The organism is Micromonospora sp. DT46 (assembly GCF_049841735.1).
Lineage (GTDB): Bacteria > Actinomycetota > Actinomycetes > Mycobacteriales > Micromonosporaceae > Micromonospora > Micromonospora reichwaldensis.
The window spans coordinates 119641-177311 of the sequence record NZ_JBNCKW010000009.1; the positions used below are offsets into that span (position 1 = coordinate 119641).

At 72.0% G+C, this 57671-nt stretch carries 45 protein-coding genes (2 of these 45 only partly in view); 19 read left to right on the forward strand and 26 right to left on the reverse strand.

The window, feature by feature from the left end; genetic code table 11:
* Positions 1-775: the 5' end (the start) of a LuxR C-terminal-related transcriptional regulator gene (locus ACLQ20_RS24970; RefSeq protein ID WP_425857834.1), read on the reverse strand. It extends 1931 nt beyond the left edge of the window; 775 of the gene's 2706 nt are visible here — the first part of the coding sequence; the start codon lies at positions 773-775; its stop codon lies beyond the left edge, outside the window.
* Between the two features lie 566 nt (positions 776-1341).
* Here ACLQ20_RS24970 and ACLQ20_RS24975 point away from each other — a divergent pair.
* The gene (locus tag ACLQ20_RS24975; protein ID WP_425857835.1) at positions 1342-3972 is read left to right on the forward strand and encodes a lantibiotic dehydratase; all 2631 of its coding nucleotides are present in this window, start codon (positions 1342-1344) and stop codon (positions 3970-3972) included.
* Between the two features lie 69 nt (positions 3973-4041).
* Positions 4042-5742, forward strand: coding sequence for a thiopeptide-type bacteriocin biosynthesis protein (locus ACLQ20_RS24980; RefSeq protein WP_425857836.1), 1701 nt, complete (start codon positions 4042-4044; stop codon positions 5740-5742).
* Positions 5743-5803: 61 nt separating this feature from the next.
* Here ACLQ20_RS24980 and ACLQ20_RS24985 read toward each other — a convergent pair whose 3' ends face one another.
* The 4 genes from ACLQ20_RS24985 to ACLQ20_RS25000 all read right to left on the reverse strand — a co-directional run bounded on the left by ACLQ20_RS24985 (position 5804) and on the right by ACLQ20_RS25000 (position 10345).
* On the reverse strand, positions 5804-7750 hold the full coding sequence (locus ACLQ20_RS24985; RefSeq protein ID WP_425857837.1) for a TOMM precursor leader peptide-binding protein: 1947 nt from the start codon (positions 7748-7750) through the stop codon (positions 5804-5806).
* Positions 7740-9428, reverse strand: coding sequence for a hypothetical protein (locus ACLQ20_RS24990; RefSeq protein ID WP_425857838.1), 1689 nt, complete (start codon positions 9426-9428; stop codon positions 7740-7742). Before ACLQ20_RS24990 ends, ACLQ20_RS24985 begins: the two co-directional genes overlap by 11 nt.
* Positions 9429-9557: 129 nt before the next feature.
* Positions 9558-9731 (reverse strand): thiazolylpeptide-type bacteriocin, encoded by a 174-nt coding sequence (locus tag ACLQ20_RS24995; RefSeq protein WP_132234202.1) that lies wholly within the window; start codon positions 9729-9731, stop codon positions 9558-9560.
* Positions 9732-10030: 299 nt separating this feature from the next.
* Positions 10031-10345, reverse strand: coding sequence for a hypothetical protein (locus tag ACLQ20_RS25000; protein ID WP_151453019.1), 315 nt, complete (start codon positions 10343-10345; stop codon positions 10031-10033).
* A gap of 436 nt (positions 10346-10781) precedes the next feature.
* Between ACLQ20_RS25000 and ACLQ20_RS25005 the strand changes: the two genes are divergently transcribed.
* Positions 10782-11867: a serine hydrolase domain-containing protein gene (locus ACLQ20_RS25005; RefSeq protein ID WP_425857910.1), complete on the forward strand. Its 1086-nt coding sequence runs from the start codon at positions 10782-10784 to the stop codon at positions 11865-11867.
* Positions 11868-11970: 103 nt separating this feature from the next.
* Here ACLQ20_RS25005 and ACLQ20_RS25010 read toward each other — a convergent pair whose 3' ends face one another.
* Entirely contained in the window at positions 11971-13095 is a 1125-nt protein-coding gene (locus ACLQ20_RS25010; protein ID WP_425857839.1) for a hypothetical protein, read from the reverse strand.
* Between the two features lie 147 nt (positions 13096-13242).
* On the opposite strand from ACLQ20_RS25010, the gene ACLQ20_RS25015 reads away from it, so the two are divergent.
* Positions 13243-13812, forward strand: coding sequence for a hypothetical protein (locus ACLQ20_RS25015; protein WP_425857840.1), 570 nt, complete (start codon positions 13243-13245; stop codon positions 13810-13812).
* A gap of 201 nt (positions 13813-14013) precedes the next feature.
* On the opposite strand, the gene ACLQ20_RS25020 is transcribed toward ACLQ20_RS25015, so the two are convergent.
* Positions 14014-14943: a LysR family transcriptional regulator gene (locus ACLQ20_RS25020; RefSeq protein ID WP_425857841.1), complete on the reverse strand. Its 930-nt coding sequence runs from the start codon at positions 14941-14943 to the stop codon at positions 14014-14016.
* A gap of 89 nt (positions 14944-15032) precedes the next feature.
* Here ACLQ20_RS25020 and ACLQ20_RS25025 point away from each other — a divergent pair, with 89 nt between their 5' ends.
* The 3 genes from ACLQ20_RS25025 (at position 15033) to ACLQ20_RS25035 (ending at position 17568) form a co-directional block, all read left to right on the forward strand.
* Entirely contained in the window at positions 15033-15584 is a 552-nt protein-coding gene (locus ACLQ20_RS25025; RefSeq protein WP_425857842.1) for a DapH/DapD/GlmU-related protein, read from the forward strand.
* Positions 15585-15785: 201 nt separating this feature from the next.
* A complete protein-coding gene (locus tag ACLQ20_RS25030; protein ID WP_425857843.1) occupies positions 15786-16820 on the forward strand; it encodes a hypothetical protein in 1035 nt (344 codons plus the stop codon).
* A 100-nt stretch (positions 16821-16920) separates the two neighbouring features.
* Entirely contained in the window at positions 16921-17568 is a 648-nt protein-coding gene (locus ACLQ20_RS25035; RefSeq protein WP_425857844.1) for a hypothetical protein, read from the forward strand.
* Between the two features lie 868 nt (positions 17569-18436).
* Here the strand turns inward: ACLQ20_RS25035 and ACLQ20_RS25040 are convergent.
* The 4 genes from ACLQ20_RS25040 to ACLQ20_RS25055 form a co-directional block, all read right to left on the reverse strand.
* Positions 18437-18919 (reverse strand): hypothetical protein, encoded by a 483-nt coding sequence (locus ACLQ20_RS25040; RefSeq protein ID WP_425857845.1) that lies wholly within the window; start codon positions 18917-18919, stop codon positions 18437-18439.
* A gap of 227 nt (positions 18920-19146) precedes the next feature.
* Positions 19147-19593 carry a hypothetical protein gene (locus tag ACLQ20_RS25045; protein ID WP_425857846.1) on the reverse strand — a complete coding sequence of 149 codons (447 nt, stop codon included), beginning with the start codon at positions 19591-19593 and terminating at the stop codon, positions 19147-19149.
* Positions 19594-19788: 195 nt separating this feature from the next.
* Positions 19789-21051, reverse strand: coding sequence for a DUF6357 family protein (locus tag ACLQ20_RS25050; protein ID WP_425857847.1), 1263 nt, complete (start codon positions 21049-21051; stop codon positions 19789-19791).
* 97 nt (positions 21052-21148) lie between these two features.
* Entirely contained in the window at positions 21149-21802 is a 654-nt protein-coding gene (locus ACLQ20_RS25055; RefSeq protein ID WP_425857848.1) for a hypothetical protein, read from the reverse strand.
* 408 nt (positions 21803-22210) lie between these two features.
* Between ACLQ20_RS25055 and ACLQ20_RS25060 the strand changes: the two genes are divergently transcribed.
* Together ACLQ20_RS25060 and ACLQ20_RS25065 are read left to right on the forward strand one after the other, a co-directional pair.
* A complete protein-coding gene (locus ACLQ20_RS25060) occupies positions 22211-25396 on the forward strand; it encodes a penicillin acylase family protein (protein ID WP_425857849.1) in 3186 nt (1061 codons plus the stop codon).
* A 201-nt stretch (positions 25397-25597) separates the two neighbouring features.
* The gene (locus ACLQ20_RS25065) at positions 25598-26254 is read left to right on the forward strand and encodes a DUF4304 domain-containing protein (protein ID WP_425857850.1); all 657 of its coding nucleotides are present in this window, start codon (positions 25598-25600) and stop codon (positions 26252-26254) included.
* Positions 26255-26340: 86 nt separating this feature from the next.
* Here ACLQ20_RS25065 and ACLQ20_RS25070 read toward each other — a convergent pair whose 3' ends face one another.
* The gene (locus ACLQ20_RS25070) at positions 26341-29460 is read right to left on the reverse strand and encodes a hypothetical protein (RefSeq protein ID WP_425857851.1); all 3120 of its coding nucleotides are present in this window, start codon (positions 29458-29460) and stop codon (positions 26341-26343) included.
* Between the two features lie 540 nt (positions 29461-30000).
* On the opposite strand from ACLQ20_RS25070, the gene ACLQ20_RS25075 reads away from it, so the two are divergent.
* Positions 30001-30399 carry an MmcQ/YjbR family DNA-binding protein gene (locus ACLQ20_RS25075; RefSeq protein ID WP_425857852.1) on the forward strand — a complete coding sequence of 133 codons (399 nt, stop codon included), beginning with the start codon at positions 30001-30003 and terminating at the stop codon, positions 30397-30399.
* Positions 30400-30414: 15 nt separating this feature from the next.
* Here ACLQ20_RS25075 and ACLQ20_RS25080 read toward each other — a convergent pair whose 3' ends face one another.
* From ACLQ20_RS25080 to ACLQ20_RS25100, 5 genes are all read right to left on the reverse strand, one after another.
* Positions 30415-30762: a transcriptional regulator gene (locus tag ACLQ20_RS25080; protein ID WP_151453008.1), complete on the reverse strand. Its 348-nt coding sequence runs from the start codon at positions 30760-30762 to the stop codon at positions 30415-30417.
* Entirely contained in the window at positions 30759-31562 is an 804-nt protein-coding gene (locus ACLQ20_RS25085; RefSeq protein ID WP_425857853.1) for a hypothetical protein, read from the reverse strand. The genes ACLQ20_RS25080 and ACLQ20_RS25085 overlap by 4 nt, the downstream gene beginning before the upstream one ends.
* 365 nt (positions 31563-31927) lie before the next feature.
* Positions 31928-33337 carry a cellulase family glycosylhydrolase gene (locus ACLQ20_RS25090; protein WP_425857911.1) on the reverse strand — a complete coding sequence of 470 codons (1410 nt, stop codon included), beginning with the start codon at positions 33335-33337 and terminating at the stop codon, positions 31928-31930.
* Between the two features lie 282 nt (positions 33338-33619).
* The gene (locus tag ACLQ20_RS25095; protein WP_358120506.1) at positions 33620-34852 is read right to left on the reverse strand and encodes an RCC1 domain-containing protein; all 1233 of its coding nucleotides are present in this window, start codon (positions 34850-34852) and stop codon (positions 33620-33622) included.
* 364 nt (positions 34853-35216) lie between these two features.
* Complete coding sequence (locus ACLQ20_RS25100; RefSeq protein ID WP_358120503.1) at positions 35217-35726, reverse strand: DinB family protein; 510 nt, start codon at positions 35724-35726, stop codon at positions 35217-35219.
* A 655-nt stretch (positions 35727-36381) separates the two neighbouring features.
* On the opposite strand from ACLQ20_RS25100, the gene ACLQ20_RS25105 reads away from it, so the two are divergent.
* A complete protein-coding gene (locus tag ACLQ20_RS25105; protein ID WP_358120500.1) occupies positions 36382-36888 on the forward strand; it encodes a hypothetical protein in 507 nt (168 codons plus the stop codon).
* Positions 36876-37436 carry a hypothetical protein gene (locus ACLQ20_RS25110; RefSeq protein WP_151455288.1) on the forward strand — a complete coding sequence of 187 codons (561 nt, stop codon included), beginning with the start codon at positions 36876-36878 and terminating at the stop codon, positions 37434-37436. Before ACLQ20_RS25105 ends, ACLQ20_RS25110 begins: the two co-directional genes overlap by 13 nt.
* Before the next feature lie 399 nt (positions 37437-37835).
* Here the strand turns inward: ACLQ20_RS25110 and ACLQ20_RS25115 are convergent, their stop codons facing one another.
* Positions 37836-38858, reverse strand: coding sequence for an AraC family transcriptional regulator (locus ACLQ20_RS25115; protein ID WP_151455289.1), 1023 nt, complete (start codon positions 38856-38858; stop codon positions 37836-37838).
* Between the two features lie 146 nt (positions 38859-39004).
* On the opposite strand from ACLQ20_RS25115, the gene ACLQ20_RS25120 reads away from it, so the two are divergent.
* The 5 genes from ACLQ20_RS25120 (at position 39005) to ACLQ20_RS25140 (ending at position 43451) form a co-directional block, all read left to right on the forward strand.
* Positions 39005-39877: an NAD(P)H-binding protein gene (locus ACLQ20_RS25120; protein WP_425857854.1), complete on the forward strand. Its 873-nt coding sequence runs from the start codon at positions 39005-39007 to the stop codon at positions 39875-39877.
* 159 nt (positions 39878-40036) lie between these two features.
* On the forward strand, positions 40037-40828 hold the full coding sequence (locus ACLQ20_RS25125; protein WP_425857855.1) for a methyltransferase domain-containing protein: 792 nt from the start codon (positions 40037-40039) through the stop codon (positions 40826-40828).
* Between the two features lie 54 nt (positions 40829-40882).
* Positions 40883-41884 (forward strand): hypothetical protein, encoded by a 1002-nt coding sequence (locus tag ACLQ20_RS25130; RefSeq protein ID WP_151455292.1) that lies wholly within the window; start codon positions 40883-40885, stop codon positions 41882-41884.
* Positions 41881-42534, forward strand: a complete 654-nt coding sequence (locus ACLQ20_RS25135; RefSeq protein ID WP_151455293.1) for a hypothetical protein — start codon at positions 41881-41883, stop codon at positions 42532-42534. Before ACLQ20_RS25130 ends, ACLQ20_RS25135 begins: the two co-directional genes overlap by 4 nt.
* Positions 42535-42548: 14 nt before the next feature.
* Positions 42549-43451 carry an inositol monophosphatase family protein gene (locus ACLQ20_RS25140; RefSeq protein ID WP_151455294.1) on the forward strand — a complete coding sequence of 301 codons (903 nt, stop codon included), beginning with the start codon at positions 42549-42551 and terminating at the stop codon, positions 43449-43451.
* 6 nt (positions 43452-43457) lie between these two features.
* On the opposite strand, the gene ACLQ20_RS25145 is transcribed toward ACLQ20_RS25140, so the two are convergent.
* Positions 43458-44690: an SLC13 family permease gene (locus ACLQ20_RS25145; RefSeq protein WP_425857856.1), complete on the reverse strand. Its 1233-nt coding sequence runs from the start codon at positions 44688-44690 to the stop codon at positions 43458-43460.
* 96 nt (positions 44691-44786) lie between these two features.
* On the opposite strand from ACLQ20_RS25145, the gene ACLQ20_RS25150 reads away from it, so the two are divergent.
* On the forward strand, positions 44787-50576 hold the full coding sequence (locus tag ACLQ20_RS25150) for a TIR domain-containing protein (protein WP_425857857.1): 5790 nt from the start codon (positions 44787-44789) through the stop codon (positions 50574-50576).
* Positions 50577-50712: 136 nt separating this feature from the next.
* On the opposite strand, the gene ACLQ20_RS25155 is transcribed toward ACLQ20_RS25150, so the two are convergent.
* Positions 50713-51414 (reverse strand): alpha/beta hydrolase, encoded by a 702-nt coding sequence (locus ACLQ20_RS25155; protein ID WP_327027925.1) that lies wholly within the window; start codon positions 51412-51414, stop codon positions 50713-50715.
* Between the two features lie 314 nt (positions 51415-51728).
* On the opposite strand from ACLQ20_RS25155, the gene ACLQ20_RS25160 reads away from it, so the two are divergent.
* Positions 51729-52196 carry an NUDIX hydrolase gene (locus ACLQ20_RS25160; RefSeq protein ID WP_311411259.1) on the forward strand — a complete coding sequence of 156 codons (468 nt, stop codon included), beginning with the start codon at positions 51729-51731 and terminating at the stop codon, positions 52194-52196.
* Positions 52197-52199: 3 nt separating this feature from the next.
* Here the strand turns inward: ACLQ20_RS25160 and ACLQ20_RS25165 are convergent, their stop codons facing one another.
* The 6 genes in view from ACLQ20_RS25165 to ACLQ20_RS25190 are tightly spaced (each overlapping or abutting the next) and all read right to left on the reverse strand, a layout consistent with a single transcriptional unit that may run on beyond the window.
* On the reverse strand, positions 52200-53027 hold the full coding sequence (locus ACLQ20_RS25165; protein ID WP_425857858.1) for an HAD hydrolase family protein: 828 nt from the start codon (positions 53025-53027) through the stop codon (positions 52200-52202).
* The gene (locus tag ACLQ20_RS25170) at positions 53020-54225 is read right to left on the reverse strand and encodes a hypothetical protein (protein WP_358120480.1); all 1206 of its coding nucleotides are present in this window, start codon (positions 54223-54225) and stop codon (positions 53020-53022) included. Before ACLQ20_RS25170 ends, ACLQ20_RS25165 begins: the two co-directional genes overlap by 8 nt.
* The gene (locus tag ACLQ20_RS25175; protein ID WP_425857859.1) at positions 54222-54854 is read right to left on the reverse strand and encodes a class I SAM-dependent methyltransferase; all 633 of its coding nucleotides are present in this window, start codon (positions 54852-54854) and stop codon (positions 54222-54224) included. The genes ACLQ20_RS25170 and ACLQ20_RS25175 overlap by 4 nt, the downstream gene beginning before the upstream one ends.
* Positions 54838-55953: a hypothetical protein gene (locus ACLQ20_RS25180; protein ID WP_425857860.1), complete on the reverse strand. Its 1116-nt coding sequence runs from the start codon at positions 55951-55953 to the stop codon at positions 54838-54840. Before ACLQ20_RS25180 ends, ACLQ20_RS25175 begins: the two co-directional genes overlap by 17 nt.
* On the reverse strand, positions 55937-57019 hold the full coding sequence (locus tag ACLQ20_RS25185) for a monodechloroaminopyrrolnitrin synthase PrnB family protein (RefSeq protein ID WP_327027934.1): 1083 nt from the start codon (positions 57017-57019) through the stop codon (positions 55937-55939). The genes ACLQ20_RS25180 and ACLQ20_RS25185 overlap by 17 nt, the downstream gene beginning before the upstream one ends.
* On the reverse strand, positions 57016-57671 hold the end of the coding sequence (locus tag ACLQ20_RS25190) for a pyridoxal phosphate-dependent decarboxylase family protein (protein ID WP_425857861.1). Its footprint extends 1726 nt past the window's final position; 656 of the gene's 2382 nt are visible here — the last part of the coding sequence; the start codon falls outside the window, past its right edge; its stop codon occupies positions 57016-57018. The genes ACLQ20_RS25185 and ACLQ20_RS25190 overlap by 4 nt, the downstream gene beginning before the upstream one ends.

Genomic DNA, 57671 nt, shown 5'->3' on the forward strand with positions numbered 1-57671 from the left:
GCTCGGTGAGGGTGTCCAGGGCGGACAGTGTCTCCGTGACGTCCAGTTCGGCGACCGCGGCGAGCAGTTCCGCCGAACCGGGGGTACGCAGCACGGCGGCTGCCTGGGCGACCCGCAGTTCGCGGTCGGCGAGTTCGGCCAGCTCGCCGAGCAGGATCAGGTGCGCGTCGGTCATGGCCTCCGTGTCTGCGGCGGCCAGCAGTTGCAGGTAGAGGGGGTTGCCGTCACCCTCGGCGTGCAGCCGGGTCAGGTCCGGCCGGTCACCGAGCAGCTCGCGGGTCTGGCCGAGGTCCAGTGGACCTAGTCGGTGCTGGGTGAGCTGGCCGCGTGCGGCCGCCCGGGACAGCACCGCCGCCGCCCCACGGGACAGTTGTCGGTCCCGGTAGGCGAGGACCAGCAGCACCGGCGCGGTGGTGGTCAGTTCGATCAGCAGCTGCATCTGGTCCCGGTGCGCCGTGTCGAGCAGGTGCACGTCGTCGAGCAGGACAAGGGTGGGTTCCGTTCCCACCACGACCGGCGGACCGGTGCCCGTCCGGCCGGTGGCGGCGACCACCGTGAGGGTGTGCGCCCTGCCCTGCGCCGCGAGGGCGGAGATCAAAGTGGTCTTGCCGATTCCCGGTTCTCCGGCGAGGGCGACGGCTGCGCCGGTTCCCGCGTGCAGGTCGTCGAGCTGACGACGGAGTGCGGCGAATTCCGTCCGGGGCAGCGGGTGACCGGTCGTCCGACCGGATTTCCGTCGAGTTCTTACGAGCCGGTCGGCCGGGCTGGGCGTCATCGGACGATGTCGCGGGACGGCCGCTGGCTGTGGCTGCGGGTGCGCGACCGCAACCCCAGTGTGATCAGATAAGGCCGTTTACCTGGCATTAGGGATCCTTAGGGGGAAGATCCTCTTTGGGGATGTCGAGTACACAAGGCGGACGCTTCATAGTCAACAGCCCACCGCACTCTTCGATCCGGCCAGATCCGGAGTTGATCGGTCCAGGTGTAGTTTCCCGGCGGAGGAAGGATTGCCGTCGATCTGGCACTGGGGTAGAAAGACGGCGGGCCGTCGATTTCAGCGGGGCGACGAGCGTGCCCGCCGCCGTCCGGAGCTGGTCGAGGCTGGTAGAGCCGCGGTCCCAGGCGGCAGTCCACAGGGCTCCGGCAGGGCTCCCGAATCGTGCACGTTGACGACGGTCAGCTCGGACACCATCCGGAGAAGTACGCAGCCGGCACCTGCCACCGAGTACGTAACCGGATCCGTAGTTGTGCGGACGCCTCCCACGGCCACGGCTGCGAGTGTCGGCGGACACGCCGTCACCGTCCTCCACCAGGAAGCGGTCACGGGGGAGAGGAGACAGGATGATCGGGACCACGGTCGGCGGGACGCCGGCGCCGGGCGTACGCCGGGTCGGGCCTGTCACCCAAGCGCCCGAGGTCACCGTGGCGCCGTACGCGGTGGTGCGGGTCGCCGGTGTCACCCTCCCGGAGCCGTCGGCCGTGACCGAGGAGTTCCGGGGTGTCGCCGCCCGCCTGCTGGAGCTGACCGCACGCGCCGAGCGAATGGCCGCGGCGCTCGCCGACGTGCTGCACGAGCAGGTCGTCCGGGCCTCTTCCGACCAGCGTCGGGTGCTGCTGGCCCTGCGCCGCGACGTGCACAACGGGCGCAGCCCGTCGGTGGCGTCGCGTACCCGGCTGGCCGGCTGGACCGACCACCTGCCCGGCCTGGCGTCCTGGCTCGGCCTCCGCGACGACATCGACCGGCACACCGCGGAACTCGACGCCCTTCTCGCGCCGGCGCTCGCCGCCGACCGGGTCGCCCTGGCCGAGCTGTGCCGCACCGAGGAGTTGTCCCGGGCCGTCGCGCTGACCAGCGTGGACCTGCTGCGGGCGCTGCGCCGGGCGGCCGAGCAGGGCCCGGCACCCGACGACCGGGCACGCAAGTCGGAGGCCACCGTGCTCCGGTACGCGCTGCGGGCAGCCACCAGGACCGTGCCGCTGTCCTGGTTCACCCGGGTGGGCTGGGGCCGCTGGGACGGGCCGGTGCCGGACCCGACCGGCTCCCCGGAGGTGGTGGCTGTCGCCAACGCCGACCGGGCCACTCTGTCCGCCCTCGTCCACGCCGTGCTCCGACACTCCGACCGTCGCGGCGAGCTGCCCCACACGCTGGCGCCCGGCCTGTGGGTGGACGGGGCGGTGATCCGGCTGCGTCGCCAGACTCAGGCCCCCGACGCGCCACCCGGGGTGCAACGGGAGGAGGCGCTGACGCTGCCGCTGACCCGGGCGCTGCGGCACCTGCTGGATCTGCTGGAGCCCGGCAGGGTGGCGACGCCGCACCAGCTCGCGACGGAACTGGCCACCCGGCTGCCCCGTCCGGCGTCGCAGGCTTCCGCGGCGGCTCGGGCGTACCTGCACGCGCTCGTCGAACAGGGCGTGCTCCGCCCCGCGTACCCGGTGGACCCGCAGGCCGTCGACGGCCTCGCCGCCGTCGCCGACTGGCTGGCCGGGATCGGCCTGGCCGACGTGGCCGTGTCGCTGCGGGAGATCGATGCCAGGACCACCGCGTTCGCCGGTCTCGACGCGACCGAACGGCCGGCGGCCCTGGCCGGGCTACGCTCCCGCTGGGACGCGGCCTTCGCCCTGCTCGGCGCGGACCGCACGGGTCGTCCGCAACCCCTCACCGAGGACGTGACCCTGGTCCGCCCGGTGGGCCTCGGCCGGGCCCACGGCCGGGACCACCGGGGCACCCTCGCCGCGCTGACCCCGCTCTTCGAACTTTTCGACCAGCACACGGTGGTCCGCCGCCTGGCCCGGGACCGCTTCGTCGCCCGCTACGGCGTGGGCGGCCGCTGCGCGTCGCCGACGGAGTTCGCCGAGGAGTACGCCGCGGTCTGGCAGGCGACGCACCTGGTCGGCGTCGACGGCACCCTGGACCCGACGCTCGACCTCGCCCCCGGTGACGAGCTGCGCGAACTGGCCCGGCTCCGGGCCGACCTGGTGGCCGCCCTCACGACCGACGACGACGGGAACCTGACCGTCCCCGACGAGCTGCCCGACGACGTCGCCCCCAGGCTGCCCCGGTGGCTCACCAGCCGACCCGGCTCGTACGCGGTCTTCGGACAGTCCTGCCACGACGGCGCGTCGTTCTGTGTCAATCACGTGTACGGCGGCTGGGGCCGGTTCACCAGCCGCTTCCTGCGGCAGCTCCCCCCGGAGGCCGAAACGGCCGTCGCCGCCCAGCTCCGGCGCCACCTCGGCGCACGGGTGGCGCAGCTCCGCCCGGTCAACGGGTTCAACGGCAACCTGCATCCGCTGCTCGTCGGCGATGAGATCGCCGACGACCGCCGCCACGGAACCCTGGTCCCGGACGACCTGCACCTGGTCCACGACGTCGCCACCGATCAGGTCCGCCTGGTGGTCACCGCCACCGGTGAACCGTTGGACGTGGTCTATCTCGGGTTCCTGGTGCCGGTGATGCTGCCGGAGCGCCTGACCAGCATGCTCACCGACGTGGGCACGGGATCGGTCGGACTGGGCGGGGCCATGGCGGGCCGACAGCTCCGCCGCACCCCGGTCGGCCCGGTCTGGTGCCGGCCCCGGCTGCGGTACCGGGAGGTGGTCCTCTCCCGGGCGGACTGGCGGCTCTCCGCGGACATCGTCGCCGCCTGGCGGGCCGAGCTGGACGCCCGGCCCGCTGAGGTGGGACGCACCGCCGTGCGCTGGCGACACCTGCTCGGCCTGCCCGAGCACGTCTTCGTCAGCGCCGCCGCCGTCGAGGGCGGGAAGGGGTTGACGGCGTTCATGTCCTACCTGGAACAGCCCCGTTCCCAGTACGTCGACCTCGCAAGCCCGCTGCACCTGCGTTGCCTGTCCCGGACCCTGGCCCGCTACCCGGACGGCGTCGTCCTGGAGGAGGCACTGCCCGCTCCCCGTCCCGGGCAGCCGACGACGGAGGTCGTGATCGAGCTGTACCGTACGGGCACCGATGGGTGAGCCCCGGTCGGCGGCCGCCGCCGACGTCGTCCTGCCGCGCAGGCTTCCGACCTGTCCGGAGGAGCTCCCATGCCCGTGACCGCCGCCCCCGTCCACCCTGGGCGGGGCTCCTTCCACAGCCTGCACTGCTATCTGCACTGGAGTGCGGAACACGTCGACGACTTCATCACCGGCACACTCACACCGCTCATGGAGGGACTGCGTCGGAACGGGACGATCGCCGACTGGTTCTTCATCCGCTACTTCGACGACGGTCCACACCTGAGGGTGCGGGCGCGGGGCGCCGAGGCGCACGAGCACCGCCGGTGGCAGGAACAGTTGGTGGCCGCTGCCCGGGCCGCCGACCATCCGCTGCTCGACCTCGGCACCGCCAGCCGTCCGGGCTGGCCGGGGCACGCACAGGCCCGGCAGGTCGACTACGAGCCGGAGACCGAGCGGTACGGCGGCCCGGCCGCGCTGCCGGTGGCGGAGACGGTGTTCGGCACCTCCAGCCGGATCGCCGCCGAGGTGGTCGCGCGTACGCCGGGACCCGGCCAGCGGATGGTGGCGGCCACCGACCTGGTCCTCGCCACCCTGATCGCCCTCGACCTGGACATGCTCGCCGCGGCCCGATGGCTGCGCCGCAGCGCGACCGCCTGGCGGTGGCACCCGGAGAGCACCACGCTGACCGCGGGCACTGTGCAGGGGCCGGCGCTCGCCGCAGCCACCACGCAGGCTCGCTCGGTGGTACGGCGCTGGCACGAGATCACCGCCTCCGCGGCGGACGGCTCCCGGATCCGGGACCGGTGGGCCGCCCAGGTGCGCGTCGCCCGCGCCCAGCTGGAGAGCTCTGCCGGCGGCGTCGACCAGTGGGCCGGGGTGTGGGCGTCCCAACTGCACATGCTGCTCAACCGGTTGGGCATCATGCCCGACGAGGAGCGCTCCCTCTACCACTTCCTCGCCGCCGCGTTGCTGGCGCCGGACGGCCCCACCGACTTCTTCGCCGACGGCACCGCCAGCCCCGACCGGCGGTACCTGGCGGTCAGCAGCTACGCCCCGGGCCGCATCGAGTGGCAGCGGCCGCGGACGTCGGGCCGGGTGCGGCACGGCGCGCGGCGACGGTCCGGTCCGCCCCTGGCCCTTCCTCCCGCCGCGCCGGTGACGGCCGCGCTCGGCGACGCGCTCACCGCGCGGGCCAGCGGACGCGGCACGCTCTGCGGCCCGATGGACGCCGCGCACCTGGCCACTCTGCTGTGGACCGCCAGCGGGGCGAGTGATCGGGCCGACAGGCCCGGGATGCGCCGGCCCTACCCGAGCGCCGGCGCCAAGTACGCGGTCCGGCTGCGCCTGCTGGCCCGGGACGTGGCCGGCGTCCCGGCCCACCAGTACGACGTGGACGCCGAGTCCCGGCTCCTGCTGCCCACCGGCCCGGTGCCCACCGACGTCGAGCTGGCCACCGCGTCGATGTGGTTCAGGGCCGGACCGGCGACGCAGTCGGCGGACACCCCGGCCAGCCAGGAACGGATCGATCTGTCGGCGCTGCCGGCGCTGCTCGGGGTCTACGTCGACCTGCCCGCGCTGCGGGCCACCTACGGCCTCCGGGCGCTGCGCTTCGGCATGCTCGAGGCCGGTCACCTTGCCCAGAACCTGGCCCTCACGGCAGCGGCGACGGGACTCGGGCTGGGCATGGTCGGTGGGTTCTACGACGACATCGCCCACGAACTGCTCCTCCTCGACGGCGTCGACGAGGTTCTCGCCTACCTGCTTCCGGTCGGCCGGCCCGCCGGGTGACCCCTGGCGGTCGGGCCCGCACGTCGGGCCCGACCCCCTGGCCGGGCCCGGGAGGGGACGGTCACGGGAAGGGATGCGGGTGCAGTGCCAGGTCCTCGTAGCGGGGCCGCCCGGGCAGGCGGCCCAGCACCGCCGGCACAGTCAGCAGCCGGGGCAGCCCCCGCGTCCGCCGGTTCAGGTGACCGAACGTCATCGGCAGGGTGCCGGGGACGACGACCTTGGCAGCGTGCAACCCGAGGGCCTGCCGCAGCTCGGGGATGCTCTGGTCGACGACGACCGGTTCCACCCCGGCCCGGTGGTGCAGGTCCGCGCAGAGCGCGCCGAACAGGGCCGCGAGGTCCTCGACGGGACGGGGCAGTCCCGGCCACACCTCCCGCCAGGCCCGGGTCCGCCCGGCCCCGAGCAGGAACTCGTAGCGCGGCCGTGCCTCCGGCAGGCAGTGCAGCATCATGTGGTCGTCCATCTGACGAACCAACGCGGCATCGTCGAGCATCGGCAGCAGCCGGTCGCGGTCCGCCCGCGCTGAGTCCCCCTGCCACGTGTCGCGCACCTCGTGGAGGTTGACGACCAGCTCCACCACGGCCGAGTGGATCGCCGAGAGGGGATCCAGGTGGGCGCCGGCCGCGAAGAAGGCCGTCGGCGCCCCCACGGCGGGCATCCGGTGGTGCGCCAGCGCGACGACCGCCGGCACGGCCAGGTCGGTGGTGGCGTCGAACAACCGTAGGTCGTAGTCGAGCAGGTCCAGATTGTCGGCGAGGTGCCCGACCAGGTCGAGTTCGTCGGGGAGCGCGACCTCCACCAGCGGGGTACGGGCGTACCAGGCCATCAGGAAGGCGTCCCGTTCGATCACCTCGAACAGGCCGTGCAGGGCCGCCTCCTCCAGGCTGTTGCCGAGACCGCAGCCGTTGGAGGACTCCGACAGGAAGGTCGCCGACGGGCGTTGCCCGAGGTCACCCCAGTACGCCGCGTGCTCCGGCACCGCCACGGGCGTCGCCCGGCTGGGCGACCACCCCGGCACCCACCACGTCGGCACGTCGGGGGCGTACGGGATGTGGTGGGCGCTGGGCAGGTCGGGCAGACCGAGGGCCGCGGGATCGACGGCGCGCTCCGGTCCCAGCTCCGCGAAGGACGACCACTGCCGGGCGGCGGGCCCGTGGGGGGCGTACCCGGCCAGCCGTTCCACCGCTTCGAAGAGCGCCAACCGGTCAGCCTCCGCGGCGGTCGTCGCCCGGCCGAAGCCCGCCACGGTGACCGCCGGACCGGCGACCACCGCCCTGGTGACCGGCAGCCCGTACCCCTCGTGCCGGTGCAGCTGGACGACGTGGCCCAGCCGCGGCTCCAGCAGTGCCCGGCGAAGTCCCGCCAGGTCGGTCGCCGGGTTCGGCCGGCGCAGCCGCAACGGGTTGGCCGGCGGCTGACCGCTGCCGGTGAGCGGCGTCCCAGGTGGAGCCGGGGGCTGCCGGCTGAGGCATCCTTCGCAGCGGACCCCCACCGGCGCCACCGGATGGGCGGACACGCTCCCGTCGGGCGGGACGACCCAGAGCCGCGCGGCGGCGGACTGCGGCTCGGCCAACGCCGACCGGACCACCGCGGCGAGCACGGGCAGCAGGGCCGGCGCCGGCCGACCGCCGAGCCGCAGCTCGGAGTCACCGTGCGGTGTCCGGCCGCCCGGTGCCGCCAGCCTGGCGGCCTCCAGGCAGCGCAGGCAGGTGGCACTGTCGGCGCCGACCAGCGGACCCACCAGCGCCGTACCGCCGTCGAACCGGACGGGCAGGACGGTGCTGCCGGCCCCGGTGCCCCGGTCGGCCAGCCGGCTCAGCAGCGCCGGACTCCACCGGGTCGACACCACCACCGCCGGGCCGGCGCCGGCCCACCCGTCGTCCTCGGCCAGCACCGGATACGGCGACCCCGCCCCCCTCAGCGCCTCGGCGAGCTGGCCGGCCAGGTCGGGGTCCGGCTGCCGGGGACCGTCCCGATCGTCCCCGGGCAACCGAGGGTCACCGGTCATCGCCGGCCCGCAGGACGATGAGCCCGACCGTACGCAGGGCTGCGGCCAGCGGAGCTGGCGGCGTCACCACGATCGGCTCCGCGGGGGCGCCGACGAGGGTCCGCAGTGACCGCCGGAGGGCGGCCTCCCGTTCGGACCCGTCGGGCATGGGCGCGGCCGAGCGGCTCACCCGAGGCGACGCTCCGCAGGGGCCGTGCGAGTACGGCGGACCGGGCCGGTGTGCACGCCAGCCGACCGTGGCGACTGCGGTGAGAGCGGCGAAGGCGACCGCGTCGTGGGCCGTGGCCTCGATCGCCCAGCCGAGTTCCATCCACCCACCGGGGTCCGTCGTATCCGGGCCGCTCACGACGGCCAGCTGCGCCCCGGGGGCGAGCCGGCGGACGTGCACGGTCGCCGGGACGCCGAGGCGGCGGGTCAGCGTACGCCACCAGCGGCGGGCTGCCGGCGCGTCGAACGCCGACGGGGGGACAGCCTCCCCTGACGTGACGCCGGCCGAGGCCACCGACCGGCGGGCGAGGCGGCGCAGCAGCACTCCCTCGGCATGGCTGCGGTCCACCCCGCAGGCCAGCACGGCGGCCCCTCCGGTGGACACGCTGAGCAGCTCCACCGCTGCCAGCGTGGCGTGCAACCGCGCCGTGGAGGTGTCCGGACCGTGCCCGGTGACGAGCGTCCCACCGGCCGGGCCGGGAACACTGCCGACCCGGCACCGGGCCAGTCCCACCGGCAGTTGTGGCAGATCGTCGAGCTCCACCGGCGGCAACACACCGAGTTCCGGGTCGGTGAGGGAGGTGGGTAGGCCCGCGTGGACGGCGTCGTCCCGCCGGTCGGGGGCGTCGACCGCCGGTGACCGTACGCCGGGCGGCCACGGGTGGGCGGTGGCGCGCAGCGGGTCGCTCCGCACGACGAGCGCCGTCGGCGTGGTCGGGTCGGTCAGCTCGGCGAGCGCGCCGAGGAGCCGGTGCGCGGCGCAGGCGCCGGCCACCACGGAAACCGGGTCGCCAGGGGCCGTCGCCGCGCCGTCAAGTCCGAGCCGCTCGGCGATCAGGCCGGACTGGGCCCGCAGTTGCCTGCCCGGGCCGACGGGGGTGACGTAGCCGACCGTGGCGCTGGCCCCGGTCACCACGGCACGCCCGTCGCTGGCGGCGAGGGTGACGCGTCCGGCGTCGCGCGGTGGGTCGATGCGGGTCGCGGCCCGCCGGACCCGGGCTCCGGCGGCGGTCAACGCCTCGATCGCGGCGGTGGCAGCGGGGCCCGCTCCCGTGACGGTCACCGATTGCCGGCCGATGCCGGTCCAGGACGCGGCGGGGTCGGTGGCGACCGAGGCCAGCCAGGTGGCGACGGCGGGTGGCGGCACCGGGGCCGGTCCGCAGGCGGCGGCGGGGGCATGGGCGTGCCCGGTGCTGGTCCAGTGCTCCGGCACCCGGACCAGCAGGTCGTGTTCCCGGAGCAGGTCGGCCAGCCGGTACAGGGCGAGGGCGACGGGCGGGCGTGGCGACAGGTCGCGCAGGTCGGCTGTGGTCCGGCCGGACGCGAGGCGCCGGGTGAGCAGTTGCCAGAGCCGCCACAACTGTGGCGCGCCGTCCAGGGTGAGGCTGGTGTCCCAGGACCGCAGGTGCAGCCCGCCGTCGATCCGGGTCGCCTGCACGGTGGGGCGGAGTTGCCAGGAACTGGTCGACATCTGCGCGCCTCACCGGTTGGGGAACGGCTGGGGTCGTCGGAAGGAGTCCGGGGTTGGAAGGGCGACTGTCGCCGGGCCCGGCGACAGTCGCCTCGTCACTCAGGCAGCGCGGTGCGCGCTCCGCGGCGGCTACAGCATCGGCTCGTCCGGACTGATGGAGCAGGAGCAGGACGCCAGGCACGCGCTGATCCGGGACGCCCCGGTCTCGGGGATCGCAACGGTGTCGCGCATGACCGTCACGGTCAGGCCGCTGAGGTCGAGATCGTCGAGCTCGAACTCGTCGTCTTCTCGTTCGATCGGCATGTGGTCACCTCCCTTCGAGGTGGGATGAGGCCCGGGCACGCCGGGATGGCAGAGATTCTTCCGGCGGCCGGTGCGGGGCGTCGTCAGTAGTTTTGCCGACATCACTACTTACCCACGCTCGGTGGCGCTGCTGCCTGCCCGGCCGGGGTCCGCCCCTGGGCGACCCCTCGGTGGGTGGCGTGTCATCCTGCGCAACGCCACGGCCGAAACGTTCTTCGCCACACTGAGCGCAGGGTGTGATGCCCGGCTCGCGAGCGAGCCGTCTGCGGGCCTGTGCTGACCGGCCCGTCGGTTCCGCTTCAGGCGCAGCCGCGGTACTGCAACGCGGCGTCCTTCATGTAGGCCCAGAGTGCCAGGCCGTTCCAGTAGTCGTAGGTGAGTGTCCAGCCGTTGGCGGTGTTGCCGGTGGGGCCGGTGACGACCTGTCCGTAGCGGCGGGTGCCGTACAGGGTCGACTCGTTGGGGGCGGTGTACATGCCCGCGTAGTCCCAGACGACGGTGAAGCTGCTCGTCGTGCAGGCCGCCTGCGCCGTCCCGGCCGGCACGAGGGCCGTCAGTGCGGTCGCGGCGAGGCAGGCCGCCGTCGTGTGTAGTAGCAGTCGTCGCACGGTCACCGCGTCATCCTATCGATGGTTATGGACGAATGTACTTCGACTGTGCCTTCAGCAGGACGCTCTGTCGACGGACAGCTTCGGCGGTCGCACGGACCGGCACCGTGTCGGGCATCGGCGTCGGTGCACTCCGTCGCTGGTCGGACGGATTCTCCCGCGTGGGTCGGAGCCCGGGTCATTCCCGGTGGGGAGGCCGATGTGGGTCCGCAGACTGACGTTTCCGGTTGTCGGCCCAGGGCACGATGGGCAGCAGTCACGTCACACGGGAGGCGACATGCACCTGTCACGCCGCAGTTTCCTGCTGGCCACCACCGGTACGGCGCTCGCGACGCCCCTGCTGGCCGGTGCCGGCCCGGCAGTCGCGGCCGGCCGTCCGCCCGCCGGGTCGCTGCCGGACGCGGCGCTCACCGCCGACCTGCGCGCGATCACCGAGGCCGGCATGCCCGGTGTGTTCGCCGAGGCGCGGGACGGACGGGACCGGTGGCGGGGCGCCAGCGGGGTGGCCGACGTGACGACCGGTCGACCGGTGCTGCCCGGGTTCCAGCACCGGGTCGGCAGCATCACCAAGACCTTCGTGGCCGCGACGCTGCTGCAACTGGTCGGTGAGCGCCGGATCGCGCTGGACGCCCCGATCGGCCGGTACCTTCCGGAGTTCGCGGTCGCCGGGGTGACCGTCCGGATGCTGCTCGACCACACCAGCGGGATCAGCGACTACGACCACGTCATCTTCGCCACCCCGGAGGACATCGAGCGGCACCGGTCCACCACGTTCACGCCGCGTCAACTCGTGCAGGCCGGCCTCGGTCAGCCGTCGACCGGGGCACCGGGCGCGGCCTTCTCCTACTCGAACACCAACTACATCCTGGCCGGGCTGATCATCGAGCGGGTCACCCGTCGGTCCGCCACCGACGAGGTGCACCGGCGGATCCTCCGGCCGCTCGGGCTGCGGCACACGTACTTCCCCGGCGTGCGTCCCCGGATCGCCGGCCCGCACAGCAGGGGCTACGTCCCGTGGTACGAGGGCGAGCTGCGCGATTTCAGCGTCAGCAACATGTCCTGGGCCTGGACGGCCGGGGCGCTCGTCTCGACCATGGCCGACCTGAACACCTTCTTCCGGGCGCTGCTCGGTGGCCGGCTGCTCCGCCCGGCTCAACTGGCCGCGATGAAGACCACCGTGCCGTTCGACCCGGCTCAGCCGGAGGCCGCCGGCTACGGGCTCGGCCTCTACCGGATGACCTGGCCCACCGGCGACGTCTGGGGGCACGACGGCCTGGTCTTCGGGCACAGCGCCATCTCGCTGCACACTCCGGACGGTCGGCGGCAGGTGAGCCTCGCCCAGAACGTGACGCACTACGCGCTGCCCGGCACGCCGGACCCGATCGGCGAGGCGGTCGGCAGGTTCCTGAACACGGCACTGGTCGGTGAGAGCCCCGTCGCGGCGCGGACTGCCACCGCCGCCCGGGTGCCTGCGGTCGTCCCGGCGCCGGGCGCACCGACCCTGGTCAGGCCACTGCCGCAGCGCTGACGCTGTCGCCCGGCAGCCGCGACCGGACCCCGTACTCCGGTCGCGGCTGCCGGGCGGCCGCCCCGTCGACTCGCTCGGCGTCCGGCTCGCCCGCGTGACCGGTTCAGCAGGTCATGTCGATCTCCAAAACCGCGACCTCGTGCCGGTCGACCAGCAGCACGGTGGTCTGTGGGTCCTCCTCGAAGTCCTCGTCCTCGGGTGGCCAGGTCGTCGGCAGCAGCCCGGCATATCCGATGTGGACACCGGCACCCATCCGGGCCAGGACGAGATCGATCAGGTCGTCGCCCAGGAACGTCGCGAGGTGGTCGGCCGGCAGCTCCGGGAACTCGTCGATGCCGTCCCAGCTGCCGTCGAACAGCTCGCTCAGGTGCATGCGTACCAGATTGCGGAGACCGGCACGCAGGTCCACGGCCGGTACGGGCCGGAACGCCTCCTCGTCGTGTTCGTCCGCGTCCTCGCGGTTCTCGACCCACCAGCGGGCTGCGGCGGCCACCGGATCGCCGGCCCCGGGGTCGAACCGGCCGATCCGGAACCGGAAGGTGACCGGGCTGTTGTTGTTGACCCAGAGCAGGTCGCTCAGCAACGTCATGATGCAGGCCAGCCGGGTCCGCAGGGCGGCGTCGGCGCCATCGGAGTCGGTGACCGGCGGCTGTCGAATCTCGGGAGCCGGATGCAGCGAGACCCGCAGGGTGCTGCCGTCGAAGTCGCGGTGCAGCAGGTGCAGCGGCGCCGGCCGGCCCGGCTCGTTCGGCCGCTCGCTGTCGGTGGTCAGCCGGAGCAGATCGGCGTACGGGCCCGCCAGCTCGTCGGCGATGAACCGCACCAGCACTTCCGCGCGCCGGTCGGGTGTCCCCACCACGGCCGAGATCAGCCCGACGAGTTCGGTCGCCACCTCCTCGTCGGTACGCACCGGCTCGTACGACCGTCCCGGCCCGACCGACACCCGACTGGTCAGCACGGTCGCGCCGGTGACCTCCGGAAGGTCGGCGGCGTCCGCGATCTCCGTCAACGGCGGCGGCTCCGGCCACTGCTGATCCCGGCGGGACCTGGTCCGGCCGGACACCACCGTCGACGACCAGCCGGCGGCCTGCTCCGGCGACCACGCCGCCAGCAGCCACACCGCCGCCAGGCGTACCCAGTGCTGGTTCGTCAGCCGGCGGCCATCCTCCCGCTCGACCGGGTCGGGCTGTCGGTACCAGGAGTCGGTGTAGGCCGTGGTGCGTTCCACTGCGGCAACCCTTCCGCGTCGAGAAGTGCGAAGGTAACAGGCGATGGTGACAATTCCGTCCACAGTGCGGGGAGGGGCGCCGTGGTCCGCTTGCGGCCGATGGCGTCACGGCCGGAACTGTCGGTCGGGGCTCCTACGATCACGGCCATGTCGGCTGCCTTCACCGCGCTGTGGACCCAGGACGTCTGCCGGGAGCTGCGTCGTCACCGGGTCGGCGAGCGGCCTCCGGTGGCGTTCAGCGGGGTGCACCAGTCCCTGCCCAGTTGGACCAGCGTCGGGGTCGGCGACTCCGTCTTCGCGCTCCACGTCAACCGTTGCGTGCTGCACGTGGTGAGCCGCCTCCGCGTCGTCGACAAGCAGCGGCGCGACTGCTGCGGCAGCGCCCCGGTGACCTGGCGGGATCCGGCCCATCCGGGCCACGATGCCTGGGCGATGCTCGGTGCGGACGGGTGCGGAGCGGTCCCGGTGCATGTCGAAGCCACCCCGATCCGCTTCGACGTCACCGTTCCCGGCGACCTGCTCGGCACACTGACCTGGCGCAACCGGCGCGGTGACCAGCGCACCCTGAAGTACGTCGTCGACGGCCGTCTCGAACGCTCCGTCAGCCTCCAGGGCGTCTACCGCCTGACCGACGAGTCCGCCGTCGCACTGGGCGCTCTGCTCGACAGCTCGCCAATCCCGAGCCGATCGGCACAGCCGCTCCACCCGGCCCGCTAAGTCCGTGGTCGGCGCGGGTGCGGGTCACCGATGATGACGGCCATGGTCACGCCCCGACGAGCCGACACAGCCACCGCCGCCGGTCAGCCGCCCGACGACGACGGCCCGGCTGACTCGTTCACGGGTACGTCAGTGGCCCTGACGCCACGTTCCTGGCGGACACCCGTCGACTAGGACATGTCTGTTGAATCGGGCGGCCGGTCAGTGGGTCACCCAGTCCGGGACCCACACATCATCGGTGGTCTGCGGTCCTGAGGCTCGCAGGTGGTCCCGCAACGCGGTCAGCACGGGGTGCTGGTCCCCGGTGCGTATGAGCAGCACGTGCGGGTAGAGCGGGGTCGGTTTGCGCAGCGGGATGCGGCGCAGGTGGTAGTTCTGGGGCCATAGGTAGCGGTCCCCGCTGCCGACCAGGGTTGCCAGCGAGGCCGAGTCCGCCAGGGCATCCATCAGGGCCTCGTCGCCGAAGTTGGGGCCGAGCGCGTCGATACCCAGGCCGAAGGCCTGCGACAGCGACCGGTAGAACTGCGCCCACTCGGTGCCCGGCCTGATCCCGGGGATCCAGATACGGTGTCCGGCCAGGTCGGCGGGCCTGACCCAGGCCGCGCTGGCCAGCGGGTGACCGGGCCCGACCAGGAGTTCCAAGGGCGAGTCCAGGAGTCGTTCGGCGCTGATCCCGGCCGGGACCTGGTCCGCCGCCAGGGCGCGGAACGAGGCGTCGATGGTTCCTTCGAGTACGGCCCGGGCGGCCTGGACGGCGTTCTCCTCGTTCAGCGTGACCGCGTCCAGGCCGGCCTCCGGACGGGATCGGTAGAAGCGGTAGACGGCCTGGGCCGGAGCGATGCGCCGGTTGAGGACGTCCACGCGCAGCGGGCGTACCCCGGGGCGCGCGGCCTGCTCGGCCTGCGCGACGGCGGTCAGGACCTTCTTGGCGTGCGGCAGGAAGACCTGCCCGTCCAGGCTCAGCCGGGAGCCGCGGGAGGTGCGTACCAGGAGCGCGACTCCCAGGTATTTCTCCAGGGCCGCGACCCGCTTGGAGGCCGCCTGCTGGCTGATCCCGAGCTCGTCGGCCGCAGCCTGGAACTGGCCGGCCCCGGCCACGGCCACGAAAGTGCGCAGCGCTTCGACATCCACACCCCACTCTACGGTCACAACCAATGGTTGTGTATGGGTGCGTGCGGGGTTGTTTGATCGCGCCTTCGCCGAGGTGTTGTGATCAGCGCATGCCCACCACCACAGACCAGGTCATGTATGTCCAGACGCCCGAGTTCGCGCGCTATGCGGAGCGGATCGCACAGGTGACCGACGCGACCTCGCGGTTGAACGTGCTGCCGTTCAGTGACGCCGAGGGCCGCGCTGAACTACTGATGGTTGTCTTCGGTGCTCCGTTGCCGGAGTCGGTGACGATCTACCCGCCCTTCTTCACCGAGTACGGCCTGGGCACGACGTTCGGGAAGAACGTCTTCGTCAACCAGGGCTGCACGTTCATGGACCACGGCGGCATCCGCATTGGCGACAATGTCATGATCGCCCCGAAGGCCAGCCTCATCACCGGCGGCCACCCTCTGCCGCTGGCCGAGCGGCGCGAGTACGTCACCAGCGCTCCGATCGTGATCGAGGACGACGTCTGGATCGGCGCGGCCGCCGTGGTCACTCAGGGCGTAACCATCGGTGCCGGAGCGGTCGTGGCCGCCGGCGCTGTCGTCACTCGTGACGTGCCTGCCCGCACGCTGGTCGCGGGAGTGCCAGCACGGGTGGTCAAGGCGATCGACTGACCCGTCCAGCCGAGCGCGCCGGCATCCAACTCCCTGACGGCGCGCTCGCCCGGAGGGGCGTTCTGTTCCCGATGTGGCATGGACGGCGACAGTGAACCCGACCTCATCGCCCGCAAGCCCGCCAGCGAACCGACGCTGTTCCGCGGTCCGATTGGTGACTTCCCGATCACGCCTCGCGGCATCCTTGCATAGCGTCACGGGATGCAGCCGATGGAGCCACCCCCCGCGCAGATCTCGAGCCCTCCGCTGGTACCCGTCACACCCTTCACCCCGCCGCCCATGCCGGTCCACCACGACGAGCCGATCCGCCCGCCGCGGGACACCGCCGCTGCCCCCGCACCGGCCCTGCAACCGAATCAGGCATTGACTGCGCGTCTGGCGCACTGGTCCGCTGCCGAGCAGGTGGTCGCCGACGTGGTGAGGGCCCTCAACGCCGCGTGCGGCACGCCGCTGACCGTGGCACTGCTCGACAACCCCGTCGGCAGCGACCACCTGCCGGCCACCAACACCATCGTCCTCTCCCGGAAGTACGCGACACCAGGGCTCGCCGCCGTCGCCGACAAACTGATCCTGTACCGGTTGGCCACGGCATTCGAACGCCTCGGCGTGAATACGAGCGACGCGGAGGCACTTGATTCGTACAACGGGCGGCAGCAACGGCTGTGGCGGTTGGCGAACCCGCCGCAGGACCCGCCGCCCGCCGATGTGTACCGCTTCTACCACGGCACCAACAGGTGCAACTACTACGGCGACGGCATTCAGACCACGGGCCTGACGCCGAGCCAGGCGGGCAGCACCCTCGGCTGCAAGCGCTGGGAGAAACACGACATCGCCAGCGAGAGCAAGGACCAGGGTTGGAACACCGTCACCCTCGACTTCGAGATCGCGTTGTCCTACGCCCGGCAGCACACCGAATGGGCTATGGGGATGAAACGCAACGAGCCGGCCCTGCGCGACGTCGCCGACGAGGGCGGGCTCGTCCTTACCTTCGACATGTCGAAGGATGCTGTGGACGGCAACGGCCGGTGGCGCCGGGACAACAGCGGCGACCCGAACAACTTCCAGACCGAGGAAGCGATACCGGCGGAATGGATCCGAGTGGCAGAGGCGCTCGGCATCCCGGGGCCCATGACGGCTGTCGCGCCACCGCCGACCGTCACCAGGGCTCCGATGCCCAAGGCGGACCCGCCGCCGGGCACCGGCAGGCGACGCGTCTACCCCCCAACCGGCTTCTGAAGGGCCGTGAACTCATGCTCCACGAGACGAATCACCGCATCGCCCTGATGCTCGCCGTAAGGCTGACGGCGGATGCGGCCGTCCGCCATACCCTGACCCGGTGCTAGCTGCCGAGGCTCCGAAGATCACCGATTGGATGCAGGCATGGGGAAGCTTGGCCGGGCTGGTGATGTCGACCCTCGCCGTCATCGTCACCGGCCTGCTGCTTCGTCACGAAATCCGGGTCCGCCGGGAGGACAAGCGAGCCAGCGAAGCTGCGCAGGCCCGCTTGGTGATTCCCGTCCTGACCTTGGATGGTCTCTCGGAATATGAGGCCGTCAGGGTCTACGGCCCATCGAATCCGGCATCGGTAACGCTCACCAATCACAGCGCCGCGCCGATCTTCGACGTCCGCGTCGATGTCGTATGGGAGAGAGCCCGCCGCTGGTCGGGCAGCCGCCGATACTCAACAGAAACGGTGACATCAGGCGGAATCCGGCGCTTCACCGTGGTGGAGAAAACGGTGGCGGTGGACTACGAGCTGCCGGCAGAGGGGGCGAGCAGCGGGCAGGCAAGGATCCGGTTCACGGACGCGGCCGGACTGGCCTGGGAGAGGGTGGGCCTTCAACCCCCCGCTCGTTACACGCCGTCGGAGAGCCCCATGGGAAGGGCGTTCCGACTGCTTCCCTGGCTGGTCTTCGTGATCTACGTCGTTCTGCCTGCGATCGTCATCACCGCTCTCATCCTCATCGCCTGGCTCCTGCCGTAGTGCCAGCGGGCACGAACGCATACCGCGGCACCGCCCGGAACGCCGCCTCCAGGACCTTGGAGGTGATGCTGCGCCACACCTTCGTGACCACCATGCTCGAGCACCCGGACAGCCGCCCATCCATTGTCGACCTCCGTGCGGCGATCGACCCATTCCTGCGGGCCGGGCCACCGCCGACTCGTCACGAACATGAAGACGACGCCTGCGCGCTCGTCCCGGGTCGCCCCGTCGACCCGGTTGCGGTAGTCGCGCTGCGCCTTGTCCTGAGGGTCGCGGCCCGTGCCCAGTTCCCAAACGGAGCGGCCCGGCGGCAGGAACGGCGGCGCACCAGATGGGCTCGCGACCTCGCCATCGAGGCCGGGCAGCCTGACGGCTTCGGCGGGGGCATGCGGAGTGTCTCCGTAGCGGCCACCGCGAGGATGAGGCGCCTGAGCAGCGTCGGCCGGCACGCAGCCGCGCTGGGAGATCGCAACCTGTCCAGGACCGACCCTGGCGCCCGGTCTCCGGACCGGGCGAGGATCGCAACTACCCCGAGCAGGCGTTGCAGCTCACTGGCAATCGGCGCTGTGCCCAGTCGCGGGGTTCAGTCATGAGGGACGGCCACCTCCTGGCGCAGAGCCTCGACGTCGACGTCGAGAACCGTGCCGGCCCATTCTGCGTACCACACCTTCGATGAGGTCGCTGTCGACGGTGCGCGGGGCGGTGCCGAGCACGAGCAGCACAACCCGCCACGTACAGCGCGAGATGCCGCCGCGCATCCGCATCTGCCGCCGGTCGAGCGTTTCATAGCGCTATCGATGTTCGGCCAGAGGGGCGGCTCGGCCCTAACGGTAAGCGCGTGTCCATCAGCGCCAACCAGACCTCGGTTCTAGGTTCTTGCCGAGTCAACCGGACGTGCTCTGGACAGTGTCGCGATGAGTTCGGCGGCGACACGCACCGAATCGTCGGCGTACGGCTCAGCCTTGATCTCGGCGTGGAGAGCCTCTACGGCTTTCAGCAGAGTGCCGCGGAGCTCCTCCAAAGGTGCTTCGCCAGTCGAGATGGAGATCACCACATCCTCGTCGCGATCACAATTGGCCTCGATGTGCACGGTCGGCTCGCACGCGCCGGTCCGACGGTAGTACAGGAAGTACGGTCCGTCGAAGATGTACGAGAACGCCTCTGGTTCTCCGCCGCAGATGGTTTCGTACGCGGTCACGGCTGAGCTCAGCACGGACAGTGGTAGGTCGGTCCACCCGGGCTCCGGAAAGTCGATGCCGTGCAGGGTGAGCCAGACGGCCCCCGTGATGCTTCCGTCGACCGTCGTCGGGGCCCTGACGTTGGCGACATGCCACACCGCGACGTCGTTCATTGGCCAGACAGCGTGCGGGCTACCTGATGAGTGATCACTATTGCATTCAACCTGACCATGTCGGTACCGGCACGGCCAAGGTACGTGTACGGAACTGCCGCGATCTGATAGCTGCGGGGGGTGATGGCTTGTCGCCGGCGGCTCGGCCAATGCCTCTGATCGGCCGTCACAGTTGCAGACGCAGGGCTGAGGGCGAGCGGTGGCCCGATCGCATAGGGTCGCCAGGCTCAGTCGAGCAACCAGCCGTGTAGTTGCGTGCCGTACGGAGTCAGGGCGAGCGCCGCCAGGGCGAACCAGACTCCCGTGCTGACGACGAGCCAGCCGAACGCTTGCCGGTCGCCGACCCGCCAGGTTCGGATAAGGGCTGCCACCCCGAGGACCAAGGTCACGAAAGCGAGCGGGTAGACGAACATCGCCAGCACCCGAGCGAGTTCGAACACCCAGAGCAGCGGGTTCCACGCCGAGTCCGGGCCGACCGGCGGAAGTGAATCCTTCGGGTCACCCAACCGATCCACCCTCGGGTCCAGCACAGCCGGGAGATCCCTGACGTGCAGTGCGGCTACGAGCAGCACACCGAAGCTGCCGATCAAGGACATCGTCAGCAACAGCAACTGCGCCGCCACCACTATGCGACCGCCGAATGAGGTGGCCGAGACCCGATCCTGTCGACTCATCGGCGCAACGTACACGCTCGGCATCGACCTCGAAAGCCCACGCCTGGCAGACCTAGTGCACCTGTGAGGGCAGGCCATCGTGACGCACCTCGGGAGGGGCCTGGGCTGTATGGAGTGTCCTGAAGCGCTAAGGGTCCTGTCCCAAGAATCAGAAGATCTCCGATGGAACGGCGCCGGCGTGGATTCCCTCTGGGACTACCGGGCGTCGCGCCGACGACGCGCGCGCTCGAACTCCGCGACATCCGACATCCAGGGACCGTGCTGTTCGAGTGCGGCGCAGCCGCCGCGGACGAAGGCGCTCACCAGGTTCCGGTACCCGCCGATCCCGTCGACCAGGCTGTACTCGACCTGGTACTGCGGATCCGACCCGGCTTCCCCGTGGCGCACCGTCGTGATCCGGGCGATGGAGTCCGCGTAGAAGTGCAGCTGGATCCCCTCGCCCATCTCCTCGTCCTCGATGGTGAACACTTCGTTGTCCGCGGCAGAGCGATCGGCGACGAACTCCCAGAACTCGGCGGAGGCAGTGCGGGGACCGTCCCGTCGCCACTTCTTCTCGCCGCCCTTGTCATCGGTGAACGACAGGGCCGCCTTTCTCGCGCTCTCACCGAGGTCGGCGTGGTCGTCGGCAGCATCCTCGTCGTCTTCCGCCGGGGTGTTCCTGGAGCGGTCCGCAGCCTCCGAGCACATCAGAAAGCTCACCGTCCGCACCGCGTCATCGACGAGTTCGGGGTACGCGCGGCGCACGGCCGCGTCGACCGTCGCCGCCATCCGGTCCCAGTCGCGCTTGTCCGTGGCCCGCCTTCCCCGCCGCGGATCGAGGCCGATCCGCATCCCGGCGCATGCCTGCTCCGCAGTGGCGATCACACGCATGACCTGGGGGAGCAGTGCGGGGTCAACGGCATCGGGTATCCGCCTGGGAATCGTCGCGCCATGCAGATACTGGCCCGTGTACCTCAGAATCTCCGCGTCGAGTGGCCCGAGGACTGCTCCGCGCTCGGCGCGACGGCGGTCGGCGTGATACTCCTGGGCACGTTTCTCGTTCGACCTCTCCGTCGCCGCGCGCATCGCCTCGCAGACCTGACCGCGCTCAAGTAGGGCGATGTCGGCGCCGTGGGCGACGAGCCGGCTCCTGTCCCACCGGATGCGTCGGAAGAGCGCGTCGACGTCCGCGGGCGAGGAGAGCAGGACCGGGTCCAGGAGCGCGGCGGCAGCGTCCTCGTCGAGCCGGCCACGGGTTCCGGCGGCGTCGCACAGCGGAAGAGCGGCACTCCACAGCAGCAGGTGTCTGGCCAGGTCCTCCCGGATCACCGCGAGGTGGGCCTCCCCGATCGGGAACGTGAACGTGCGAGGCTCATGGTTGGCGTCGGCCCCGGCGGCGAGCATCAGCTTCAGCTCGCCGTCCTCGCGGATCACGTTCGGGATCCAGCCGCTGCTACGCGTGAAAACGACGTCTCTCACAGCTCAGGCCTTCCCGCAACGGCACCGGCTGGGCGTGGTCGCTCCGGGCCCACGGCGAGTGTTACGGCGATGGTGCGGCCCACCCCGCACCGCCTGTTCACGACCACCGCGCAGTTTCGACGTCGAGGCGTGGGTCGGTGCGTACCCAGACCTCGCCCCCGGCGGCCCCGGCCGGGGCGTCGACTCGTTCGAGACCGAGGAATTCGATCAACTGGAGCAGTTCGGCTCGTTCGGCTCGGTCGTCGTCGACACCGTGCGAGTCGAAGAAGACGTAGTACTTGTCGCTCGGGTCGACAATGCCCGAATCTGCCCAGATCCGGGCGACTTCTTCGATCGCCGCTGCTTCCGTCGTGATCGTGGCGGCGCGGGCGGCACCGCGGGTCTCCGGTGACGCGTCGAGGTCCGAGAGGTTGGAGAACCACTGGCCGAAGCGGTCGAGGCCGGCATATCCGTTCTCGAAGAACAGCATCGCGCTCGGAAGGTAGCGGTTGGGCCGGTCGACCTGGAGGTGTTCCGATCGAGGTTGGTCCGCGTCCCTGGTCCGGGAGATCACCCCCAGCCGGGGCATGAGTACCACACTCTGCCCCGCCGGCTCATCCCTGATGGTGTAGGTGTCAGACTCGCGACCCCGGAAGAACGCAGAGAACGCTACGTAGGCCTCCTGGGGGTCGCCCACCGAAACGTGTTGGTCGTTGCCATCACCCACTGAGAAGACGAACTGCTTCGGTCCGGGTTTGTAGGGGCGAGCCATGTGCGTCCTCCGGTCACGTGCGACAGCTCCACCACGGTAGTGGATCAGTGCGGAACTGCCTGCGGCCCTGGTCACAGGCGTGCGGTGCGCGCTGGCCCCGCGCGAGCGACCAGCCGCCCGCAAGCCCTGAACGGGACCAGCCCTCAAGCGGACTGAGGAGGCGCGGTGGGGGTGGCGGCGGCGCCGGCCCCACTGTCACGTCCGGGGAGCGGCGCCGGCGGGGCGAAACGTCGGCATTGGCGGTTGGTGAACGACTGCTATCCCGGGCGGCGGTCGGCCGCGATCATTGCCCGGAGATAGATGTGAGCCAATCTCACCTCCGGGTGGAACGCCCGGGCGCGGAGGGCGAGACGTCGGCACGGCAGCCGGGCGTACCGAAGGCCCGACTCCGCGTCCCCGGAGGAATTCATGCCCCGTCCCCCACTCCGCGCCAGGCTCGCGGCGTTCACCGCCGCCGTCCTGACCGCGAGCGTCCTGACCGTCACCCCGCCGTCACCGGCACTGGCCGCCGCCACGTTCGCCGCCAACGACTACTGCCTCGGCCAGTGCGCCGACATCCTGCCGCCCGGGCAGAACGGCAACGCCACGCTGGCCGCCATCCTGGCCCACCAGGCGCTCGGCACCCGCCCCGCGCACTCCAGCGACCAGCTCGACGAGTACGCGAACCTGGTCTACAACTACGCCGGGCTGACCGACGAGCAGATCGCCCACTTCTTCAACGACGCCTCCTTCGGCGTCCCCGCCGCGCAGATCGAGAGCACCGTCTCGCCGCGCGCCGACGTCACCATCGTGCGGGACAAGGCCACCGGCGTCCCGCGCGTCACCGGCACCACTCGCGCCGGCACCATGTTCGGCGCCGGCTACGCCGGGGCGCAGGACCGGCTCTGGGTGATGGACCTGTTGCGGCACGTCGGCCGTGGCAAGGTCACCTCGTTCGCCGGCGGCGCCCCCGGCAACCGGGAGCTGGAGCAGAGTGTCTGGGCCAACTCGCCCTACACGGAGGCGGACCTCCAAGCCCAGGTCAACGCGCTGCGCACCAAGGGCGCCCGGGGCCAGCAGCTCTACACCGACGTGGTCGACTACATCGCCGGCATCAACGCCTACATCGACAAGTCGATCGCCGACGACAACTACCCCGGCGAGTACGTGCTCGCCGGCGCCGGCAAACCGAAGCACTTCACCATGACCGACCTGATCGCCACCGCCGGCGTGATCGGCGGCCTCTTCGGCGGGGGCGGCGGCAGCGAGATCCAGTCCGCGCTGGTCCGGGTGGCCGCCCGGGCCAAGTACGGCGCCACGGAGGGCGACCGGGTGTGGGCGGCGTTCCGGTCGCAGAACGACCCGGAGACCGTGCTCACCCTGCACGACGGGCAGAGCTTCCCGTACGGCGCGACGCCGCCCGGCGCGACCAGCGCGGTGCTCCCCGACGCCGGCACGGTGGTCGCCGAGCCCCTCGCCTACGACCAGACCGGCGGGGCCGCCGCGCGCACCGGCGCCAGCACCGCCACCCAGGAGCTGATCGGCGGCCTGGCCAACCTGCGCGCGCACGGCATGTCCAACGCGGTCGTGGTCTCCGGACGGCACACCACCACCGGCAACCCGGTCGCCGTGTTCGGCCCGCAGACCGGCTACTTCGCCCCGCAGCTACTGATGCTCCAGGAGTTGCAGGGACCGGGCATCAGCGCGCGCGGCGCCGCGTTCGCCGGGCTGAACCTCTACGTGCTGCTCGGTCGCGGCCAGGACTACGCGTGGAGCGCCACCTCCGCCTCGCAGGACCTCACCGACACGTACGCGGTGCCGCTGTGCACCACCGACGGCAGCGCGCCGACGCTGCGCACCAACCGCTACCTCTACCACGGCCAGTGCCTGGCCATGGAGGCGCTGGAGCAGCGCAACTCCTGGTCGCCGACGCTGGCCGACTCCACCCCGGCCGGGTCCTACACGCTGCGCGCGCTGCGCACGAAGTACGGGCTGGTCGCCTACCGGGGGCTGGTGAACGGGCAGCCGACCGCGTTCACCAAGCTGCGCTCCACCTACCGGCACGAGGCCGACTCGGCGATCGGCTTCCAGGCCTTCAACGACCCGTCGGCGATGGGCAACGCGGCGGCGTTCCAGACGTCCGCCGCGAGCGTCGGATACGCGTTCAACTGGTTCTACGTCAACTCCACCGAGGCGGCGTACTTCAACTCCGGCTCGAACCCGGTCCGCCCGGCCACCGCCGACCCGAACCTGCCGGCGAAGGCCGAGCCGGCGTACGAGTGGGTCGGCTGGAACCCGGACACCAACGACGCCACCTACGCCCCGCTCTCGGCCCACCCGCAGTCGGTCAACCAGGACTACTACGTGAGCTGGAACAACAAGCAGGCGCGGGACTTCGGGGCGGCGGACGGCAACTTCAGCTTCGGCTCCGTACACCGGGGTCAGTTGCTCGACGGTCCGGTGCGCGCGGCGATCGCCCAGCGCAAGCTCGGTCGCGCCGACGTCGTGAAGATCGTGGCGGACGCGGCGGTGACCGACCTGCGCGGCCAGCAGGTCCTCGGCGACCTGCTGCGGGTGCTGGACAGCGCGCCGGTCACCGACCCGGCGCTGGCCGACGCGATCGGCAAGCTGCGGGCCTGGCAGCAGGCCGGCGCCCGGCGGGTGGAGACCACGTCCGGCTCGAAGGTCTACCAGCACGCCGACGCCATCCGGATCTTCGACGCGTGGTGGCCGCTGCTCGCCTCGGCGCAGTTCCGCCCCGGCCTCGGGCCGGACCTCTACGCCGCGCTGGTCGACGCCATCGAGGTCAACGAGGCACCGTCGGGCGGCCAGAACGGCGGGCGCGACGGCGCCGCGAGCTGGGCGTTGCAGGGCCAGGCGCACAAGGGCTCGTCGTTCCAGTACGGCTGGTGGGGCTACGTCGACAAGGACGTGCGCACCGTGCTCGGCGACCCGGTGGCCGGCGGCCCCGGGCGGGCGTACTGCGGCGGCGGCAACCTGGCCGCGTGCCGGACGGCGCTGCTCGGCGCGCTCGGGCAGGCGGCGGCCGTGCCGGCCACCACCGTCTACCCGGGCGACAAGTCCTGCTCCGCCGGCGACCAGTGGTGCGCCGACTCGATCGCCCACTCCGGGCTCGGCGGCATCACCCACCCGGTGATCGCCTGGCAGAACCGCCCCACCTACCAGCAGGTCGTCTCGTTCCCGGCACGCCGGGGCGACGACGTCACCAACCTGGCCCAGGGCCGCCCGGCCACCGCGTCGAGCACCCAGTTCCTGACCAGTCACACGCCGGACAAGGCGGTCGACGGCAGCCTGAGCAGCCGCTGGGCCAGCAGCTACAACGACAACCAGTGGCTCCGGGTCGACCTCGGGGCGGCCCGCACCGTCAGCCGGGCGGTGCTGCGCTGGGAGTCGGCGTACGGCACGTCGTACCGGATCGAGGTCTCCGGCGACGGCAGCTCCTGGACGCCGGTGTTCGCCACCACCACCGGCAACGGCGGCGTCGACAACGCCACCTTCGCCCCGGTCGCCGCCCGCTACGTGCGGGTGTACGGGGTCAAGCGGGCCACCTCGTACGGGTTCTCGCTGCACGAGTTCGAGGTCTACGGCCGGTGACGCCGACGGCCGGCCGGCGGGAGCCCTCCGCCGGCCGGCCACCGTCCGGGCAGGTCAACAGCCGCTCGTCGAACGGACGTGCGAGGATGCGGCCCTCGATCAGGTGCCGCAGTAGTCCCAGCAGCGACATCGTCGCGGGGAAGTCCGCGTTGGTCTTGTCGCGCTGCCCGGGCTTCGGTCGACGGACCGTATCGTCGGGTCATGGCGGAACTCGATGTGGTGATGCGCGGCCTGCTGCATGACCTCGGCGTCACCTTGCACCCACGGGGCTTTCACAGCTCCGGTGCGGTGTGGCGACTGATCAGGCCCGAGGGCGTCGCCGTCATTCACAAACAGCCGTCGGAGCGGTCACGGCCCGACGCAAGAATGTTCTACATCGATACCGCGGTAGCCCCCAAGGAGTGGTGGGACTGGCTGGCTTACCGGACCGGGCAGACCCAGCCGATGAACAAAGCGAGCGATATCTACAGCATCGGCCTCATGGAACGCCGCGTGCCGTGCCCCCACCCTGCCGACAGTGACCGCGAGCGCTGGCAGGTGACAGCCGACACCGATGTGGATCGGCTGCGCGCTGATCTCCTCACTGGCGTGACGCGGGCAGCGGATCGACTGGTGGAACTTTTGCAGCCAGGCCGCTACCTGGCCGAGCTGAACGCATTGCCCGACAAGCGGATCGGCCATTGGCCACCACTGGTCATCCTGCTCTCCGGTCGAGGACCGTCACCGGAACTGGATGCTGCCTGCGCCAAGTTACGCGAGGCCTTCGCCGAGCGGCCCCGGGCGGCCGGATACGTCGACGAACTCATCGGCTGGGCGCATGCCCGCGCGTCGCGTCGAGCGCTTGGCACAACTCCATGACGGCCGGTCCACAGCGGCTCGCAGTGCCGCCGGCCGAGGGTCCCGGCGCGGGCCCCGGTCACCAGCGGCCCGGCGCTGACGGGGCTTTACGACGTCAGAGCGGGGCCGGGGTGGGACGGTCGGGCGGATTGCCGGCGGCGGCCGAGTGACAGGAGCAGGCCGGCGGCGGCGAGGGCGGCTCCGGCGGCGGCGGTGTACGCGGGAAGTTGGGTGGGGATGCCCAGGTGGACGGTGATGCCGAGGATGCGGGAAAGGCCCCAGGGCAGCAGCGCGAGCTGGTCGTTCCACACCGTCAGCGCGCGTTCCAGGCCCACCACCGAGACCAGGGCGGACAGCACGCCGAGGGGCACGCCCGCGGCGGTGAGAGTCAGCCCGACGGCGCTTCGGCGGCGCAGGCCGTACCGGTCCCGCAGGACCACGGCGGCGGCCACGAACAGCCAGCAGAACGCCGCGAACGCGACGGTGACGTACGCCGCGCGCAGACCCGGCGCGGTCCAGAAGGCGAACCAGTACCCGCCCGGTCCGCGCCCGGCGAGTGCGGCCAGCAGCAGCACGCTGCGCAGCAGCGCGACGCCGCCGACCACGGCCCACAGGTGGAACGGGTCCCGCCGGCCGACGACGAGGCGTACGACGAGGGCGAACAGCGCCCACCCACCGAGCGTGACCAGCAGGTGCGCCGGCGCGGCGAACCAGGTCAGCACGAGCCGGCTCGCCACCAGCACCACGGCCGGGACCAGCCACACCAGCACCCGGTCCGCCCGCGCCCCGGGCGTCGGCAGCGCGGCGACCCGCCACGGCCGGAGCGCGCCGAGCAGCAACCCGCGCGCGGCGGCTCCGCCGAACCCGCGCCCGCGCAGGCCGAGCAGCACCACGAGCAGGATCGACCCGAGCAACGCCCGGGCCGCCCAGGCCATCGCCGGGTCCCGGTCGGCGCGCCGCGCCCCGAGGTCGGCGGCGGTGAAGTTGTACGCGGGCAGGTCCAGGTCGGCGCCGTAGCGCTGCCGGTGCGCGTCGCGTGCGTCGTGGTACGCCGCCGCGGCCAGCCGCCAGTCGTGGCGGGCGGCGGGGGAGCCGGTGTCCAGCCACTGCGCGTGCCGCAGCACCATGGCCCGGTACGCGCCCAGCGTCTCGAACAGGTCGACCTGGTAGTCGAGCGTTGCGGTGAAGCGCCCGCGCAGTTCGGCGTCGCGCCAGGTCGCCGGGTCGGTCGCGGCGACCAGGTCGCGCATGCGCCGGGCCAGCGCGACGGCCTGCGTGCCCTCCTCGATCGCCTCGTCGACGCGGCCGCCGGTCACCGCGTAGATGCTGTCGAGCGCGGCGGAGTCGCCGGTCGGGATGTCCCACTCGAAGATCCACATCATGGGCGGCGGTTCCAGCCCGAGCGCCCGCACCGACCGGTCGGCGTACGGGCCGATGTAGAGGCCCTTGGTGACCGCCTGCCGGGACAGCGCCATGGCCTGCCCGATCGCGGCGACGGTGGCCGGGTCGCCGGAGAACGTGCGGTACGCCCAGTCCGCCGTTACCTGCGCCGGGTCGGCGTGCGGGTCCCAGGCCAGGCGGCCGACGGCGTACGTGTTGAGCTCGTAGAGCTGCCAGAAGCCGGCGCGCAGGTGCAGCGACATGGGCCCGGCACGCAGCGGCCCGCCGTCCTGGGTCCAGTTCCAGACGCCCTCGACGTTCGGGTTGGCGGCGAGGAACGCGCGCAGCGCCTGGCGGTGCAGCGGGCCGAGGTCGTTGGGCAGCGAGCCGAACGCCTCGAACTCGCGCCGGGCCTGGAACTCCACGATGCGGCGGTGCCCGCCGCCGAGCAGGGTGGTGTTCAGCGGCAGGTGGCTGTAGAAGTCGCCCAGGGTGTACTTGGTGGACACGATCAGGTGCGGGTCGTCGAGCCCGCCGAGCACCCGCGCGTACGACTCCGGGTTGGTGTGCAGGTCGCCGACGGCGCCGACGCCCACCGTCCAGGTGCGGAAGATGATCTCCTTGCCGGCCGCGCCCGCGGTGTCCAGCAGCGCCCGCAGCATCGCGCGCACGGACGTCTCCGTGGTGACCGCGAGCCGTGACGAGTAGTCCCAGCCGGCCCCGGCGTACACCTCGCCGCCCTCGCCGACGCGGACCATCAGGCCGTCGACGAACGGCATGCTCTCGAACAGCTCGGCCAGACCGGCCTGGTAGACCGCCCACAGCCGAGGGTCGGCCACGTCGAGGCCGCCGACGGTCCGCGTCAGGTACGCCTCCAGCGGAGGCGACACCGCGAGCATGTCGGTCAGCAGGAAGACCCGCACGCCCATGTCCTCGGCGTACCGGAAGACGGGGCCGAACGCCGCGACCATCGCCCGCGCGCGGGCGACGTGCGGGTCGCCGGGCGGATAGACCGCGCGCCCGTCGCCGACCTTCGCGAACGTGACGTACTCCAGGAAGCCGGGCACGACGATCCCGTTGAATCCCTGCGCCACCGAGTGGTCGACGAACTGCCGGAACTGCGCGTCGATGCGGGCCACCGCGCCGGCGTCCACCCACGGCGCGCCAGGCAGCACCGCCGACCCGACCACATCGGTGTTCAGCCCATAGTCGTCGCCGGCGGCGAAGACGGCCGGATCGGGCTCGCGCCCCACCGAGCCCGCGTCGGTCAGCCGCAGGCCGAGCCGGGGGACGACCACCCGACCCGCGTCCGCCGCGGGAAGCGCCTCGGCACCGGAGCGGATCCGGTCGGCCAGCCGGTACATCCCGGCTGCCACGCCCGCGACGTCGCCGCCCTGGACGGCCAACTCGGCGCCGTGCACGTCGAGCCGGTACGACTCGGGCGCCCCGCCGAGGGTGGCCAGCACGCCCGCCCGCAGCGTGGTCACCGCCGACAGGTCCGGGGCCGCGCCGGTCCCCGGCGCGGCCGGCGCGGACCTGGCCGGGCGCGGCGCGGCCGGAGCGAGCACCGGCCGGGGCAGGCCGCGGGAGACGACCGCGTCGGCCACGGCGGCCGCGGCCTTCCTGACGCGCGGCTCGTCGGGCACGACGAGGGACGCCAACGGCGGGACCGGTGCGGGCGTCCGCGCCGGTGCGGCGACGGCGTCCTCGCGCGGCACGGCGGCGGGGGAGTGGCTCAGCCCCAGCGTGTCGCCGACCCCCCAGGCCGTGGCCGCGCCGAGCGCCAGCAGGACCGCCGCGGCGACGAGCAGCGGGTACGGCCTGCGTGCCCGAGCAACGTGAGCCATGCGCGCATGGTAGTGGCCCACCGGCCCCGTCCTCGACGTACGGAAAGCGCTCCCTCAGTGGCCAGCGATCGCTGCGGCCCGGTGCCGCGCTGACCTCGCGTGGCAGTTCCGTATCGGCAGGCCGTGCGAACAGCAGTGCCTGCCAACGTCACCGTGCACCGTTCGGCGTGGCTTGGCGAGTAGGCAGGCCGGCCGTCCTCGACCGCCGGTGTGTAGACCAACCCTGGGCGGGGTTAAAGATTATTGACGTCCTACTTCACCAGGCGAAGTACGTCAGCAGGTGACGTCCTTCGCCTGGTGCCGTCAGCCGATCGCCCGGCTGCTCGGACCGGGGCTGGCCGTGATGGTCGTCCTGCTTAGCGCACGTCGCAGCGCCCACAACACCGGCACCGGGTAGGGGCACACCCCAGCGGGCTTCACCGCTCAGGCACCGTACCCCCGCTCCGCCGAGAAGATCGCACCGCCGCGACAACATCCGCTCCTGCCGCGGGCGCGTGGTGCAGGGCGCCGTGGCCGCCCAGGATGTGCTTACCTTCTGACATGCCGCATCCCATCATGTTCGACGAGGCAGATCCGTTCCTGGACCGGCTGCGGACGCTCGCCCTGGCCTTTCCCGACGCGGCCGAGAAGATCTCCCACGGGCGTCCCGCCTTCTACACCACCAAGGTCTTCGTCTACTACGGAGGATCGGTGAAGGTCGACGGCGTTCATCAACAGCACGAACAGTCGGTGATCGTGCTGGTTGACCCCGACGAGCGCGCGGCGCTGCTGGCGGAAGACCGTTGCTTCGTGCCGGCCTACCTGGGTGTCGCTGGGTGGGTCGGGGTGGACCTGACCGATGAGACCGGCTGGGATGAGGTCGGCGAGCTACTCGACGCCAGCTACCGACGTACGGCCGGGGCACGCAGGATCGCGCTGCTCGACTCCCGGCGGCCCTGAGCACCCCGCAGCTGCTCATTTGCCTTCTGTGGTGGTTTCGACGCGGGCGATCAGCACCTTCAGGCGGCCGATCTCCTCGGCGAGGGCGGTCTTGCCTTCGGGGGTGAGGGTGATCCAGGTGCGGCCACGCTTGCCCTCGTAGCCCTTCTCGATGTCGATCAGGCCGGCCGTCTCCAACACGGTGAGGTGCTTGGAAAGGTTGCCGGCGGTCAGGTCGAGCTGGGTGCGCAGGTAGCCGAACTCGACGCGCCGTGCCTCGTGCGCGATGGCGAGGATGCCCAGCCGCACCCGCTGGTGCACGACCTCGTTGAGGCCGGTGACCGGGTGGTCGGACGGGTCCGGGGTGTCGGCCTCGGCAGTCACCGCTGCCTCCGGCGGGCCTGTGCAAAGCCGATCCCGCCCGCCAGGAGCACGGTGCCGGTGATGAGCTGGGGTGACGTCATCGACAGCCGGAGCTGGGTGTCCGCCCCCGACATGAACGACGGGATCACCCAATCGGGCAGTCCCATGCCCTCGGTCGTCGGCAGCACCAGCAGCACCAGCGCCAGGTAGCCCAGGGTGAACAGCAGCAGCGCGACGTTGCGTTCCAGGCGGGCCAGCACCAGCAGCGCAAGCCCGATCAGACCCCACGGTGCGATCAGCCGGTCCAGCACGATCCACCAGAACGGCATCGGGCCGCCCCCGAAAGGCGGGTGGCTCGGGAAATAGGCGGCCGCCGCCGTGTACGCGGCCGTGAGGACGACGGCCGTCGCGGCACCGGTGATCGCGTACGGCAGCACGCGGGCACCCAGCCCTCGCGCCCGGGCGGCCCGCACGTAGCTGACGGCGATCGCCGTATAGGCGAGCAGCAGCGCGGGCGGCCAGTAGTAGAGCATGCCCCGGCGCGCGAACGAGCAGCCATCGCCGTCGCACTGCACCTTCATGAAGAGCCAGTCGAACACGACGGCCACGAAGGTCACCGCGGCCAGCACCAGCAGCGCGACCCAGGTCAGGCGCTGGTCGCGGCGCACGCGGCCGGCCAGGTCGCGCACGTCGGAGAGGAGGCGGTGAGGGTCATCGCCGGCGGACAACGAGTCAGTGGTCATAGCAATAGGTTTCCACAGCAAACCTGTTTGCGCCAGTCCCTTGCTTGGCGACGGACAAAACTCGGCGCGATCACCCACCGCGAGAGCCTGGGCGCCATGACAGACCTCGACGCCAGGGCGAATCCCCACCGGTACCCGCGGGAGGCTCTGCTCGGGAAGCTCGACGGGCTGTCGGAGTGGTGGTGGCGCCACACACCGGTGACGCTGCACCACATCCTCATGCACGTGTTCGCCGAGCCGAACCGGCGAACCGGAACACTCAGCCCACGCAGATACCGCAGACCGGTCGTCCGCTGGCCCGACCGTCGCAGCCCCGCGAAGCCCCTTGCCGCGAAGTCCTTCGACCGCGCCCGCACCACGCGAGTTCCCGCTCATCCAAGCGCCGCAGCCAGACATCGCCACGATGTCCGTAAAGGCGGCACGCCCGAAGGCCTGACCAGGCGCTACTGGAAGCTGTCGGGGGTGCGGATACGGTCGCGGATCCAGGCACCGGCCGGCTTGAGGCGGCTGGTGCCGCCGAACTGGCCACTGCCACAGGTGCCGGTGGTGAAGACCGCGCCGGAACGGAAGTCGTCGGAGAAGTTCCAGTTGGTCCAGCTGATCTTCTTGCTGGCCATCAGGTCGAGGTAGCGCTGGGCCATGGCGAAGTCGTTCGGGCCGTCACCGGAGTAGTCCTGGGTGCCGAACTCGGTGACGAACAGCGGCAGCCGGTCGGCGGCCCGGGCGAAGGTGTCGTAGTACGCGTTGCCGTGCGAGGCGGCGTAGAAGTGGAAGACGTACATCAGGTTGCCGCCGGCGACCGGGTTCGCCGCGATCGTGTCCACCCCACCGCCGCTGCCGGAGACGCCGAGAGAGGACCAGTCGGGGGTGCCGACCAGCACCACGGCCTCCGGGTCTCGGCTGCGGATGACCGGAATGACCTGGTCGGCGTAGCTCTTGATGGCGCTCCACGACACGCCGTTGGGCTCGTTGGCGATCTCGTAGAGCACGTTGACCTTGTCCTTGTGCCGGTCGGCGATCTCGGCGAAGAAGGTGCGCGCCCGGGTCAGGTTGTGGTTCGGGTCGCCGGGGCTGAGCATGTGCCAGTCGACGACGGCGTACATGCCCCGGGCGGTGGCCAGCTCGATGTACTGGTGCACCAGGTCGGTGAAGCGGCGCGGGTCGGTCTCGTACCCGCCCTCCTGGATGTACATCGAGATGCGCAGCACGTCGGCGTTCCACTCCCTGGCGAGCACGTCCAGGGAGGTCGGGGTGGCGCAGTTCGCGTACCACTGGAGGCCGTGCGTGCTCATGCCGCGCAACTGGATCGCCCGGCCGTCGCGGTTGCAGAGCTGGCGACCGCAGACCCGGAGCTGGCCGTTGGCCGCGACCGGCGAGACGCCGGTCGGCGGCGGGGTCGTGGGCGGCGCGGTCGGCGGCGGGGGAGTGGTCGGCGGCGCGGTGGTCGGCGGCGCGGTGGTGGGCGGCGTCGTGCCGCCGGTGCAGGGCTGGCCGTTCAGCGTGCAGCCGGTCGGGGTGCCGGTGCCGGTGGCGACGAAGCCGAAGGTGACGGAGGCGCCCGGGGCGACCGTGCCGTTCCAGGACCGGTTGGTGAAGGTGTGGCGCTGGCCGCTGCTGGTCAGCAGCGCGTCCCAGTACGTTCCGACGGTGGTGCCGGCGGGCAGGTCGAACTCCAGCCGCCACGAGGTGATCGTGCTGCTTCCGGAGTTCGTGATCCGGTAGCTGCCCTCCCAGCCGGAGCCCCAGTCGTTCACCTTGGTGAAGCTCGCGGTCGGTGCCGCTGCCGCGCCGGCGGTGCCGGTCAGGGTCAGTGGTGCCAGCGCCACCGCCGCCAGCAGGCCGGCGGCCAGGATCGTTCTGCCGCGAAGTCGCACGGGGCACCTCCGGTGGTCGGGGAGGGAATCTAGTGCCATCGAACTATAAAGATACTTAAGTATTAGTGCAACGAGATCCGACCCCGGTCGGTCGCGGCTCCGGTCACGGGCTCGAGGTGTGCGGACCGCCGCCCGCTACCGCCGCAGCCGCCCGTACCGTGGTTGCTCTCCCCGATCTGACTGCGCGACATCGGTCGATGGTGCGGTGCCGTCGGTCCGCGGCGGCGCGGACCGACGGCATCGCTCGTTCATCGGTGGCGGTCAGCCCGGCAGGGCCACCTGTGCCGGGGTCGACCGGTGGGTGGTGGTGCCGTCGCCGAGCTGCCCGAACGAGTTGTCGCCCCAGCACCACAGGCTGCCGTCGGCGCGCATCGTGCAGGCGTGGTAGGACGCGGCGAGGCTGTCCGTCCAGGTGGTGGCGGCACCGACCCGGGTCGGGGTCGACCGGTGGGTGGTGGTGCCGTCGCCGAGCTGCCCGGACGCGTTGTTGCCCCAGCACCACAGGCTGCCGTCGGTGCGCGTCGCGCACGACGAGTCGATGCTCGTCTCGACCCTTGCCCAGGTGGTGCCGGTGCCGACCTGCAGTGGGGTGGTCTGGAAGCCGAGGCCCCCGCCCACCTGGCCGTACCCGTTCTCGCCCCAGCACCACAGCGTCCCGTCGGCGCGGACCGCGCAGGTGTGCACGTACCCGGCCGTCACGCCGGTCCACGTGGTCGCGGTGCCCACCTGCGTCGGCGTCGCCCGGTAGTCCCGGATGCCGAGACCGAGCTGCCCGTCCGAACTGCTGCCCCAGCACCACAGGGTCCCGTCGGTGCGGGTGGCGCAGGTGTGCGCGTACCCGGTCGTGACGCTCGCCCAGGTGGTCGCCGTGCCGACCTGCACCGGGGCGGTCGCCTGATAGGGGGTCACGCCGGTGCCGAGCTGCCCGTGGCGGTTCTGGCCCCAGCACCACAGGGTGCCGGTGGTCTGGACGGCGCAGGTGTGGTTGGTGGCGGTGCTGACGCTGGCCCAGGTGGTGCCGTCGCCGATCCGTACGGGGCTGCTCCGTTTCGTGGTCGTCCCGTCGCCGAGCTGCCCGTTGTTGTTGCTGCCCCAGCACCACAGCGTTCCCTCCGTGCGTACCGCACAGGTGGTGCTGATGCTGGCGTCGATGCGCGCCCAGGTGGTGGCGTCGCCGATCCGGACCGGAGTGGTTCGGTCCGTGCTGGTCCCGTCGCCGAGTTGGCCGTAGAAGTTGTTGCCCCAGCACCAGAGTGCGCCGTCGGTGCGGATCACGCAGGTGTGCAGATTGCCCGCGGCGACCCGGGACACCGGCCCGGCGGCGACCGAGGCGTTCGGCGTGCCCCGGTCGGCAGAGCTGACGCCCGCCGTGGCTGCGCCCGCCGTGACTCCGATGGCCAGCGCGGTGATCCCGACAGCGGCCGCTGCCGCGACGGCGGCTCGGGCTGCCCGCCTCCACCGCGTCCGTAGCCGCCCCACCCGATTCTCGTTCATGATCTGCTCTCCCTGGACATCGTCGGTTCCGTACGGTGGAGGCGGCGTTGCCCCGACAGGTCGCCAGCGACCTTCACATCGATGAAACTCTACATTGATATACGTCAGTCAACTCGCTCGGGCTTCGCCGACCGGCCGCTTCCTGGCGGCCCGGCGCCCTGGTGGGGTGGCGGCCGAGGACGTCGCGTGGGTGCCGGAGTCGGACGAGCGGATCATCGGTCCCCCCTGGCTGCCTGACGTCGGGTCGGCAACCGCGAGCCGGCCTAGGTGGCGGGAGCAGGTCGTCCCACCATCTGCTCGGTGTTCGACGGCGCCCGCCAGGCCGACCTCCGGACCACTGCGTCGACGACGCAGTCCCGATGACCTAGCGGGATGCCTCCGACCGCGCGGCGCGGCGGATGTCGAGCAGGTGGTGTTCGCCCTCGTGGATGGTGTGTCGGCCGAGCCACAACAGCGTGCGGGCCTGCGGTCGCGGCCACGGGTAGACCCCGGTGCGGGCGAGTTCCGCAGGACCGAGCACGCCGAACCGGGCGGCCAGGTCGTCGGCGGCCGCGCCCAGCGCCGCCAGCACGGTCGCGGGATCCTGCTCGTTGTACGCCGCCGCCACGGCGCGCTCGTCGCGTCCCATCGGGGCGAATTCCGGCTCCTCGACGCGCAGCGCCAGCGCGAGGCGTTCGGCCTGCACGCCGAGCACGTCGCGGACGTGGCAGGCGTACTCCAGCGGCGACCACACCCCCTCGGCCGGTCGCCGGCGCACCTGCCGCACCTCGGCGAGGGCGGCTGAGTACCGCCCGCCGAGCGCGCGCAGGAACGGCGGCAGTTCGTCGGCGGAGACGCCGGCATAGTCGAAGCCGCACTCGTCGCACCGGTCCACAGGCCGAGGCTAGCGGCGTTGCCGTCCGCCGTCACGCCCCCACGGGCGCCACGCGGCGGTCGGGTAGGGGCCCGCCCGGAAACATGGCGCCAGCGCCGCCGGCAGCCGCCACAGTCCGGGCTCACCCGGTCGGGCGGTCGGTCCGGCGGTCCGCCCGGGACGGCGGGGAGGGCACGGTACGGCCGGCGCGGTACGGCCCACTGCACAGGTCCCTCGGCGTACCCGCGATCCGGCGCTGCCCGGCCCGTCCACCCGGTTCTGCACCACCGCCCAGGCCACCTGCGAGCCGGCCGGCGCGTTCGGCAGCGACCAGCTCTACGGCGACGCCGGCAACGACGGCGTCTGGGGTCAGGACGGCGACGACGCCATCCGAGGCGACGACGGCGACGACGACCTCTTTTGAGCACCAGGTGGCCCATGGGCTCGGCGGGGGATGGCTGGTCGTTGGGCAAGATCGCCATCTCGCTCTGGCGCCAACCCGTGCCACCTGGTCATGACCGGCATCATGTTTCAGGTACCAGCCGCCCGACAGATCCAACACTCTGCGTCACCGTCTTGTGACCCCTTGCGTTGCCCTTGGTTGATCGTTAGGTTCGTTGACAACCATCGATCAACTGGAGGATGGATGTCAGGGAACGGGCTTCGATCGGCGCGGTTGGCCGCCCTTGTGGCGGCCTCGATGCTGGTTGCCACGGGGGGATTCGCATCAGCGGCGGCGGCCGATGTGGGGCCATTGGATCACTGCACGTCGGTCGATGGCGGGGAGCTGGTCTACGACGACCTCACCAAGTACAACAACTCGTTGTCGCACGCGGTGAATCAGTGGAACTCGCTGAACCCGATCAACGTCAAAGCTGATACGGCTTCGACCTACGCGGACGTCGACGTGTCCGACTACACCTCTTCGAGCGACAGTCGGGCGGGCTGGTTCGACTGCAGCACGGGCGCGGACGACATCAAACTGAACACGCACCACATGGACGGCTACAACGAGTCGCAGAAGCACGCCGTCATGACCCACGAGTTCGGGCATTCCCTCAAGCTCGGCCACGGGCCGGAGATCGCGGTGATGGACTCGTGCCCGGCCTGTTACAACCCGAACATGAGCAACAACCTGCAGTCGTGGGACATCAGCTCGTATCACAGCGTATGGGGGTACTGATCATGAACCGCCGCCTTGTTCGACCGCTGGTCGCAGGCGCCGCCGCTGTCGCGGTGGCCTCTGGCGGGTGGTTGGCCTATGACTCGCTGCGCGCGGGTGAAACGCACTCGGTGCACGCGTCCTACGCGTTCGACGTGAAGGATGAGACGAAGGTGGCGGGGTTCGCCGACTACGTCGTCGTCGCGACGGTGGACCGTATCGCCGAGGTGCAGGAGCGCGATGGCACGCCCTACACCGTCTTCGAGGTGACCGTGGACAAGACCCTCAAGGGCGATCCGGTCAAGACGCTGCGGGTGGTCCAGCTGGGTGGAACCCTCGGTAAGGACACCTGGCGGGTGGAGGGTGAGCCCCTGCTGCGGCCCGGCACGACCTACGTGCTGGCGGCGAAGACGGAGCAGGGGCGTGGGACGCACCAGCTGGTGGGCGGGGCGGACTTCCCGGCCGTTGACCGGGCCGCAGCCCGTGCCGGGGGGTCGGCCCCGGTGGCCGAGTGGGAGACCAGCGTCGACCGCCAGCGGTGGCCCGACGAACTCCCCAAGAGTTCCTGACCGCCGTCCTTCGGCCGGACCCATTTGGCCTGCCGCCCCGGTCCCGGAGCGGCAGGCCAAATGCTGTCCTGGCGAGGAGTTCTCCGGCAAGCGGTGCGCCGGGTGTTCGCTTCGTAGAGCCAGGAGGCGTTCATGGCGGGCCACGTCGAGGCGTTCCGGGTGCTGGGCGGGGTGCCGAACCGGCACATCCGCTACGACGGTGGGGGCGTTCCCAACTGTCGAAGATCGGTTGTTGACAATGCTGTCCCACGAGTGTGAGAGGCGTTTGAACCTCGTTACTTGCGGCGTACGCCTCGGTTTATTGAGGTCTCGTTTCCATGCTCGGCGGCGTTGGTCCCCGGGACGGCGGAAATTCCTCGGGGGACTGTGCTCAGATGGGCAGAAGTCGAAACTGCTGGGTCAACCAGTCGCCGCACTCGTCGACGAGTAGGCGGTCGAGACACTTCCCGTCTGCTGGCTGGGGGCGGGGAGTGTCCGTCGTGCCGCTCCGGGTGGAGAGCCCACCACACGCTTGAACGCTCGGGCGAACGCGGCCTCGGAGCGGTAGCCGAAGCGGTTGGCGAGTTCGGCCACGGTGGCGCCCTCGTCGCGTAGCGCCGTTGCGGCCAGGTGCATCCGCCAGCGGGTCACGTAGCTCATCGCGGGTTCGCCGACCAGTTCGGTGAAGCGTGCGGCGAAGGCTGAGCGCGACATCGGGATCTGGTCGGCGAGCGAGGCGACGGTCCAGTTCCGGCCGGGTTCACGGTGGATGAGGGAGATCGCGCGGCCGATCAGTGGGTCTCGCAGGGCCCCGAGCCAGCCGGACCGGGCGGCCGGGTCGTTCTCCAGCCACGCGCGTAGCGCCTGCACGACGAGCACGTCGGAGAGGCGGGTGATAACCGTCTCGCCGCCGGGGCGCAGCCCGTCGGCCTCGACTGCCATCAGTCGCAGGGTGGACTGGATCCAGTCGAGCCGGGCGGGGTCCGTCGCCGGGTCGAGGACGAGGATCTGTGGCAGCAGGGCCAGCAGCCTTCCTGCCGCCGGGTGGTCGGAGCGTACGGCTCCGCAGACCATGTCGATGCGCTCGCCGCCGCCGCCGTGGCGGAGGATCTCGTAGCGCTCGCCGAGCTGTTCGCGCTCCAGCTCGAAGATGCTCGGTGTCGGCGCGTCGGGTTCGCTGCGCAGCCGGTGGCCCTGGCCGTGCGGGACGAGGGCCAGTTCGCTCCCGGTGAGGCGGCGCGGCTGTGCCCCTGGCGCGTCGAGCCAGCAGCTCCCACGCGTGATGACGTGGAACCAGAGGTGGTCCTTGAGTGGCGGAAGCTCGAGCCCGAACGGGGCGGTGAACTCCGAACGGCAGTAGAACGCACCCCGCAGCTCGAGGAAGTGCAGCGCCTCGCCGAGCGGGTCGGCGGCCGAGGGCCAGGGGGCACGTTCGTCGGGCATGCCGCAAGTGTGCCAGGAGCAACGCACCGACGATCCAGACCGGCTGGACGAAAGAGCATGTAATGCGGACAGGAAGTCATAGTCAGTCCCTGAAGCCCGGCGGATGCTGGACGCATGGCAAGACATGCCGACTGAGGGGGACTGACATGATCGCCGTGATGGGGGCGACCGGGAACACCGGTCGCAAGGTCACCGAACTGCTGCTCGAAGCCGGCGAGGAGGTCCGGGCGCTCGGCCGCTCGCCGGAGCGGCTCGCCGAGCTGGCCGCGCTGGGGGCCGCGACGGCCGTCGGTGACGCCCGCGATGCCGACCACCTGGCGAGCGCCTTCGCCGGCGCCGACGCGGTCTACACGCTCACCGCGTTCGACCCGACCCTGCCCGACTACCACGCCGACCAGGACCGACGCGGGGAGACCATCGTCTCGGCGATCCGGAGGAGCGGGGTACGCCACGTGGTCGCGCTCAGCTCGATCGGCGCGGAGCTGGCGGGCGGTAACGGGTTCATCGCCAGTCTGCACCGGCAGGAGCAGCGACTGCGGACGCTCGACGGTGTCGACGTCCTGCTCCTGCGTCCCGGTGCCTTCTTCGAGGGCTTCCACTCGGCGCTGGAGACGATCCGCCATGAGGGAGTCGTCGCCGACTCCGTCACGCCCGACGCGAAGGTACCGATGATCGCCACGGCCGACGTCGCGGTGGCCGCCGCCGGGGCGCTGCGCGAGCGGAACTGGAGCGGCGTGGTCGTCCGCGAGCTGATCGGCCCCCGCGACCTCACGTACGCAGAGGTGGCGACCGCGATCGGTACGGCGATCGGCCGCCCGGACCTTCGGTACGTCCAGCTGTCCGACGAGGAGATGGCGGCGATCCTCACCGGGACCGCCGGGTTCTCGCCCGACTTCGCCGCCCTGCTCGTCGAGTTCAACCAGGCGCTCAGCGCCGGTCGACTGCGCCCGATCGAAGGCCGCAACGAGGGCAACACGACTCCGACCCGGTTCGAGGAGTTCGCCGCCACGCTGCGGTAGCGGTGGCGGCTGAAGGGCGCGTCGCCGGCGCCCTCGGCCGCCCCGCGCTTGCCGCTGCGGCTGCGGGCACCGTCGCGGCGGTCACGCCACGCGACGCCGGGTGGTGCGAGTCTGGAGGTGGTCGCCGTCGCCGAAGGTGGCGCCGCAGCGGAGGGTGCGATGGCCGAGCCACCGACCGGGGCCCCGTCGGGCAGCGCACAGGCGCACGGGCGGCGCGCCAACCGGCGAAGCTACCACGACGGTGTGCAGGTCAACGGGTACGTCGACGACCCGTACCACCGGGTCCGCCGGGCGGTCGCGGCCCGGTTGATGGTCGACGACATCCGTGGGGGAGAGCCGGTGCTCGAGTTGGGCTGTGGTCCGTGCAGCACGGTCGACCCGGCGGAGCTGCCCGTGCCGCTCGTGGTGGCGGACATGGCCGAGGCCGCGCTGGGTGCGGCCCGCCGGGCCGCCGCCGGTCGGGCGCTGCCGGTCTGCCTGGACGCCACCTGCGCTCTGCCGTTCCGCACCGGCAGCTTCTCCGGGCTGCTGACCGGTGAGTTGATCGAGCACGTCTACGACCCGGTGGCGTTGCTGCGGGAGTGTCACCGAGTCCTCGCCCCGGGTGGGCTGCTGGTGCTCACCACGCCGAACCTGGCGACCGTCCAGGACCGGCTGGCGTTCCTCGCCGGCCGCGCACCCCGCCAGGTGGACCCGCTGCACCCCTACCTCTGGTTGCACATTCGTCCGTTCACCGCGTCGCTGCTGCGGCGGGTGCTGCGGCGGGCGGGGTTCGCACCGCTGGCGCTGCGGTCCAACCACGTCGGGTGGCGGCTGCCCGGCGGACGCTGGGTCACCTCCCGGCTGCTCGCCCGGCTCGCGCCGGGGCTCGGCGGCTCGCTGATCTGCGCCGCCCGGCGGCTGGACGAGCCACCTTCGCCGCAGGGCGCGGGACTCGGGAGCAGTGCGTGATCAGCCATTGACATAGGGCTATCATGAGGGCTCCGTCGTCGACCGGGAGATGTCATGGCCGGCCTTCTCACCTGGGTCGTCAGGAATCTCGACGCGTTCATCGGGCTGCTCCTGGCACTGACCGTCGCGACCCTCGGGCTCAACAACGGCGTCAGCCAGGACGTGGTGAACAGCGCAATCCTGCTCGTGCTCGGCCTGCTCGCCCAGGCGCTGCTGCGCGACCGGCTGCGCCGGGAGACCGCCGAGCGCGAGGTGCGGCAGGTCATCCGGGACACCCGGGACCGGCTCGCGGAGCTGGTGCCGCAGATGGGCGAGATAACCGGTCCGGAGGGGGCGCTGAACCGGGCCCGGGAGGCGATCGACAGCATCTCCATGGTCCGCGTCCTGCACGGCAGCGAGGTCGGGCAGGCCCTGGCCGAGGCCCGTCGGCACACCGACCGGTGGAACTTCAAGGGCGGCACCGGCACCTACACCCGGGCGGTCACCCTGCCCGACTGCCTGGAGCACGCTCGTCGGCGTAACGCCACCCTGCACTTCGCCATCGAGATCATCGACCCGACCGACGAGGAGGTCTGCGAGCGGTACGCACGGTTCCGGCGCAGCCTCGCCCCCGACGAGCCAGGCGAGCGGTGGACCGTCGACCGCACCCGCAAGGAGTCCTACGCCACCGTGCTGGCCGCCTGTTGGCACCGGCAGCGCTCCGGGCTGCTCACCATCGACGTCCGGGTCTCCGCGCAGATGACCACCTTCCGCTACGACCTCTCCTCGAGCTGCGTCATCGTGACCCAGGAGAATCCGCAGACCCCGGCTCTGCGGATCGACCGCGGGGAGCTCTACTACAACCGCTACAACATCGAGTTGCAGTACAGCCGTGAACAGAGCCGGCGGGTGCCGATCGAGGCTGCCGGGCAGGTCAGGCTCGACGACGAGCCCTCCGTGGAGCAGGTTCGCCGCCTGTTCACCGCGCTCGGGCTGCCACTGCCCCGGTCCTTCGGCGACCGCGAGGTCGCCGACATCGTGGGCCGGGCCATCCAGGCGAGGAACCCGTACGCATGATGAGCTACGCCGACCTCGAACGTGAGATCGACCGGGGCACCCGGCCGGAGCTGCTCCGCGACTGGGTGTCGGGCGTCCTCGACGACGTCGCCGAGGGGCAGCGGCCGTTGCTGGCCGTACGGCACCCACTCGGCTTCACCTGCCTGCCGGTGAGCCGTACCGGCGCCGACGGGATCTGCGTGCACGCCTGGCCGGCCGAGCCGCCGACCGTCCAACCGACCACGTCCACCGTGCACTCGCACAGCTGGGACCTGCTCAGCCACGTGCTGCACGGTCGGGTCCGCAACGAGCTCATCGAGGTGACCGAGGCGTCCGCCGACCCCGCCTGGCGGGTGTACGAGGTGCACAGCCGGGGCGACGTCGACGAGTTGGCGGCCACCGACCGGCTGGTGACGGCGGCGACCGTCACCGTGGAGACGTACGGCGCAGGCAGCTCGTACGCGCTGCGCGCCGGTGGCTTCCACACCTCGGAGGTGGACCCGGGGCAGCCGGCGGTGACCGTGGTGCTCGGCCGGGCCGCGCCCGGCTTCTGCGACCTGAGCCTCGGCGCCGTGGGCGGACACCGCCACCGGATACGCCGGGACCGCTGCGACGCGGCGGAGACCGCTCGGATGGCGCGGCAGATCGCTCGACTGGTGGCACGGGGCTGAGGGGTGGAGGAACCATGGACGTGCAGCCGGGCAGACCCGGGCCGGACCTGCGTGAGGCACACCGGTTCGCGGTGGAGGCCGCGCAGGCCGCCGGGCGGCTGGTGCGCCGGGGCACCCGGGGCGAGTTGCACGCTCGGGCCAAGAGCGCGTCCGGTGACCTGGTCACCGACCTGGACCTGGCCGCCGAACGGCTGATCGTCGGCCGGATCCGGGCCCGCTGGCCGGAACACGGCGTGATCGCCGAGGAGGGCGGGGAGTACGCCACCAACGACTCCTGGGCGTGGCTGGTGGACCCGCTCGACGGCACCAACAACGTGGCGATCGGGCTACCCGCGTACGTGGTCGGGATCGCACTCTGCGACCGGGGCTCGCCGGTGCTCGGGGTGGTGCACGACCCGGTCGCCGGCCGCACCTGGTCGGCCGTCCGTGGTCAGGGCGCCTTCGTGCACATCGACGGCCCGGCCGGGCAGCCGCTGCGCACGCGGCACCGGCCGGTGCCGCCGGCGCCGGTGCTGGCCTGGACCCAGGGATACGAGGTACGCCGGGACGACAGCACCGCCCGGGCCCTCAAGGTGGTGCTCGACTCCACCGCGCGGCGGGTGCTGCAACTGTGGGCGCCGCTGCTGTCCTGGGTGATGCTGGCCCGGGGCGACATCGACGGCATCGTCGGCTACCGTCCGGAGGCGGTCGACCTGCCGGCCGGGATGCTGCTGGCAGCGGAAGCCGGCATGGTGGTCCGGGCCCTCGACGGCGGCTGCTTCGACGACCGGTACGGGGGCCCCGCCGAGCGGCGCAGCTTCGTCGCCGGCCCGCCGGAGACGATCGACCGGCTGGTCAAGCTGGTGACCGCGGCACAGTGGATCGAGCCGAAGGTCCGCCACCTCACGCCGATCAGCCTGACCACCGTCGGTTGGTGAGGCCGGTCAGCCCGGCGGGGTGACCAGCAGGGCGGCGACGCTGGCGGTGGTGGCCAGGGCGGCGAGGACGGCGCTGGTGGCCACGAACCGCCCCAGCGGGACCGCGACCCCGGCGGCCCGGCAACGCTCGTACCAGATCAGCGTGGCCAGCGACGCCCACGGGGTGGCGAGCGGGCCGACGTTGGTGCCCACCAGCAGGGCCAACAGTTGAGTGTGGTGGTGCACGGCGATGACCGCCTCCCCGGCCACGTACGCGGGCAGGTTGTTGACCACGTTGGCGAAGAGGGCACCGACGGCGCCGGCCCGCAGCGCGCCCTCGGCCCCGGGGTCGTCGCCGATCAGCGCACCCATCACGGTGTCCAGCCCGAGCCGACCGATGGTCTGCACCACCAGGAACAGCCCGGTGACGAAGACCAGCAGCCGCCAGGGGACCAGATGGAGTCTCAGGCTGCCCCGGGCGCGGACCGCGAATCCGGCGACCAGGATCGCGGCGGCGACCCCGGCGGCGATTCCGATCTCGACCTCGGCGAGGATCCCGGTGACGAACAGCAGGCAGGCCACGAGCGCGGTGCGGTAGAGCACGGGGTCGGACGGCACGTGCGGTGGCGGTGGCACGAACGGGTCGGCGCCGGCCCGCGCCGGCCGCCAGTACCACCACCAGAGCAGCAGCATGGTGATCGCGATGGCGACCAGTTGCGGCCACCACATCCGGGCCGCCCACGGCAGTGGGGCCAGCCCGATCCGGTCGCTGGCCAGGATGTTGGTCAGGTTGGACACGGGTAGCAGCAGGCTCGCCGTGTTGGCCAGCCAGACCGTGGTCATCGCCAGCGGGACCGGCGGCACACCGAGCTTGCGGGCCAGAGCGATCATCACCGGGGTGAGCAGGACAGCGGTGGTGTCCAGGTTGAGCGCGATCGTGGTCACCGAGGCGAACCCGACGCAGAGCCAGAACAGCGCGCGGAAGTCGCCTCGCGCGGTGATCGCCATCCGGGCGGCGAGCGCGTCGAAGACCCCGGCCACCGCGGTCAGCTCGGCCAGCACCACCACGGCGCCGAGGAAGATCAGGATCGGCAGGATCCGGCGTACGGTGGCCTCGGCGTCCGCGCGGGGGAGGAGGCCGGTCAGGACGCAGAGGACGCCGCCTGCGAACAGGCCGATCGCGATCCAGTCCAGTACGTGCAGCCGACCCCAGGAGGATCGGTCCGGGGCGGCCGACGGCGACTCGCCGGTGGTGTCCACAAGGCACGATCCTCGCACACCGTCGCCCGCCGGGTTGCGACCGACTCGACCGCGTATGGTGGCGACGGGTTGACCCTGAGTGGTCATAATGGCGGGGTGGCTGTAGGCGCGCAACCGACCCGGTCCGACCGCCCCATCGACTTCTTCGTCAGCTACTCGCCCGCCGACGAGCGCTGGGCGACGTGGTTGGCGTGGGAGTTCGAGGCCGCCGGCTACCGCACGATGCTCCAGGCGTGGGACTTCGTGGCCGGCACCAACTTCATCGACTTCATGGACCGGGGGGTCCGGGAGGCTGCGGTCGTGGTGGCCGTCCTGTCCGAACGCTACCTGCACTCCACGTACGGCAAGCTCGAGTGGCAGGCGGCGCTGCGCGCCGATCCGGACGGCACCGGCAACAAACTGGTCACCGTCCGGGTGGAGGACTGCCCGATCGACGGCCTGCTCGCCACCATCACGTACGTCGACCTGGTCGGGGTCACCGACCCGGTGCAGGCGCGTTCCCGGGTGCTGGACCGGATCCGGGAGGCGCTCGACGGCCGCGCGAAGCCCGTCCGGCAACCCGCCTTCCCGCACCATCCGGCCGACCCGGCCGGGGTGCTCTCCGCGCCCGTGGCCGGCCCGCCCGCGCCCCGCCGGGCCCGCCGTACGCCGATCAACCCGCCACCGTTCCCCACCGCCCCGGCGACGGTGCCGACCGCGCGGACGGCGCTGACCGTGCTCCAGGTGACCGGTCCGCGGTTCGGTCGGGGCATGATCGAGCCGGGCGCCCCGGTCACCCCGGGGGAGCTCCAGGAACACCTGATGGGTGATCTGACCCTGCTGATGAACGACGAGGTCCCCCGACCCGACCTGTTGGTGGTGGCGGGCAACCTGACCGAGTCCGGCAGTCCCCGCGAGTTCTCCGACGCGCTGAGTTTCCTCACCGGGCTGCGGGTGCTGCTCGGGTTGGAGCCGCACCGCCTGGTCGTGGTGCCCGGCCCGCGCGACGTGACCATGGCCGCGAGCCGCGCGTACTTCGCCACCTGCGAGGCGGACGACGTCGACCCGCAGCCGCCGTACTGGCCGAAGTGGCGGCACTACGCGCGGCTCTTCGACGACCTCTACCAGGGTCTGGAGGACCGGCTCTTCGACAGCGAGCAACCGTGGACGCTGTTCCCGGTGCCGGACCTGCGGGTGGTGGTGGCCGGGTTGAACTCCACCGTCGCCGTCACCCACCGCGAGGAGGACCGCTACGGCTTCCTCGGCGAGGCCCAGTCCACCTGGTTCGCCCAGCGGCTGCGTCACTACCAGCAGTCCGGCTGGCTGCGGCTGGGCGCGATGGCGCACGTTCCCGGCCCGCGCACCCCGTACGCCGACGAGGTCGCGGTCCCGGACGGGGTGACGCTGCGCGACCGGGGATCGTTCAACCGCCTGCTCGGGCCGATGCTCAACCTCCTGCTCTCCGACGCCGTGCCGACCGGTGCCCAGGTCGACCCGGTGGTGCCGCTGGCCACCGCGACCCGCGACGGCCGGGCGCAGGTGCTCCGGCTCGCCGCCGACGGGATGACCCGCTGGGTGCTCGGCCGCGACGACCGGCGCGAGGTGGGCGAGTCGACGGCCGTGCGCTGGCCGCGGGCGGAGGCGACGTTCGGTGCTGTCGGGCCGGCCCAGATTCCGGACCCGCGGCAGCCCACCTCCGCCGAGGGAGCCGTCGGGGACGCGCCGGTCAGCACGCCGGCCGTGCTCCCGGTGGCGCCGCTGGACCGGCTGCTCGACCGGCTGGCCGAGGTCTGCGAGGCGCGCCACGACCGGGTGCTGGTGCGTCGGGTGACGGTCGAGCCGCCGCACCTGTTCGTCACCTACCGCGCCGACGGGGTGGTCCGGCAGCAGCGGGTCGGGGCGTACGTCGGCACCCCGACCGCCACGGACCTCGACCACTTCGCCCGGCGGGTGCACGCCACCGACCCGGACATCGCGTCCGAGTTGGTCTACGACGGCGACCGGGTCCCGCGCGGACTGGCCGAGGAGGCACAGCGGCGCGGCGTACGGGTGCTGCACCTGACCGAGTTCCAGGGGCTGCTCGATCTGCGTGAGTACGTCGCCGCGCAGACCGCCCGGTTGCAGGCCGACCGGCTCTACCCGCCCGGCCAGTACGTGCCGCAGCGCTACCGCCACCTGGTCGGCGCCGACCAGCAGGTCCGCGAGGACGTGGTGGACCAGCTGCTCGAGTTCGCCGCCGCGCCGGACGGCCGGTTCGTGCTGGTGCTCGGCGACTTCGGCCGGGGCAAGACGTTCGCGTTGCGCGAGGTGGCCCGCCGGCTGCCGACGGCCGCCCCCGACCTGATCCCGATCCTGGTGGAGTTGCGTGCGCTGGACAAGGCGCACTCGGTCGACGGGCTGGTCGCGGCGCACCTGGCCAACCACGGCGAGCAGGTGATCGACCTGAAGGCGTTCCGCTACATGCTCCGGCAGGGGCGGATCGTCCTGCTCTTCGACGGCTTCGACGAGTTGGTGGCCCGGGTCACCTACGACCGGGCGGCGGACCACCTGGAGACGCTGCTCCAGGCGGCCGAGGGGAACGCCAAGATCATCGTTAGTAGTCGCACCCAGCACTTCAAGACCAACTCGCAGGTGCTCACCGCCCTCGGTGAGCGGGTGGGCATGCTGCCGCACCGGCGGGTACTGGCCGTCGAGGACTTCACCCCCGCGCAGATCGAGACCTTCCTGCGGCACCGCTACGGCGGGGACGAGCGGGCGGCCCGGGAGCGGATGGACCTGCTCGGCGGGGTACGGGACCTGCTCGGCCTCTCTCGTAACCCGCGCATGCTCGGCTTCATCGCCAACCTCGACGAGGGACGGCTGACCGCCGTGGCCGGTGCGGGCGGCACGTTCAGCGCCGCCGCGCTCTACCGGGAGATCCTGGAAGCCTGGCTGGACTTCGAGGAGCGGCGCACCCAGGGCGTGCCGGGTGTGCCGGTCAGCCTGCGCCGTCCCGAGCTGTGGCGCGCGGTGAGCCGGTTGGCCTTCCAGCTCTGGGAGAGCGGGGAGTCGTACCTGCGCCTGGCCGAGCTGGCCGAGGCCGCCGGGCAGTTGTCCGGGCTGGCAGAGTCCCAGCTCTCCGGATCGCAGGCGACGCACGCGGTGGGTGCGGGTAGTCTGCTGGTCCGCACCGACGACGGCCTGTTCGGCTTCATCCACACCTCCGTGATGGAGTGGCTGGTCGCCGCGGGGACCGCCGCCCAGCTCAATGAGGGCGAGGAGCCGTCGGCCCTGGCGGCGCGCCCGCTGTCGACGCTGGCTGTGGAGTTCCTCGGCGACCTCGCTGACCCGGCCCGCTGCACCGCCTGGACGTCCCGGGTGCTGGGCGACGAGGCAGCCGGCGAGACGGTTCGGGCCAACGCGTTGCGGCTCAGCGCCCGGCTGCGGCTGCCCGACCGGGCCGACCTCCGTGGCGCGGTGCTGCGCGGTGAGGACCTGTCCCACCGGGAGCTGGCCGAGGCGGACCTGACCGGCGCGGACCTGACCGACACCCGCCTGGTCGCCACCAACCTGACCGGGGCCCGGCTGACCCACGCCCGGTTGCGCGGCGCCCGCCTGGACCAGGCTCGCCTCACGGGGGCCGACCTGAGCGGGGCCGATCTGGCCGGAGCCCGACTGTTCCGGGCCGACCTGCGCGACGCGCGGGTGGCCGGCAGCAGTTGGCACCGGGCCGCGCTGATCGACGTGAGTGCCCACCCGGCGCTGCTGCGCGCGCCGGAGCTGCGCGGCGCCGTGGTCGCCCCGGGCCGTCCGGTGACACCGGGCCTGGCCCCGTCCGCCGTGGGCGTCTCGTACGGCTTCGAGGTGGGCCGGCTGCCGTTGCCGGCTGCGTACAGCCCCGACGGCACGGTGCTCGCCGTGGGCAGCGACGACGGAGGGGTGCTGATCTGCGACACCACCACCGGCCTTCCGGTGCGGACCCTGCAGGGCCACCGGGGCCGGGTGTACGCGGTCCGATTCGACGCCGCCTCGCACCACCTGGTCACCGGCTCGGCCGACCTCAGCGTACGACTGTGGGACGCGGACCACGGCGACGTGCGGCACGTGATCGAGGAGGTCTTCGCCGGCTGGGTGTGGCCGCTGCTCACCGACGGCGCCCGGGGCCGGCTGGTGGTGGGCGACGCGGCCGGTGTGGTCCGGCTCTACGACACCCGGACCGCCCGGCTGCTCCAGGAATGGCCCGGGCACGCCGCGCCCGTCTGGGGCACCTCGTTCAGCCCGGACGGGCGGCGGGTCGTGGTCGTGGACAGTTCCGGCGCGGTCCGTGGCTGGGACATCGCGTCGGGCGACCTCGCCTTCGAGGTGCGGGAGCCGGAGGTGGTCTACCGGGTGGTGCACACCCCGGACGGTCGGTCGCTGGTCGCCGTCGGACAGCACGGCCGGGTGTGGATCCGCCGGGCCGCCGACGGGGAGCTGCTGCGCCAGCCGCGCGGCCACGAGGCCGACGTCTACGCCCTCGACGTGCACCCCGACGGCGGGCTGATGGCAACCGGCGACACGCATGGCGCGCTGCGGCTGTGGGAGGTGGAGACCGGCCGCCCGGTCCGGGTGCTGGACCGGCAGCGTGGCGCCATCTACAGCGTCCGGTTCAACGCCGACGGCACCATGCTCGCCACGGCCGCCAGCGACGGCGCGATCCAGCTCTGGACCACCGCCGAGGGCCAGCTCCGGCACGAGCTGAGCCGGCACCGTGGCTCGGTCTGGCCGGTGGTGTGGCGGCCGGACCAGGCCCAGGTGGCGACCAGCAGCAACGACGGCACCACCCGCCTCTGGGACACGCGGACGGGGCAGCTTCAGCACACCCTGCGTGGGCACGGGCGGCGGGTCACCTCGCTGTCCTTCCGCGACGACGGCGAGGTGCTGGCCGCCTGCGGCAACGACGGTGTGGTGCGGCTGTGGGAGCCACGCACCGGGCGGCTGGTCCGGCAGTTCGCCAGCCCGGCCGACCGGCTGCTCTCCGCCGTGTTCTGCCCGGGTGAGCCGCTGGTCGCCGCACCGAGCGGGGACGGCGGCGTGCACCTGTGGAACACCGACACCGGAATCGACGAACGCGAGCTGAACGTGGACACCGACCATGTCTGGGCGGCCGCGTTCAGCCCGGACGGCGATGCGCTGGCCACCGCCAACGACGATGACACGGTCCGACTGTGGTACCGGCGTACCGGCCGGCACTTCGCCACCCTCGCCCCGCACCGGGGCCGGGTCCGGGCGGTGGCGTTCAGCCCGGACGGCGAGACCATCGCCACCGGCTGCGACGACCACCTCGTCCGGCTCTGGGACGCGGCCACCGCGACCTGTCGCCACACGTTGGAGCTGCACACCGACCGTGTGTACGCGGTGTGCTTCAACAGCGAGGGGACGCTGCTCGCCAGCGCCAGCAACGACGGCACCGCCGTGGTGTGGGACGCGCTGACCGGCGAACGGCGCGTGGTGCTCACCGAGCACACCGGCCGGCTCTGGTCCTGTGCGTTCAGCCCGAACGGCGCGCTGCTCGCCACCGCCGGGGACGACCTGATCATCCGGCTGTGGGATCCGGGCACCGGTCGGCTGCACGGCACCCTGGCCGCGCACACCCGGCGGGTCTGGTCGGTGGCGTTCAGCCCGGACAGCAGCATGCTGGCCAGCGCCGGTGACGACGGCACCGTCCGGCTCTGGGACGTCGTGGACCCGGAGCACGCTCAGCTGCGCGCCACCCTGATCGGCCTGCCGGACGGCTGGGCTGCGGTCAGCCCGGACGGGCGCTACAAGCTGGACGGTGATCCGGGCGGTCAGTTCTGGCACGTCATCGGCACCTGCCGGTTCGAGGTGGGCGAGCTGGACCCCTACCTGACGCAGGTGCGTCGACTCCCGGTGGACGCCCCGTTCTGACCGGTCGGCCCCGTCGATGTGCCCGCTCGGGTCGTCGTCGGCCGGCCGGTGCGGCGTCGACGTCATCCACCAAGCCCCGCCCGACCGGCTGCTGCCGTCGTGTCGATCGAGCGGGGCTCGGCGGATGCGATGACGGTCAGCGCGGCATGAGGTGGCGGGTGAAGAACCGGACCGCGCTGTCCAGCTCATGCTCCGGGAGCCGGTCGCCGTGACGGCCCGGGTTGGCGTGCAAGGTCTTCTCGGCCGAGCCGAACGCGTCGAACAGAGCCAGGCTCTGCTCGCGGGGCACCCGCTCGTCGTCCCACTGGACCAGGAACTCGATCGGCACGGTGATCTGTGCGGCGGCTACGGCGGAAGCCGGGGCCGCGGCGCCGCCCAGGCCCAGCACCGCCGCGCGGACCCGGGGCTCAGCGGCCACGAACGGCACGCCGAGCCCGCATCCCAGCGACACTCCCCAGTAGCCGACGGCTTCCGACCCGAGGTGGTCCAGGACGGCCCGCCACTCCGGTACGGTCTGCTCGGCGACGAGGGCCTGGAACTCGGCGAGCAGCGGGGCCAGCTCGTCGCCGGAGTCGACGCGGGCTTGGATCTCGGTGGCGATGTCCTGGTAACGGTCGTCGGTCGGCCGGTCGCCGTGGTTCGGAACGTCCACGCAGACGGCCGTGAATCCGCTGGTCACGAAGCGGTGGGCGCGGTGCAGGATGCCGGGGGCGGTCTTGTGCTGGCCGCCGCCGTGGCCGAGGAGGATCAGCGGGCGAGGGGCGGTGGTGTCGTCGTCCTGGGTCCACCTGACAGCGGGGACGCCACCGACGGTGAAGAACTCTTCGTGGATGTGCATCGGGAACGCGAGCCTTTCGGGTGCCTTTGCGGGCGCTCCCTAGACCATGCGGGGCAGGGAGTCCCGACCTGTCACAGCGTTGATCGGACTCACCTCCTCGGTCGGCAACCATGCACGGCAGGGTCGACCGTACACGAGCTGTCGCCGAGCCGGAGTGGAGTGCTCCCCTGAAGCGGCATCACCCCCGGTCATCGCCCGATGCGGCGCCGGCGACGGGTACGCCCGGGGAGTGTCACCGCCGGGCGGACCAGTAGGATTCTCTGCTTATGACCTCTGTTGAATCTGAAGCGCCGACGAGGGCGCCTGTTTCTCGCGTGCAGCTTGTCATCGGCATCGTCCGGCGAGGCGACGAGATCCTGCTGGTGCGGGAGAGCCTCGGCGCGAACGGCGAGATGCTCTGGTCGCTCCCCGGCGGCGGCGTCCAGGACGGCGAGGTCTTCCACGAGGCGCTGCGGCGGGAGATGCAGGAGGAGACCGGCCTGGTGGTCGGCGACCCGGTCGCCACCGCGTTCGTGATGCACATCGACTCCGAGCGGTACCCGTCGGCACTCGCGATCGCGTTCGAGATCAACGACTGGGAGGGCGAGACCCTGCCGGAGGACGACGAGATCGCCGAGGCGGCGTTCTTCCCGCTGCCGGAGGCCCTCAAGCTGATCGGGCAGCTCGAGAGCGACAACCAGCGGGAGCCGATCCTCGGTTACCTGACCGGTGAGGTGCCGGCCGGCACCACCTGGATCTGGCGCAACCGGGACGACCAGGAGGTCCTGCTCGGGCGCTGGTGACCGTCAGTGCGCGCAATCCTCCACGACGTCGGGCCGGTCACGCCGGACGAGCGTGTCCGGGTGGAAGGCGGCCAGGAAGTCTCCGATCGGGCCCGACAGCCGCATCGTCGCGCGTGCAGCGGCGTCGGCGTGGCTGTCGGCCACCGCGACCCCGACCGCCGCAGAGGCCAGCAGGCACCGGTCGTTGCGCCCGTCGCCGAACGCGATGACCCGCTTCAGGTCGGCCTCACCGGCCTGCTCGGCCAGCAACGCCGTCACCGCGGCGGTCTTGCAGGTCCCCGCAGGCCGCAGCAGCTTCGCCGCGGTGCCGGCGAACGGGATCGCCTCGACCGCACCGCCCAACAGCCCCTCGGGCAGCGGCACACGATCCAGCACCAGCACCGAGCCGACCTGCGCCCTCCCGCCGAGCTGCGGGTCGACCTCGATGGACGATCGGGGCAGCCGGTGTGCCATTGCGAACCACGTGGACGCCCGCCGGGACGTCGCGACATAGCGGTGATCCAGCTCCGCGACCAGCTCGGTGAAACCTGCGGCGAGCAGCGCTGGCACCACCTCGCGGGGCAGCGCGCGGCGATATGTCGCCCGGGCGGTGGCGCGGTCGTACTCGACGTTGCCGTTGTCGAGCAGCAGGCGCGGCCCGAACAGTTCGAGGAGGTGCTCGGGTAGACCGAGCGCCTCGAACAGCACCGTCGATCGTCCCGTCACCAGCAGGAGTGCCAGACCGCGGTCGCGCAGCCGGGCGAGCCCTTCGATCGTGCCGGGCAACGGCACACCGCGCTCGTCGACCAGCGTGCCGTCCAGGTCGAACGCGGCGAAGGCGAGGTCAGGCACGCAGCGTTCCGAGCGCCTCGCGGATGGAGCTGGACAGATTCACCAGCGTGTTGCGGGTGCCGAGCTCGGCGACCAGGATCGGCAACCGCATGAGTGCCTCGAACGTCCGCCCCGCCAGGGTGCCGATCTCGTCGCGGTCGCGGGTGCGGGCATGCAGCCAGTCCTCGACGAACACGTCGTCGTCCGGAGTCATCAGCTGCTCGGTGAGCACTTCGCGCGCCTGGTCCGGATCGACCCGACGCACGCTGAGCACTGCGGAGTCCTTCGTCACGCGGGGCAGCACGATGGCGGTCAGCCGCACGGAGGGGACCAGGGGGGTGCCGGTGCGCGCACGCCACTCGACGGGCAGCAGGTTCAGCTTGGAGTCTCCGCAGAAGCTCTGCCAGTCGCTGGTGACGAAGTCCGGCTGCCGGCGGGCCAACTGCCAGCTGGTCGCGTCCTTGAGGCCCAGCGCGTGCATGGTGCCGCCGTTGATGCGGATCGGCACCGGCATGCCGCAGGCCGTCACCTGCTCCCCGTCCGCGCGGACCATGACCCGGTCGTTGGCGACGAAGGCGCAGCCGGAGGCAGCGGCCAGGGCCAGGGCGGTGGTGGACTTGCCGGCACCGGAGCGGCCGATCACCACCACGTTGCCCTCGGGGGTGGCCGCGCAGGACGCGTGCAGCCCGGCCCAACCGTCGCTCTCGCCCCGCCGGTAGCCGAACTCGCGCAGGTGCCGGGCCAGCGCCAGGTGGGCGTAGGGGCGCGCGGTCGTGACGAACACCAGGCCCCGCGGGGACTGCACGACGAGGTTGGTGCCGTCGATCTCGTCGGGCTCCGAGACCACGGCGCAGGTCCCGTCGGCCAGCTCGTAGCGGATCCCGGGTGCGGCCACGTGCAGATGTACGGCTTGGCGCCGGACCGCCTGCGCCGCGTAGTGCTCGACCAGCCGGGCGAAACACGCGTCGGAGACGGCGAGGTTCACGGCGGTCAGCGAACAGGGCGAGAAGTCGTCGGGCAGGTGCTCCCAGATGTCGTTCGCCGGGGTGAACAGGTCGTGCAGGTACGTGATGGCTCGCGGGTCGGCGCTGCTCACCGCGATCCGGGTCTGGCCCAGCCGGACGGTCCCGGCGCGTACGCCGAGCCGTGCCGCCAGCGCGTGCGGATCGGCCAGCTCGGCCGGATCGGTGTCGAGGAGGGTTGCTTCGCTCTGGATCATCGGGTCCCCGTCGGTCGCAGGACGGCCCGCCAGACTGAGCGCTGGCCGGGGTCGGCATCGTGGAGGTATTCGAACGGGCCGTCGACGAACTGGAATCCGGCGCTACGGCAGAGCTCGGCGATCCGCTCCGGCGGCAGCAGCGTCATCACCTGTCCGTTGGGGAGCCGGTGCCGGTCGTCGGCGAGCGGGGTGAGCCGGTGGTCCAGATGCGCCGCGCTGAACAGGTTCAGCGACACCACGCCGGCGGTGGCGACGACCCGACCCAGCTCGCCGATGGCCGCGGAGACATGTTCCGGCCGGGGCAGGTTGTGCAGGACCCCGTGACACACCACGACCGCGGCCCGCGCGGTGGCCACCGGCAGCGCAGCGACGTCCGCCTGGCAGAAGGCGGCGCCGGGGGCGACGCCCTGTGCGCGCAGCACCATCTCGGCGTGCAGGTCGAGTCCGACGACCCGGTAGCCTCGTTCGGCCAGCAGCGGCAGGTTCCGCCCACCACCGCAGCCGACGTCGAGCGCCACCGCGCCGGGGCCGCCCTGCGGCACGATGTCGGCCAGGTATCCCGGCGGCGACGCCGTGGCGAACGCCGTCACCACGTCCGACCGGTTCCAGTAGTCACCCGTCGCGCGCATGGCGCTTCACCGTGCACTCGTCGATCAGGTAGCCCTGGTCCCACGGCATCGCGCGGAACGTGGTGAGGCCCGCGGCTTCGAAGCCGGCCGCGACGGCGTCAGGCTGCTCGGTGAGAGCGAAGAAGAGCGGCCCGACCGAGGACAGGCTGAGCACGGCGGTCTGTTCCGACTCGAACAGCTGCCGCACCTGCTCCGCGTACTGCAGCAGGCGGGGGTGCGAGAAGGCGCAGTTGCGGATGCTGCCCATCTCGAACCGGTAGTCGAAGACGAGCTGCCCGAGGGTGCGCGGAGTGCCAGTGACCAGGTCGGGCCAGCACTCGTGCAGCAACCGGTAGGCGATCTGCGGCGCGTATCGGCGGCCGGTCTCCAGGAACCCGTCGAAGTTCTCCGCCTCGGCGCGAAGGCTCTCCGAGGCGTCCCAGCTGCGCAGGTCCGGTGGTACGGCGAGCACGATCGTGTGCCCGGCCGGCGCGGGGGCGGCCAGCAGCGCGACGGCGTTTCCGGAGACCACCTGGATCGCGCCGGGTACCAGACCGGCGGCGGCCGAGCCGCCGATGCACTGGACCGGCATGATCTCGTCGTCGTTGCCGTCGATCTCCTCGCCGTGGTTGTCGACCAGCAGCCGCATCAGCGTCCGGTGGTCCAGCGGCCGACCGCACAGTTCGTTGATCGCCGCCGCCACGGCCGAGAGGACGGCGCTGCTGCTGCCGAGACCGACGTGCGGAGGCAGCGGGTGCGAGCGGATCGTGATCCGCATGCCGCCGGTGAGGCCGAGGACCTGGCGCATCAGCAGCGCGGCGTGGCGCCCCAGGACCGGCCGGGCACTGTCGGCGGCGATCTCGACGCCGTCGCCGGACGCCGTGGCCTGGACCTCGACGCTCGTGAAGAGGTCGGTGACGAAGACCAGCTCGCCGGCGGGGTAGGAGCCGGCGCCGGGCAGCACCTTGCTCGGGTCCAGTGCCATCGCGTTGAGCCGGTTCGGGTAGCGCAGGCGCACCCGGCCCTCGATTCCGGCGGCGGGTGGCACGGACGGGACTGCGCCGCGCACCGAACCCACCCGTACGGGGGCGAAGCCCGCCACACTACCGGTCGCGGTCATCGGCGCTTCCTCTCCGCTCTCGGGGCAACGGCAGCGTCACCGCGGCCTTGGAGGTGGTGATCTCGATGAGGTGGTCGAGGGCCTCGACGGTGTAGCCGCCGCTGCCCAGCGAGCCTTCGGCCCGGATCGCCATGTTGGCCCGGGCCACCTGGCGGTGGGGGTAGCGGAAGCGCAGGATGCGCTTGAGCAGCGCGGCATACTCCGCGCGTACCCGGGGCGACTCGAGCAGGCAGCGCAGCAGCGGCGAGTTGCCGCTGCGGTACGCCAGGAGCGTGTCGTCGCACACCGCCCGGTGGGTGGGCGGCAGGTAGAGCACGTTCTCCACGAGATAGTCGTCGTGCCACGCGCCGAGCTGCCCCGGTTCGCTCGGCGCGAGCAGAAGCACGTCGAGGACGAGCAGTGGCATCTGGGCGCCGCCGGGACCCATGTAGGCCTTCCCGCCGATGTCCATCGTCGGGAAGTAGGGCCGGAGCCGGTGCGAGAAGTAGTCGGGGGTGATCGTCCGCTGGACCGTACGCAGGTTCTTGCGCAGGACCTCGACCCCGTCGTGCACCTGGCCGAGTGCGGCGAGGAGCACGTCCTCGTCGAGGTCGGCGCGGTCGCGGCAGGCGGCCAGGTCGTCGACGGCCAGGTTCAGCGCCTGGGTCGCGGCGACGACCGAGTCGATGAACACGTGCTCTTCGTCGCTGAGCAGGAAGCCGCGGCGGCGGGGGCCGACCGGGTTGCGCGTGGTGTAGCTGTACACGGTGTCGCGGGGGACCTCGTCGGCGACGGCGGCCAGGCGTAGGAGTGTCGGCTCGATGCCGTGCAGGTCGGCGTCCGGATCGTGCCGGACGAGTGAGGCGGCGAGGAAGCCCAGGTCGCGCAGGGCGGCTCGGGCCGTGTGGACGTCAGCCGTATCGAAGTCGGCAATGAGGTCGGCCAGCGCGTCGACCATCCACGCCGTGTCGGCGCGCTCGTTGGCGGCGGGCAGTTCGGCGAGGACGTCGTCGGCGCGCAGCGGGTCCATCGCGGCCACGGCGAGGTCGTCGGCGTTCTGGTCGGCGCCGATGAAGGAAGTGGTCATGCCGCGACCCCGACCGCGGTGGCCAGGACCGTCTCGGTTCCGCCGTCCGTGCTCCGTACCGCCGCGTGCGCCCGGATCAGGTCGGCGCCGTGATCGGCGACGGCGACGACGTCGTCGACACGCAGCCGTTCCGGTTCGGAGACGTCGAAGACGGGCAGGAGGCGGGCCATTCGCTGGCCCACACCGGTGTCGACCGTCATCCGGGTACGCCGTCCGGCAGGCAGCGACGCGGTGGTCACGACAAGCTCGCCGGCGTTCCCGGACACGTCGGGTACACAGCGGCCGACCAGGCCCGACCGGGCGACCAGCGCGTCCGTCGCCGACGCGGCGACCAGGTCGGACAACCGCCAGGCGTCCGCCGATCGGGCGCCCACCACGACCGTGCACTCGATGTCGAAGAAACGGTTCGGGAACCGCTGGTACTCCTGCCGTAGCAGGTGTGTCCGCCGGGGCAGCAGCGGATCGCCGCTGACCCGGAGCATGTCCAACCGGGCCGGGCGGTCGTCGTCGGCGAGTTCGACGGTGCACTCGAACGACGTGTCGATGGAGAACGAGTACTCGTCGCTGTGGGCGCGCCGCCGGAAGCCACGCGCGCTCTTTCCGAGCTTCACCACGACGCGGTCCCGGAAACACTGGATCTCGTCGGTGAACT

Bases quoted from the DNA above. Each gene is read 5' to 3' on its own strand.
- ACLQ20_RS24975 (WP_425857835.1), top strand. From the start codon at position 1,342: ATGATCGGGACCACGGTCGGCGGGACGCCGGCGCCGGGCGTACGCCGG.
- ACLQ20_RS24980 (WP_425857836.1), top strand. From the start codon at position 4,042: ATGCCCGTGACCGCCGCCCCCGTCCACCCTGGGCGGGGCTCCTTCCAC.
- ACLQ20_RS24985 (WP_425857837.1), bottom strand. From the start codon at position 7,750: ATGACCGGTGACCCTCGGTTGCCCGGGGACGATCGGGACGGTCCCCGG.
- ACLQ20_RS24990 (WP_425857838.1), bottom strand. From the start codon at position 9,428: ATGTCGACCAGTTCCTGGCAACTCCGCCCCACCGTGCAGGCGACCCGG.
- ACLQ20_RS24995 (WP_132234202.1), bottom strand. From the start codon at position 9,731: ATGCCGATCGAACGAGAAGACGACGAGTTCGAGCTCGACGATCTCGAC.
- ACLQ20_RS25005 (WP_425857910.1), top strand. From the start codon at position 10,782: ATGCCCGGTGTGTTCGCCGAGGCGCGGGACGGACGGGACCGGTGGCGG.
- ACLQ20_RS25015 (WP_425857840.1), top strand. From the start codon at position 13,243: ATGTCGGCTGCCTTCACCGCGCTGTGGACCCAGGACGTCTGCCGGGAG.
- ACLQ20_RS25025 (WP_425857842.1), top strand. From the start codon at position 15,033: ATGCCCACCACCACAGACCAGGTCATGTATGTCCAGACGCCCGAGTTC.
- ACLQ20_RS25030 (WP_425857843.1), top strand. From the start codon at position 15,786: ATGCAGCCGATGGAGCCACCCCCCGCGCAGATCTCGAGCCCTCCGCTG.
- ACLQ20_RS25040 (WP_425857845.1), bottom strand. From the start codon at position 18,919: ATGAACGACGTCGCGGTGTGGCATGTCGCCAACGTCAGGGCCCCGACG.
- ACLQ20_RS25045 (WP_425857846.1), bottom strand. From the start codon at position 19,593: ATGAGTCGACAGGATCGGGTCTCGGCCACCTCATTCGGCGGTCGCATA.
- ACLQ20_RS25055 (WP_425857848.1), bottom strand. From the start codon at position 21,802: ATGGCTCGCCCCTACAAACCCGGACCGAAGCAGTTCGTCTTCTCAGTG.
- ACLQ20_RS25060 (WP_425857849.1), top strand. From the start codon at position 22,211: ATGCCCCGTCCCCCACTCCGCGCCAGGCTCGCGGCGTTCACCGCCGCC.
- ACLQ20_RS25065 (WP_425857850.1), top strand. From the start codon at position 25,598: ATGGCGGAACTCGATGTGGTGATGCGCGGCCTGCTGCATGACCTCGGC.
- ACLQ20_RS25070 (WP_425857851.1), bottom strand. From the start codon at position 29,460: ATGGCTCACGTTGCTCGGGCACGCAGGCCGTACCCGCTGCTCGTCGCC.
- ACLQ20_RS25075 (WP_425857852.1), top strand. From the start codon at position 30,001: ATGCCGCATCCCATCATGTTCGACGAGGCAGATCCGTTCCTGGACCGG.
- ACLQ20_RS25095 (WP_358120506.1), bottom strand. From the start codon at position 34,852: ATGAACGAGAATCGGGTGGGGCGGCTACGGACGCGGTGGAGGCGGGCA.
- ACLQ20_RS25110 (WP_151455288.1), top strand. From the start codon at position 36,876: ATGGGGGTACTGATCATGAACCGCCGCCTTGTTCGACCGCTGGTCGCA.
- ACLQ20_RS25115 (WP_151455289.1), bottom strand. From the start codon at position 38,858: ATGCCCGACGAACGTGCCCCCTGGCCCTCGGCCGCCGACCCGCTCGGC.
- ACLQ20_RS25120 (WP_425857854.1), top strand. From the start codon at position 39,005: ATGATCGCCGTGATGGGGGCGACCGGGAACACCGGTCGCAAGGTCACC.
- ACLQ20_RS25125 (WP_425857855.1), top strand. From the start codon at position 40,037: ATGGCCGAGCCACCGACCGGGGCCCCGTCGGGCAGCGCACAGGCGCAC.
- ACLQ20_RS25130 (WP_151455292.1), top strand. From the start codon at position 40,883: ATGGCCGGCCTTCTCACCTGGGTCGTCAGGAATCTCGACGCGTTCATC.
- ACLQ20_RS25135 (WP_151455293.1), top strand. From the start codon at position 41,881: ATGATGAGCTACGCCGACCTCGAACGTGAGATCGACCGGGGCACCCGG.
- ACLQ20_RS25140 (WP_151455294.1), top strand. From the start codon at position 42,549: ATGGACGTGCAGCCGGGCAGACCCGGGCCGGACCTGCGTGAGGCACAC.
- ACLQ20_RS25155 (WP_327027925.1), bottom strand. From the start codon at position 51,414: ATGCACATCCACGAAGAGTTCTTCACCGTCGGTGGCGTCCCCGCTGTC.
- ACLQ20_RS25170 (WP_358120480.1), bottom strand. From the start codon at position 54,225: ATGATCCAGAGCGAAGCAACCCTCCTCGACACCGATCCGGCCGAGCTG.
- ACLQ20_RS25175 (WP_425857859.1), bottom strand. From the start codon at position 54,854: ATGCGCGCGACGGGTGACTACTGGAACCGGTCGGACGTGGTGACGGCG.
- ACLQ20_RS25180 (WP_425857860.1), bottom strand. From the start codon at position 55,953: ATGACCGCGACCGGTAGTGTGGCGGGCTTCGCCCCCGTACGGGTGGGT.
- ACLQ20_RS25185 (WP_327027934.1), bottom strand. From the start codon at position 57,019: ATGACCACTTCCTTCATCGGCGCCGACCAGAACGCCGACGACCTCGCC.